Here is a 44,900-nt window from a genome sequence, read left to right on the forward strand (position 1 = left end):
TTCGGCGACGCCGAACAGTTCCGCACCAGCGTGTACTTCCCCGGCGTGGTGCCCGACCCGGATGACTTCCAGCTCGATGATGGGCAGGAACACCAGCTGCAGCAGATGATCGACAGCGCTGCGCGCGCGGCCCGCGCCGCCGGCCAGGAACGCACGCCACAGGCACTGCGCCGCGAAGCCCTGCGCGCACTGCGACGGGAGTGGATGGAAGCGCGCGCCGGCAAGGAACGCAGCGCCAGCGACCTGCTGCAGAACGCGGTCTATGGCGATGACGCGCTGGAAGCCTATTTCGAGGAACACGAAGGCAACCTGGTGCAGAGCCCGAAGTCGATGCTCGGCTACAACCTGCACCCGCGCGCCAAGCAGACCATCACCGGCATCGCCGCGCACATCCTCGAGCACATCCGCCTGACTGCCAGCGCCCAGCTCGGCCAGCCGCTGCGTGCCGCCCTGCTCGGCCGCCCGGTGCAGTTCCGCAGCTCGATCGGCGCGGCCGGCAACGACCAGGCGCTGGACATCCTGCGCGAGGCCGCCACCCAGGCCGGCTTCGACCAGATCGATTTCCTCGAGGAACCGGCCGCGGCGGCCATGCATTACCACGCCGAAAGCCGCGAGCGGCACCAGGCGGTGATCGTCGACATCGGTGGCGGTACCACTGACATCGCGCATGCCGAAGTCGGCGGCGATGCTGCGCCACGCATCCACCGCGCGTGGGGTATTGCCCGCGGCGGTACCGACATCGACCTGGCGCTGAGCCTGTCCAGCTACATGCCGCTGTTCGGCCGCGGCATCACCCGCGTGCCCGCCCACCACTACGTGGAAGCGGCCACGGTGCAGGACATGACCCGCCAGCGTGACTTCCGCCAGCACAAATACGATCACGTCGACGATCCGTGGCGCGCGCGCCTGCAGGCCCTGCAGGACACCGGCAATACCGCCCGCCTGTACCGCGATGTGGAACGCGCGAAGATCGCCCTCAGTGCCGCCAGCGAGCACCGCAGCACGCTGGACTACATTGCCCGCGACCTGCATGCCGACAGCAGCGCCGCCGGCCTGGCCGCTGCCGCTCACGGCTACCTGGAACAGATCCGGGAGCTGCTGGCCCAGGTCCGCAGCGACATTGGCGGCGACCCGGATGCGGTGTTCCTGACCGGCGGCATGTCCCGCGCCGGCTACCTGCGCCAGGCCGTGGCCGAGGCCTTCCCGGGCGCCCGCATGGTCCACGGCGAGCCCTCGCTGGGCGTGGTCCAGGGCCTGGCACTGGCGGCAGCCAGCCCGGATTAACAAAACGTTACGCGGTCTAAGTTACTCTTGGTCGGCTAGAACCCCGCTGCACCTTCCACTGGCCACGCCGGTGTGTGTCCACGGTGCAGCCTGGCCCGCCTGCGGGCCTAGCGGCCATGCCTTCCTGGCTCGTTCATGGTCCGCGCAGCACCTGAGCCGCCATCGAGACCCGCTTTGGGCACCCGCCAGGCCCCTGTGGCCTTACAACCTGACGCAGCACCTGCACCCATCGACTGCCGCCGTTGTGACGCGGTCTGTTGTCGGCTGCCCGTGCTGCTGCAGCCCGGCGACCACGTGCCTGGCCAGTTCCTGTCACGCGACTCCCACGGCCGTGCCGTGATGGCGCGCAACGAGGAAGGCTGGTGCGCGGCGATCGATCCCTATCACCTGCGCTGCACGATCTATTCGCAGCGCCCGGCGATCTGCCGCCAGTTTTCGATGGGCGGCGATGACTGCCGCCGCGAGCGGCAGGACTACCTGCGCCAGGCTGATGCCTGGTCGCTTTCCTCCCCTTCCACCTGACAGGAGCAACCATGCCCCGCAAGGCAAAGACCCCCGCGAAGGCCAGCAACAGCATCCGCAGCGAACGCAAGGGCGCGGCCGCCAGCACCGTGGTCAGCAGCGATTCGATCGCTTCGGACCTGGCAGCGTTCCGCAAGGCCGGTGGCAAGATCGAAGTCCTCGGCACCACCTGGGCGCTGAAGAAAGCCAGCTGACCCAGCACCGACCGCGGCGGCGCTGCCGCCGCGGCCTGCCGGACCGCGCTCAGCGATCCAGGCGTACCCTCACACTGCCCGAGTGCGACTGGATGCGGATGTCTCCATCACCGCCGCCCAGACGCGTGTCGAGATGGCTGCCCGGCCCATAGCGCGGCCGCTCCACCTGCCCGGCATCGCTGTTGATCGAGCCGCTGAAGCTGTTCACCGACAGCTGTGCCGACACCGTGCGCGGCAGGCTCAGCGTGACCGGGGCACTGACCGATTCGACATTGATGCGGCCACCGGGCGCCAACCCGGCTGCTGCCAGATCGATGCTGCCCGAGACGGTCTCCACCGCCAACCGCTGCACGCGTCCGGCTTCCACCGCAACCCGGCCGGATACCGTCTGCGCACCGATATCACCGGACACGCCGCCGCCGGCCTCGATCCGGCCACTGACCGTATTTACGTCCAGCTTCGGCGTCTGCAGGCGTGCGCTGACACTGCCACTGACCGTGTTGAGTTTGCTGTCGCCGCTGCGGCCAGCCGCGCTGAGGCTGCCGCTGACGGTGTCGGCCTGCAGCCGTCGCACGTCGATGCCACTGATGTCCTGGCTGGCGCTGACCGTGCTCAACAGCAGTTCCACCGAGCGCGGCACGTTCAGCACCAGCGTCGCGCCACCATTGTTGCTGCGGCGCGGGTATTCAATCTCCCAGCGCACCCGGTTGGCGCTCTTTTCCTGGCGCAGCTGCAGGCCATCGCTGAGCGTGCCGGTGAGTTGCACATCATTGCGGTCCCAGCCACGCACGGTCACCTTGCCGGCCACGTTGCTCAGTTCGATGCGACCGCCCGCAGCCAAGGTGTGGCGCTCGTCGATGCGGGTGTCGGCCAGCGCCACGGCAGGGGACAGCAGCAGTGCGACACAGCAGGAAATCAGGGTTCGGGTCATGGGGGTCTCCTCAGGTCGTCAGGCCGGACTCGGCGGCATAGGCCGCCTGCCGGGTCAGTTCCAGCCGCAGCGCATAGGTGCGCTTGAGCTGGCCAAGCAGGTGCGGCGCGCGCGGGTCCTGCGCCAGTGCGGCACGGATTTGCGCCGCGCTTTCATCCAGTTCGTGCAGGGCCGGCTGCCATTCCGGCGCGCGCCCATCGGGCAGCGAGGCCACGGCCTGCTGGTACTGCTCGGTCATCGCAGCCGCCTGCAACTGCAGCGTGGACGGCACCGGTGTATCCGGCTGCGCATGCCACCAAGGGGCCACCGCGTAGATCGCCAGGCTGGCAGCCAGGGCAGCGCCGGCCGGCAACCACCAGCGGCGCCGCGAACGCGTTGCCAAGGCCACCACGTTGCCCGTTGGCGCAGGTGCTGCCTGTGGTTCACGCGGCGGCAGCCGGGCAGACAGGCGTGCCCAACCATCAGTGGGCACTTCGCGCTCATTCGGCAGCGCACGCAGCCGGGCCAGCAGGTCGTGATCGAAATCGTGTTCGTGCGTACTCATGCTCATGTCATGTCTCCCAGCCGTGCGCGCAACAGGCCGCGCGCACGATGCAGCTGTGCCTTGGAACTGCCGACGGCCATCTGCAGCTGCTCGGCGATTTCCTGGTGTTTCCAGCCTTCGATGTCGTGCAGCACCAGTACCGCACGCGCCCGTGGTGGCAGTGTCGACAGCGCGCGCTCCAGGTCGCGCTCGGTGCCGGCGCAGCGGTCACGCACCGCCAGTTCCTGCAGGCCCCCGTCGACGTCGTCCAGACTGTCGTGATCCTGCCCGCCCGCCCGGCCACGCAGCTCCATGAGCGCGGCGTTGACGCCCAGCCGATGCAGCCAGGTCGACAGGCTGCTCTCGAAGCGGAACCCCGGCAGCGCTTTCCAGGCCTGCAGGAAGGCCTCCTGCAGCGCATCCTCGGCACGTGCCTGCTGGCCGCCACACAACCGCCACAGCACAGCGAATACACGCGGCGCGTGACGCCGGTACAGCAGTTCGTAGGCAGCAGTGTCTCCCGCAGCGGCCGCCCGCACCAGGGCGGGTTCGTCGACGGGGTCGTTGGCGGCAGGCAGCGCTGGCATGGTGGTGTCGAGCATATCGCTTGGATGCGGCGGCCCGGAAAAAGGTTTAGAGGTGATCGGCGATCACGGACATGCAACCTTTTCGACGATGGCTGCATCCATGAAAGGTCTTCGAGAAAACACCTCCGGGAGTCCAGTCATGTCCAGCCCCGCCTGCGCCGCCGTGCTGGTGATCGCCGCCTGCGTCGTGCTGCAGGCATTGGGCCTGTCCCTGCAGCTGCGCACGGACAGTGGCCGCGCCTGCCTGCAGCAGCATCGCCAGGAACTGGTGTGCCTGGCCTGGGCACCGGCAGTCGAATCCACGGCAGGCGCCGGGTAACATCAAGGGCCGTTATTGCCACCTGTTGTCGCGCCATGATGTTGTCGCTGAAGGATCATCTCCCCGCCTGGACCCACCCCTGGCTGCATGACGTGGGTATCGCCGTGAAGATCCTGCTGACCCTGCTGGCCGCGTGGCTGCTGCGGGTCCTTGCACGGCGCCTCATCCGGCGTTTCGCCGAGCACTACACACTGCCACCGGAGATGGCGATGGGCGCCCGGCGGATCACCAGTTTCGTGGTCTATTTCAGCGCCCTGCTGTACATCCTCAGCCTGCTGGGCGCGTCGCCTTCGGTACTGTGGACGGCGTTCACCGGCTTTGCCGCCGTGGGTGCGGTGGCCTTTTTCGCGGCGTGGAGCGTGCTCTCCAACATCTTCTGCACGCTGCTGATCTTCACCACGCGCCCGTTCCGCCTGCATGACTACATCGAGGTGCTGGAGAACGGCGAGAAGCCGGGCCTGAAGGGCCGGGTGATCGATGTGAACCTGATCTACACCACGCTGCAGGAAACCGGCGACGGCCACGAGGGCACGGTGCTGCAGTTGCCGAACAACCTGTTCTTCCAGCGCACCGTGCGCCGCTGGCGCGACCCGGCACAGGCGCCTGGCGGCATCCAGGGCGACGGCTGAGGCGCGGTGTTCGGCAGGGCTTGCAGCCCTGCACCTGCCGAATCAACGTCAACGTCAACGGCAGAAGCTGGCTATCCGTGGGTAGGCGGGGTGGGTCCGGTTGAGGGGGACGCTGCAAGTACGTCCATGTAAGCTCGGTCGCCGCATCCATGCGGCTCACGCCCCCTCAACCGGACCCACCCCGCCTTCGACAGTTTTCCGCGAGCTGTCGGAACGACGCATTGCTCTGGTGGGTGTCGACCTTGGTCGACACGGTGGATCCACGCCATCCGTGGATGACTCATTCGATATCTGACAGATGTGTCGACCAAGGTCGACACCTACCAACAGCCGCGGAAATCTGTCAGAGGTGGGGCGGTGTCGGAGTGCGGGGTGTCAGCCGCATGGATGCGGCTGCCAAGCCTACAAGGACGTACTTGCGGCGTCCCCGCACTCCGACACCGCCCCGCCACCCCACGGAATGCCAGCTATTGCTGTTGCTGCTGCCTTGGCTTGAAGGCTTCGGCGGGTGCAGGGTGCAGCCCTGCCCAACAACCTTTACCTCAACTGGCTGTCCTTGCTGCCACGCCGGTTGTAGCCGGCATGCGCCTGTTCTTCGTCGTCATGCGCCTGCTGGCACGCCACGCACAGCCGGACACCGGGCACGGCCTGGCGCCGCGCCAACGGGATCGGCGCGTCGCATTCCTCACAGTGCTCCAGACCCGGGCCCTCGCGCAGCTGGCGCCGCGCGCGGGCGATCGCATCGTCGACGGTGGCGTCGATCTGGTCCTGGACCGCGCCGTCTCCCGCCCAACCGGTAGCCATGGCCATCCTCCGCAGGTGTGTCGCCTGATATGGAGACGATACACCCCGGCAAAAAGGCACGCCTTAATGTAGAGCCGAGCGACGCTCGGCTGCTCTTCAGGAAGACGAACAGAGCACGGATGGGTTCGATCAATCCGATTGCGACTTAATCCCCTCCGTCCCCTTTTTGTTTACCAGATGAGGTCGTCCGGTACCTGGAACTGCGCGTAGTAGGCGTCGTCCTCGGCGTTGCCGGTGGAGATCTCGGCGGTCGAGCCCGGCTGGCCGTGGTCGACGATGATCGCTTCGGGCGCGCGTTCACGCACCTTTTCGGCGGCAGCACGCGGCAACACGGCGTAACCGTCACCATGGGCAACGATGACCAGAACGCCCACCGACAGCGCCTTGCGCAGCTTGGGGTCGATCAGCAGGGTGCGGATCGCCGTGCCATCGCTGAAGCGGTACTCGTCATCGCCCTTGTGGGGCACGGCATGGGCCGCGATGATCTGCTTCGCCTGCGCCTTCTGTTCAGCTTGCCTGGCCTGGGCATTGCGCTCGGCGGCCAGCGCGCGGTCGCGCTCGACCTTCTCGGCGCGGGCACGCTCAGCCTCGCGCTGGACCTCGGCCGACGTCGATTCGGCCTTGCCTTGCCGCGCCTTGGCCTGCTCGCGCGCGGCGGCGCTGGCCTGCGACTTCTTGGCCAGGCCGGCCTTGAGCAATTGTTCCTGCAGCGCGTTGGGCTTTGCCATGGTCGATGTGTACCGCGTGTAATCTTGGATGTCCCCATTCTACCGACGCCCCGCCACCCCTGCATGGCAGTCCTGAAGTACCTCACCGGCTATCCCGAACCCCTGGTCGCCCAGGTCAGCGACCTGCTGGCACAGGGCAAGCTCGGCCCATGGCTGCAGCAGCGCTACCCCGACCCGCACACCGTGCGCAGCGACCGCCAGCTGTACGACTACACGCAGGAGCTGAAGGACCGCTACCTGCGCAAGTCGGTGCCGCTCAACAAGGTCTGCTACGACAACACGCTGGAAGTGATCAAGCACGCGCTGGGTACCCATACCGCCATCTCGCGCGTTCACGGCGGCCGCCTCAAGGCCAGCCGCGAGATCCGCATCGCCACCGTGTTCCGCCAGGCACCGGCAGCGTTCCTGCGCATGATCGTGGTGCATGAGCTGGCCCACCTGAAGGAAGCCGACCACAACAAGGCCTTCTATCAGCTGTGCCAGCACATGGAGCCGGATTACCTGCAGCTGGAATTCGATACCCGCCTGTACCTGACCGAGCTGGCCAACCGCGGCCAGCGCTGACCGGCCGCAGCAGCTACACTGCGCGCCCACTGCCCGACCTGCCTGCCATGGAACCGATCCGTCTCGACAAACGCCTGTCCGCCCTGCTCGGCATTCCGCGCGGCGAAGCGCGGCGCTACATCGAAGGCGGCTGGGTCACGGTCAATGGCGAGGTGGTGGAACAGCCGCAGCGTCCGGTCGATGACAGCGCGGTGATCGTGGTGGCCGAGCAGGCCAGCGATGAAAAGGCCGAGCGGGTCAGCATGCTGCTGCACAAACCGGCTGGCGTTGCCGCCGAAACCCTGTGCGCGCTGGTCAGCAGTGACAGCCGCAGCGAGCTGGACGCCAGCGACATCCGCCCGCTGCAGCGCCACTTCCACGGACTGCAGCTGGCGGCCGCCCTTCCGGCCAGCGACAGCGGCCTGGTGGTGGTCAGCCAGGACCCGGCCACGCTGGCCCATCTTCAGCGCAACCTGGGACGCACCGAGCAGGAATACCTGATCGAGGTCGCCGAAGGCGGCCCCGAGCGTGGCCCATGGCTGCTGGCACGCCTGCAGCAGGAATCCGGCGGTGCCAAGGTCAGCTGGCAGAGCGAGCAGCGCCTGCGCTTCGCGGGCAAGGGCCTGACCGCCAAGGGCCTGCGCGTGGCGGTCACCGCGGCCGGCCTGCAGGTGACGGCCGTGCGTCGGCTGCGTATTGGCCGCGTGGCACTGGGACCGCTGCCTGCGGGGCAGTGGCGTTACCTGGGCAGCGACGAGCGGTTCTGACAGGGAAGTCCCTGTCATCCACGCATGGCGTGGATCTTCTGCGATGCACCGTCTGCCTTTGATCCACGCGTGGCGTGGATCTACCATCGGCGCATGAGCCTGCCCAAGCCCCTGTGGCGACGTCTGCTTCGCGTTGCTGCAATCATCCTCGCCACACTGGTGCTGCTGGTCCTGTCCGGGCTGCTGCTGGCCGACCATCTCACCCCGCAGGCACGGGGCACGCCCTCGCACGTGCTGCCGCTGCAGCCGGCACAGACGCGGATCGACCGGCAGATCGTTCCGTTGCAGGAGGCCCATCCCGGCCAGTCCGGCGTGGCCTTCCTCAGCGATGGCATGGATGCCTTCGCCGCGCGCGCGATGATCACCACCCACGCCGGGCGCAGCCTGGACCTGCAGTACTACATCTGGCACGACGACCTGATCGGCCACCTGATGGCCAAGGCGTTGTACGACGCCGCCGAACGCGGCGTGCGCGTGCGCATCCTGCTCGACGACATGAACGCCAAGGACAAGGACGCCCTGATGATGGCGCTGGACCGGCACCCCAACATTGAAATCCGCCTCTACAACCCGTTCCGCAACCGGACCGGCCTGCTGCGCATGGTGGAGATGGTGCAACGGTTCTTCAGCGTGAACCACCGCATGCACAACAAGAGCTGGATTGCCGACGGCCGCGTCGCGATCGTCGGCGGCCGCAACATCGGCGAGGAATACTTCAGCGCGCGCACCGATGTGAACTTCCAGGACCTGGACCTGCTGGTCGCCGGCCCTGCCGTGGAGCAGGCCAGCCGGATCTTCGACGACTACTGGAACAGCGAGGCCGCCATTCCGGTATCGGCGCTTGCCTTCCATACCGATGCCCAGCTGCGCCTGCTGGTACGCGAATCGGACCATGAGGCCCAGCGTGACGTGGCCCAGCCCTACCTTGCGCGCGTGGCCGAATCGCGCAGGCGGCAGCGCCCGAGTCCCGAGCCATTGCGCTGGAGCCGTGCAGTGCGCATCGTCTCGGACCCGCCGATGAAGCACCGCGACGATGATCGCGGCGCGTGGCTGGTTTCGACGCTGACCAGCGAGCTGCAGGCCGCCCGGCACAAGGCCCTGTTGATCTCGCCCTACTTCGTGCCCGGCAACGAGGGCCTGGATGGCTTTTCGGCCATGGCCCGGCGGGGCGTGCAGGTCGGCGTGGTCACCAACTCACTGGCTGCCAATGACGTCGCCGCGGTGCACGGCGGCTACATGGGCTACCGCGTGCCGTTGCTCGAAGCCGGCGTCCACCTGTATGAGCTGAAGGCACAAGGGCAGTCCGGCGATGCGGGCGTGTTCGGCAGCAGCGGCGCCAGCCTGCACACCAAGGCGTTCCTGGTCGATGACCGCCGCGGCTTCGTCGGCTCATTCAACCTCGATCCGCGCTCGGCCTACCTGAACACTGAAATGGGTGTGCTGTTCGACGATCCATTGCTGGGTGCACAGCTGCGCGGCGAGTACCTGCGCCTGGCGGATCCCAGGCACAGCTGGTGGCTGGCGCTGGACGACCGTCGCCGGTTGCGCTGGCTGGAGCGCGAACCACCACCGCACTGGGCGGAGGAAGAGCCAGGGGCAACGGCGCGCAAACGCTGGTTGTCGCGGGTGATCAGCTGGCTACCGCTGGAATCGCAGCTGTAACGCTCAGCGCCCCGGATCGGTGGCTTCCTGCCCGGCATCATCCAGCGTTTCCACGCTGCGCCCATGCAGTCGCCGCCAGATCCAGCGCAATGCATGCGGCGGTGCCGAAGGCAGCTGTTCCAGCAGGGCCAGCATGCGGCTCTGGCTGGCATGCCCATGGCGGCACAGCAGGCTGGCCGCCGCAGCGGCGCTGGCCAGGCGCAGGCTGTCGGCCAGCGGGCCCTCGGCCTCCGGCAACAGCGCCTGATGCACCGGCTCGGGCAGCTCCCAGGCAGCCGCCACCCGTTGTGCCAGCGGTAACGACCACTGCTGAAGCAGCTGCAGTGCCAGCGCCGGCTCCACGGTTTCACCACGCGCCTGGGCTTCCTGCAGCAGCTGGCGCATCACCAGCGCCGCGCCCAGGCCCTGCACCAGGCCCAGCCACTGCGCGGCGAAAGCATCACCGAAGGTAACCGTGCGTGCGTGGTCTGCAGCCGCGCGCGAGGCCAGCAGTGCGTGCTCCCAGATGATCGTGCTGAACTGCGGGAACGCATCGCACTGCATCTGCATCACCGGCTGTACCAGTACCGCGCTGATGATCTGCCGAACGCCTTCGGTACCGACCAGGGTCACCGCCCGCTGCAGGCTTTCCACGGGCCGCTCGTGCACCTTGTAGGCGGGGCTGTTGGCGATGCGCAGCAGGTTGCCGGTCAGCACCGGGTCCTGGCCGATGATCGCGGCCATCACCCGCGCGGAGGCGGCATCGTCGTTGACGGTCTGGATCAGCTGCGGCAGCAGCTGCGGACGGCGCGGCAACTGCCGGGTAGCCCAGTCGCGGTCCTGCAGCGCGCGTGCCACCGCTTCCCCCAACGCCGGATCCTGTACAGGCGCCGGCTCACCGGCCAGTCGTTGGTACAACGCCAACGCGTGCAGGCCGCGCTGCAGATGTGCGGCGATCTCCGCAGACGGCAGGGCCTCACCCTGCAGGCTCGCAGCCGCTGCCGCCACTGCCTGTCGCGATACCGCCGCCAAGCGGGACGGCGCAGCCCCGGTCGAGCGCGCCAGCCAGCCGCGCAGTGATCGCCACCAGGCCGCTGTCATCGCCGCCTGCCCTGTCGTTGTGGTGCCCTTGCCGTCACTGACCGCCTGCCTCTTCACGCGAATCCGGCCACCCGCCGTCGTCGCAGCATCGGCCGCACTTTCATCTTCTTTAACCGGAAGGCATGCGATGTCGACGGCACCGGCCGGGGGAATGGACTAGAATGGCGCCGCGCGACCCGTCCCCCTGCACCGACGACGTCGCTTTTTTTGTTTTGGGACCCTACCGTTCACTGGCCGTTCGCTGCAGTTCGCCGCTGATCGCGCCATCGGAGACGCCATGCTATTCGAAACCCTCGCCACCACCGGCCACGAACAGGTGGTGTTCTGCCACAACCACGACGCCGGCCTGAAGGCGATCATCGCCATCCACAACACCACCCTTGGCCCGGCCCTGGGCGGCGTGCGCATGCGTCCTTACGCCAGCACCGACGAGGCGCTGGCCGATGCGCTGCGCCTGAGCCGGACGATGACCTACAAGAATGCACTGGCCGGCCTCAACGTCGGTGGCGGCAAGGCGGTGATCATCGGCGACCCCAAAGCGGACAAGACCGAAGTGCTGTTCCGTGCCTTCGGCCGCTATGTCGATTCGCTGGGCGGACGCTACATCACCGCCGAGGACGTCGGCACCGATGTCAACGACATGGAGAACATCTACCTGGAGAGCCAGTTCGTGACCGGCGTGCACCAGGTCCATGGCGGCTCCGGCGATCCGGCCCCGTTCACCGCCTACGGCGCGCTTCAGGCGTTGATGGCGTCGATGCGCTTCAAGTTCGGCCATGAGGAAGTGGGCAAGACCAGCATCGCGGTGCAGGGCCTGGGTCACATCGGGATGGAACTGGTGAAGCTGCTGCGTGACCGCGGTGCCAAGCTGTATGTCACCGACCTGGACAGCGCGCTGGTTGACCGCGCGGTCAGCGACTTCGGCGCTGAAGCGGTCAAGCCGGACGAGATCCATGAAGTGAATGCCGATGTGTTCGCACCGTGTGCGCTGGAAGGCGCGATCAACGCCGACACCCTGCCGCGGATCAAGGCAAAGATCATCTGCGGCACCGCCAACAACCAGTTGTCGAGCCTGGAAATCGGCGACGAACTGCATGCGCGCGGCATCCTGTATGCGCCGGACTATGCGGTCAATGCTGGTGGCGTGATGAACGTGTCGCTGGAGATCGACGGCTACAACCGCGAACGCGCGATGCGCCTGATCCGCAGCATCTATCACAACCTCACCCGCATCTTCGAACTGTCGCAGCGCGAGAACATCGCGCCGCAGCGAGCGGCCGACCGCATCGCCGAAAGCCGCATCCTGTCGATCGGCAAATTGAAGATGCCGCTGGGCCGCAGCACCCCGCGCCTGGGCAACCTGCGCGGCGGCTGAGCGCGTCGATGTCGCGCCGGGGCTGGCGTCCCGGCGCGACTGTCACTCAGAACCCGGTGCTGTAGCGCAACGCCGCCTGGCGCGCGCCCTCGCCCCCGACGCGCTGGTCGAAGCCCAGGCTCAGGCGGCCACTGCGACCCCACCACGATTCCAGCGCCATGCCGATCAGCGCACTGCCGCGCGGCGCATTCCAGCCCGCCAGTGGTGCCCAGGCATCGACGCCGACGAAACTGGCCTGCCACGCCGCATCGGCACCCTCGAGCCGCTGCTGCCACTCGGCATGCCCGCGCAGGGTCCAGCGCCCCCAGCCACGCTCGCCGCGGATGCCGGCCAGCATCTGGCTGCGCTGCACGCGGTTGGCATCGCCACGCAGGCCGAAGCCGAACCCGCCCAGTTCGTTGAACGCATCGGTATCCACGCGCGTGGTGCTGGCGCCCAGATACGGTGTCAACGAGGCACCCGCGCGGCCGAAGCGATAGCCGCCTTCGACACTGGCACTGCTGAAGCGCCCGCCATAGCGGGCCGAAACACCGTAACTACCCGCGCCCAGCAGCAGTTGGCGATCCAGCGCCCGGGTGAACTGCCCGCTGCCGATCTGGGCCAGCGCATAGCCCCGGCCCAGATTCCAGCCCGCGTAAAGCTGTGCCTGCGCCTGGCGATCACGCCCGCGATCGCCGCCGAAGCTGCTGCCACCGTTGCTGCGGGTCTCGCCGAAGGCCACACCCATCAGCCCGGTGCTGCCCAGCGGCAGGTCCTGGCCGGCCATCCAACCGCGGCTGTCGGCGGCGTTGCCGGCAAAGCTGCCCTGCCCGGCCTGGCCGAGCGCACTCTGCCAGGCCCCGCGCAGGCGCGGCGCCGCCTGCACGCGATCAAAGCGCTCTGCGATGGCACGGCGTGACATGTCGATGCTGTCGAAGGTGACCGCTTCGGCCCGCGCGTGCGCCTGCCCGGACAGGCTCTGCAGACTAGCCTCGAGGCCGTTGCTGCCACCGCCGGTCCACTGCAGCGCCCCGGCGGCCGTACCGAAGGCCGATCCCTGCAGTCCTGCATTCTTGTCGAGCGCGGCAAATGCACCCTCCAGCCGCTGTGCTGCCGCCTGGGCGGAAGCCCCCAGGCCGCTGGCTGCCCCGGTGACACTGACCTGGGTCAGGTTCAACCAGGCGTTGTTGCTGTCGTAGCCATAGCTGCTCTGCAACAGCGACAGTCCCTGCAGGCCGCTGGAGGTGGCCGGCGTACTGAAGGCACCACTGAGTCCGCCGTCCGCATGGATCAGGTCCTGCCGGGTGCCGCTCTGTGGCACGTAGCCGGAGACGAAGCCATGCACGCGCACGCCACCGCCGAGGGTGGCCTTGCCGGTGACCTGCAGCGCATTGGCGCCGAGTGCGATCATCAACTGTGCGCCCGCCTGCTGGGCGTAGTCGCCCTCGATGGTGCCGGTGGTGTTGCCGGTGGTGAGGAATACGCTGCTGCCGTTGACCACGTTGCCGATCACGCGCGGCGCGCCGCCATTGAACTGCAGGCCGGTCGAATCCGGATCGGACTGGCCGAGGATGGTCACGTTGGAACGGATCACGCCACCGTCCTGCAGTGCCAGGATGCCGCGTTCGATGCGGGTGGAACCGGTATAGCTGTTGTTGCCGGCCAGCACCAGAGTGCCCCCGCCCTGCTTGACCAGGCCGCCGCTGCCGACGATGTTGTTGCGCCACGCCGAACCGCTGGAGGCCACATCCACGTTGGCAACCACATCCCCCCAGTCGAAGCGACCCGGACCGTTGATCGCACGACCGATGTCGAGCAGGCCGTAGCCGAACACCGGATCCACGCCCGGGGCGCCGATGTCCTTGGCAGTGCCCAGCAGGGTCTGCCGCACCAGGTCGTTGCTGAAATACGGATAGCGCTGCCAGACCAGCGCAGCGGCGCCGGACACCAGCGGCGCCGCGAATGACGTGCCGTAGTTCCAGTAGTAGCTGCCCCCGTTTGCATCGGGATAGACCGCGCTGCCCGGCGCTGCCAGGCAGTAGCGCGCGGCCTGGCCGCAGCCATTGGCGTAGCTGGCCAACGTGCCCGGTGCATAGGGATCCACCGCGGTCGCCACCAGCCAGCCGCGCTCCAGATCTGCCGCCGGCAGCGAGCCGGCAACGCCCAGCTGGCTGGGCAGCGCGGCCAGGCTGCTCGGTTCACTGCGGCCGTCATTGCCCGCTGCGAACACCACCAGCCCGCCGTGGTTGACCACGAAGGGGCGATACTCGGCGGCCACCTGCGCGGTGGTCGGCAGGTCGGTCCAGTACAGGCCGCCCCACGAGTTGTTCATCACCTTTACGTTGTAGCTGATCAGGTCCTGGTGCACCTGGGCCACGCCCAGCGGTCCGCTGAAGGAATTGCCCTTGCCGCTGCCATCGTCGGCGGGCGGCTTGTCGGCGATGATCCGCGCCGAAACGATCTGCGCACCAGGGGCGATGCCGCCTGGCCAGGACCCAACCGGCGCGCCGGCAGCCAGGCTGGCTACCGCCGTGCCGTGGCCCACCACGTCGTCCACCTGCAGGTTGTTGCGCGACGGATCGATGTAGTTGAGGTTGGCCACCACCCGCCCGTTCAGTGCCACCGCGTCGCGCTGCACGCCCGAATCGACGATACCGATGCGCACGTTCTGGCCGCACAGGCCGGCGGCCTGTGCGGCACGCGCATTGGTGACCGACAGATGCGCGTCGAAGGCCGGCTCCTGCGGTTTTGCCGGCGGCGGCGGCGTCGGTGGCGGGGTCGTGGGTGGCGGCGGTGGTGGCGGTGTGTCAATGCGCACGTTGCCGCCCCCGCCACCTCCGCCACAGGCTGTCAGCGCCAGTGCCAGCGCGGTTGCCAGGGCAGATTTCACCGTCGTCGTGCGTTCCATCGATTCCTTCCCATGAACATTGGCCCGTCGTTGTCCCGGCAGGCATGCGGCGCCGTCCAGCGGCGGCCCTCCCCGACCCTCTATACTTGGGCCGACCCCCACGCAGTCTGCCGGGAAACCGGGGCGCTTCCAACGGCCCACGGTCTCCTTTCCGAACATTGCTTACGCATCAACGAGATTGCCATGTCCAACATCGTCATCGCCGCCGCCAAGCGCACCGCCATCGGCTCCTTCCTCGGCCAGTTCAACGGCGTGCCGACCCCGACCCTGGGCGCGGCCGCCATCGCCGCCGCACTGGAGCAGTCGGGCATCCCGGCCAGCGACGTTTCCGAAGTCCTCATGGGCTGCGTGCTGCCGGCCAACCTCGGCCAGGCGCCCGCCCGCCAGGCGGCGATCGCTGCCGGCATTCCGCTGTCGACCGGTGCCACCACGCTGAACAAGGTCTGCGGCTCCGGCATGAAGACCATCATGCTCGGTCATGACCTGATCAAGGCCGGTTCGGCCAGCATCGTTGTCGCCGGCGGCATGGAATCGATGTCCAACGCGCCGCACATGCTGCCCAACTCGCGCACCGGCAACCGCTTCGGCAACTTCCAGGCGGTCGATCACATGGCCCACGACGGCCTGGTCAACGCTTATGACGGCAAGGCGATGGGTGAATTCGCCGAATGCGCCGTGGACAAGTACCAGTTCAGCCGCGAAGAGCAGGACGCCTACGCCATCGAATCGGTCAAGCGCGCGCAGGCAGCCCAGGCCAACGGCGCGTTCGCCGATGAAATCGTCGCGGTGAAGGTCGCCACCCGCAAGGGCGAGGTCGAGATCACCACCGACGAGCAGCCCGGCCGTTCGGACATCGCCAAGATCCCGACCCTGCGCCCGGCCTTCAAGAAGGACGGCAGTGTGACCGCCGCCAGCTCTTCCAGCATTTCCGACGGCGCTGCCGCAGTGGTCCTGCTGACCGAGGAAGATGCGGCTGCGCGCGGCATCAAGCCGTTGGCCCGAATCGTCGGCCACGCCACCCATTCGCAGGAACCGGAGTGGTTCACCACTGCCCCGATCGGCGCGCTGCGCAAGCTGCTGGACAAGACCGGCTGGTCGCTGGATCAGGTCGATCTGTTCGAAATCAATGAAGCCTTCGCTGTGGTGGCGATGGCGCCGATGCGCGAACTGGGCATTCCGCACGACAAGCTCAACGTGAATGGCGGCGCCTGTGCACTGGGCCATCCGATCGGTGCCTCCGGCGCACGCCTGGTGGTGACCCTGGTCAATGCCCTGCGCACGCGCGGTGGCAAGCGCGGCATTGCCACCCTGTGCATCGGCGGTGGCGAAGCGACCGCGATCGCCATCGAATTGATTTAAATGGATTTAACGATGATTTCGCAAAAATGAATGCGGGATCGCTTGACACCCAATCTTGGCTTGTCATCATGTTGTCGGCGCGCAGCATGCGCGTTGCCTAATTCTAACGACGAGGATTTACACAATGAGCATCAACAAGCTGCTGGTCGCGATGTCCCTGGCTCTGGCCCTGGCCGCCTGCTCGAAGCAGGAAGCTGCCCAGGACGCCGCTGCTTCGGCCAACGAAGCCGCCACCGAAGCCCAGGCTGCTGCCGACCAGGCCGCCGCTGCTGGCGCCCAGACCGCCGACGCTGCCCAGCAGGCCGCTGACACCGCCGCCACCGCTGCCGACGCTGCGACCGACGCTGCTGCCAACACCGCCGCTGCTGCCACCGACGCCGCTGCTGGCGAAGCCAAGGACGCCGCCAAGGCTGCCGAAGCTACCGCTGAGCAGGCCAAGGACGCTGCTGAAGAAGCCAAGAAGTAATCACTTCTTTCTTCACGCTGTTCCGGAAAAGCCGCTGGTTCGCCAGCGGCTTTTTCTTTGCGCCCGTGGATCGCGACTCAGCGCGCTCCGCGACCCCGTCTTCACAACGGCATGAATAGGCTGGCGTCCCCATCCATTGCAGTACCGGAGACCGCCATGAAGATTCGTCCGATCACCACCACCCTGCTGGCCGGCTCCCTGCTGCTGGCCCTGGCCGCCTGCAAGGGCCCGGAGGCCGAACAGGCCAAGCAGGACGCGCAGCAGGCCGCCGACAGCGCTGGCGTCGCTGCCCGCGATGCCGTCGACCGGGCCGCTGCCGCAACCCGCGACGCCGCCGACAAGACCGCTGCTGCTTCCGAGCAGGCCGCCGCCGATACCCAGCAGGCGCTGGACAAGGCCGCCGACGCCACCGCCAATGCCGCTGACCAGGCCAAGGTCGCCGCCACCGACGCGGCCGCGCACGCCAGCGACGCCACTGCCGACGCCGCGCAGAAGGTCGCCGACAAGGCGCGCGATGTCGCCAATGACGCCAAGGCCAACGCCGCCAAGGAAGAAGCCAAGCACTGAGCCTTACCGGCAGCCGAGCACCGGCTCGGCGCTACAGGAAAAGCCGCGGCATGGCTGCGGCTTTACTGCTTTTCGCTCGCCGCTCTTTCTGTTGATTCCGTGGTGGACGGCACGGAAACCGTCCAAGGCCGCGCGGGTAGGTTGCGCAGGGGCGTAAGCGCCATGGATGGCGCGCCCGAGCCTACAAGGACGTATTCACGGCGCCCCCTGCGCGACCTACCCGCGCGGCCCATCCATCAGTATCAGCGCCCACCACGAGGGGCACCGCCGTTGGCCATTGCCTACGGCAGCGCGCGCGCCAGCATCGCGGTCAGCTCCAGGCCCGCCGGCAGCGTCCCGAATGCCAGCCCGTGCTCTCCTTCCAGCCGGCTGCGCACGAACGCCTCGGCGATCGGGCTGCGCGCACGCAGCAGCAGCGCTGCCTGCAACAACAGCGCAGTGCGCTCGCAGAACAGTCGCGCCTGTGATTCCTCCGGTGCCGGTGCCGCTGCCCAGCGCTGCAATGCCGCTGCGTAGCGCGCATCACGGTCGGCCACCGCCGCCAGCTCGCCGCGCAATGCCGCCATCGCCTCCGGTTCACGGGCCAATGCACGCAGCACATCCAGACACTGGATGTTGCCGCTGCCTTCCCAGATCGAATTCAACGGTGCCTGCCGGTACAGGCGAGGCAGCATCGACTCCTCCACATAGCCCGCGCCGCCCAGGCATTCCTGCGCTTCATTGACGAAGGCCGGCGCACGCTTGCACAGCCAGTACTTGCCCAGTGCCGTCCCCAACCGTGCCATCGCGGCTTCATTGGCATCCACACCGGCACGATCCACCGCGCGTGCGATGCGGATCGCCAACACCGTGGCCGCTTCCGACTCCATCGCCAGATCAGCCAGCACGTTGGTCATCAACGGGTGCTCGACCAGCAGCTTGCCAAAGGTGCGGCGATGCCGTGCGTGATGCAGCGCCTGCGCCAGCGCCATGCGCATCTCCGCTGCGGCGCCCAGCATGCAGTCCAGGCGGGTCATCATCACCATGCCGATGATGGTGGCCACGCCGCGGCCCTCTTCACCCACCCGCCACGCCTGCGCGCCGCAGAACTCGACTTCGCTGGAGGCATTGGCCCAATCCCCAAGCTTGTCCTTCAACCGCATCAGGCGGAACGCATTGCGGTCACCGTCTGCCAGGCGGCGCGGCAACAGCAGGCAGGTCAGTCCTCCCGGCGCCTGCGCCAGCACCAGGAAGCCGTCGCACATCGGCGCGGAAAAGAACCACTTGTGGCCGACCAGGCGATAGCGCTCGCCATCGATCGGTTCGGCGCGGGTACTGTTGGCACGTACATCCGAGCCGCCCTGCTTCTCGGTCATGCCCATGCCCAGGGTGATGCCGGCCTTGTCCGCCACCGGCACGTCGCGCGGGTCATAGACCGGCGCTGCGGCCTTGCGTGCCCACTCGGCCAGGTGCGGCTGCGTGCGCAGCACCGCTACTGCTGCATGGGTCATCGTCAATGGGCAACTGGTGCCCGCCTCGGCCTGGTGATGCAGGTAGCTCAACACCGCACGTGCCACGTGCGCGCCGGGCTGCGGCTCATGCCAGGACAAGCCTGCGACCCCGTGCGATTTGGCCGTGTCCATCAACTGGTGATAGGCCGGATGGAACTCCACCGTGTCGATGCGATGGCCCTGCGCATCATGCGTGCGCAGGCGTGGCCGATCGCGGTTGGCATCGAAGCCGACCCGGTACAGCTCATCACCCGCCAGCGCGCCATACACCGCCAATCGTGGCGCGAAGCTGCCAGCGCCTTCGCGCTGAACGGCTTCCATCAGCGCCGCGTCGTCGGTCCACAACTGCCGCCCCGCGAACGGCGGCGGCTGGTTCAGTACCACATGGGTTTCGTAGGGCGCGTTGCTGCTGAAGCTCGGTCCACTCATCCGGTCCATCCTGGCGGCAAGAAGTGTGCGGCCCGATTGTGCCGCATGACCTGCCAAGCCCGTGTTCAGGCCGGTTCTCACCCCGTGCACGAGCCGCAGGCCACAGTGATGGCATGGCAGGCAATGACGATCTGGTGGTGTTGCGCCCCGAGGGGCTGTACTGCGCTGCGGGCGACTTCCACATCGATCCCTGGCGGCCGGTGCCGCGCGCGGTCATCACCCATGGCCACGGTGACCATGCTCGCCCGGGCATGGGCGAATACCACTGCAGCAACGGCAGCCTGCCGATCCTGCGTTGGCGCCTGGGCGACGTGCCGGTGCAGGCGCATGCCGAGGGCACCCCGTTCCGCCTGGGCCGGGTGCAGGTATCACTGCATCCAGCCGGCCACGTGCTGGGGTCCTCGCAGGTGCGCATCGACGACGGGCGGCAGGTCTGGGTGGCCTCCGGCGACTACAAGCGCCAGCCAGACCCGACCTGCGCGCCGTTCGAAGTGGTGCCCTGCGATACGTTCATCACCGAGGCAACCTTCGCCCTGCCGATCTACCGCTGGCCGGACACGCCGGCAGTCGCCGCGGAGATCGTGGCGTGGCGCCGCGAATGCGAACAGCGCGGCGAGGCGGCGATCCTGCTGTGCTATGCACTGGGCAAGGCACAACGGGTGCTGGCCGAGTTGTTGCCACTGGACGACCGCCCCGCGTGGCTGCACGGCGCCATCGCCAATGGCGTAGCGGTGTACCGGCAGGCCGGCGTACCGATGCTGGAGACGCTCACCGTGGCCGAACAGGGCCGTCAACCCGATGCCGCCGGCCAGTTGATCCTCGCCCCGCCCTCGGCTGCGGGCACGCCCTGGATGCGCCGCTTCGGGCGCCACCAGCTGGGCTTCGCCTCGGGCTGGATGCAATTGCGCGGCAACCGGCGCCGACGCAACGTCGATCGTGGCTTCGTCATTTCCGATCACGCCGATTGGCCAGCACTGCTGACGACGATCGAACAGACCGGCGCGCAGAGGGTGATCGCCACCCATGGCAATACCGATGCGCTGATTCCCTACCTGCGTGAGCGCGGCGTGGCTGCCGAAGCCTTCCGTACCGATTTCGGGAGCGAGGAATGAAAGCCTTCGCAGCGCTCTACCAACGCCTGGACCGCAGCACTGCCACGCTGGACAAGCGAGCGGCGCTGGTCGATTACTTCGGCCAGGCAGGCGCGCACGATGCGGCGTGGGCGCTGTACCTCCTCAGTGGTGGCAAGGTGGGCGGCGCACGCCGGAAGATCGCCGCCAGTGGCGAACTGCGCGCCTGGATCGCCGAGGAATCAGGGTTGCCACCGTGGCTGGTGGACGACAGCTATGCGCAGGTCGGTGACCTGGCCGAAACGCTGACCCTGCTGCTGGACGACCCACCAAACCCCTCGCCTGACCGCCCCCTGGCCGAATGGATCGAACAGCACCTGCTGGCGGTGGCCAACCAACCCGAGGCGGTGCGCCGTGCGGCGGTCGTCGCCGGCTGGCGGCAGCTGTGCAGCAGCGAACGCCTGGTGTTCAACAAGCTGCTGACCGGAGCCCTGCGCGTTGGCGCCTCGCAACGGCTGGTGCAGCAGGCGCTGGCCGAGTGGTCCGGCCTGGATATTGCCCGCATCGCCCAGCGCATGCTGGGCGAGTGGGTGCCCTCGCCCGGGCTGCTGGCCCAGCTGCTGTCGCCGGATGAGCTGCCGCTGGACCGGCAGCAGCCCTACCCCTTTTTCCTCGCCTCGCCACTGGAGGGCAGCCCTGCCGAACGACTCGGTGCGATCGACGACTGGCTGCTGGAATGGAAGTGGGATGGCATCCGCGTGCAGCTGCTGCGTCGGCGCGGCGAGGTCGCCTTGTGGTCACGTGGCGAAGAGCGGCTGGATGGTCGCTTCCCCGAAATCGAACAGGCGGCGATGGCGCTTCCCGATGGCTGCGTGCTGGATGGCGAGCTGCTGGCCTGGGACGAAGCCGCGGACCTGCCACGTGCCTTCACCGCGCTGCAGACCCGCATCCAGCGCCGCAAACCCGGCGCGGCCACCCTGCGCAACACGCCGGTGCGCGTGCTCGCCTACGACCTGCTGGAACTCGATGGCGCGGACCTGCGCGAAGTTCCATTGCAGCAACGGCGCGCGCGGCTCACCGAGGTCGTCGGTGCACTGGGCGATGCGCGCATCCAGCTGTCGCCCGACGTTGCCGCCGGCGACTGGCCGCAGGCCGCGGCGATGCGCGATGTGGCGCGCGAACGCGGCGTGGAGGGGTTGATGCTGAAGCGGCGCACGTCCTCCTACCAGGCGGGGCGACGACGCGGCGACTGGTGGAAATGGAAGGTCGATCCACTCACGATAGACGCGGTGCTGCTGTACGCACAGGCCGGGCACGGCCGACGCAGCACGCTGTACACCGACTACACCTTTGGTGTGTGGGACGGCGACACGCTGGTGCCGGTGGCCAAGGCGTATTCCGGCCTGGACGACAAGGAGATCCTCGCGCTCGACCGCTGGATCCGCGCCAACACCCGCGAGCGCTTCGGGCCGGTGCGCAGCGTACGCGCCGAACAGGTGTTCGAGCTGGGCTTTGAAGCAGTCAACCGCAGCAGCCGGCACAAGTCCGGCATCGCCGTGCGCTTCCCGCGCATCCTGCGCTGGCGCCACGACAAGCCCGCCAGCGAGGCCGATCAGCTGGCCAGCCTGAAGGCGCTGGCGCGATGACCCGCAGCCAGGCGCTGCGCCGGCTGGAAGACTGGTTTGCGTCCAGAGGCTGGCGCTCACTGCCGTTCCAGCGCGCAATGTGGCGCCACTACCTGGCGGGCGAATCCGGGTTGCTGCATACGCCCACGGGCAGCGGCAAGACACTGGCGATGTTCGGCGGGCCCCTGCTGCAGGCCATGATCGATCCGCCGCCCTTGCCCCGTCGGGCCAGCGCGGTGCGCCCACTGCAGGTGCTGTGGGTGACGCCCTTGCGCGCGTTGGCCAGTGATACCGCACGCGCACTGCAGGACGTGGTCGATGGGCTGGGGCTGGGATGGCGTGTCGGCCTGCGTAGTGGCGACGCCAGCAACCGCGAACGACGACAGGCGCGCGAGGGCCGCGTCGACGTACTGGTGACCACGCCCGAATCGCTGGCGCTGTTGTTGAGCTATCCCGACACGCTGCCGCGCATGAGCCAGCTGCGCTGCGTGGTGGTGGATGAATGGCACGAACTGCTGGGCAACAAGCGCGGCGTCCTGCTGCAGTTGAACCTGGCGGTGTTGCGCGATGCCAGGCCGGCATTGCAGCTGTGGGGTCTGTCGGCCACGCTGGGCAATCTGCAGGAGGCGCGCGACGTGCTGCTGCCTGGTCAACCGGAAGCACCGATCGTGCAGGGCGTACGGCCGCGCACACTCAGCGTGCGCAGCCTGCTGCCAGACCCCGGCGAACGCTTCCCATGGGCGGGGCATCTGGGCCTGGCACAGCTGCCACGCGTGCTGGACGCGCTGATGCAGGCACGCAGCAGCCTGCTGTTCACCAACACCCGTGCACAGGCAGAACTGTGGCATCAGGCGCTGGCCGCGGTGTGGCCGGAGGAACTGGACACGCTTGCGCTGCACCACGGCTCGCTGGATCCGGCGCTGCGCCAGCAGGTGGAAGACGGACTGCGCGCGGGCGCGCTGCGCTGCGTGGTTGCCACTTCCAGCCTTGACCTCGGCGTGGACTTCCCCGAAGTAGAACAGGTCCTGCAGCTGGGCAGCCCGAAGGGCGTGGCGCGCCTGCGCCAGCGCGCCGGACGCGCACGCCACCGCCCGGGTGCCAGCGGCGCCATCCTGTGCGTGCCCAGCCATGCGCTGGAACTGGCCGAGTACGCTGCGGTGCGCCGTGCATTGGCTGAAGGCGTGGTCGAAGCGCGCAGGCCGCCGACGCTGTCGCTGGATGTGCTGGCCCAGCACGCGGTCAGCCGTGCGCTGGCGGGCGGCTTCGACAGCACTGCGCTGCTGGAACAGGTCCGGCGTACTCATGCCTTCGCGTCGCTCGGCAACGACCAATGGCAGGCCGTGCTCACGTTCATCGTGCAGGGCGGGCAGGCCTTGGCCCAGTACCCCGATTTCCACAAGGTCGTGCGTGATGCCGATGGGTGGTACCGCATGCATGACCGCCGCCAGGCGCTGCGTCATCGGCTTTCGATCGGCACCATCAGCAGCGATGGCAGCGTGCGCGTGCAGTTCCTGCGCGGCGGCAGCCTGGGCGCCGTGGAGGAGCAGTTCGCCAGCCGGCTGCGACGTGGCGATCGTTTCCAGTTCGCCGGGCGCCTGCTGGAGCTGGTGCAGCTGCGCGACATGACCGCCTTCGTGCGGTTGGCACGAGGGCGCGGAGACGGCGTCGTGCCACGCTGGCAGGGAGGCCAGTTGCCGCTGTCGATGCCACTCGGTCGCGAGCTGGAGTGGGTACTGTCCGGCGCCGACAACAGTGCCGAATCACGCTGGCTGTCGCCCTTGCTGGCACTGCAGCAACAGTTGTCGGCGCTTCCCGGCGCGGACCACCTGCTGGTGGAACAGGTGCGGCGTCGCGAAGGCCAGTTCCTGTTCGTCTATCCCTTTGCCGGCCGCCACGTGCATGAGGCGCTGGCCGCCCTGCTGGCCTTGCGCTGTACCCGCCTGCAGCGCAACAGCATCGGCTACGCGGTGAACGACCATGGCCTGGTGCTGGCACCGGCCCAGGCGATCGATCTGGACGCAGCGCAATGGCGAGCATTGTTCACCCCCGATCAGCTGCTGGATGATCTGCGTGCCGCAGTGAACCTGGGCGAGCTGGCGCGGCGCCAGTTCCGCGGCATCGCACGTGTGGCCGGCCTGCTGGTACCCAGCCTGCCCGGTGGCATGCCGCGATCGCTGCGGCAGTTGCAGGCGTCGGCGGGCCTGCTCTTCGATGTACTGCGCGAGCACGATCCGGGCCATCTGCTGCTGGCGTTGGCCGAACGCGAAGTGCTGCACGACAGCCTTGACCTGCCGGGCTTGCGGCAGGTACTGGCAAGGATCGGCACGCAGGCGCTGTCGGTGCAATGCCCGGCGTCGCTGACGCCCCTGGGCTTCCCGCTGTGGGCCGAACGCCTGCGTGGGCAGTTCAGCAACGAGGACTGGCGTACCCGCGTGCAACGCGCGGCCAAGCAGCTGGAGCGCCGCCATGGCCGATGAACTGCTGCTGCTGCGCGCGGGCGAATCGCTTGTGCTGCTTGGCGAGCGCGCGCTGTACTGGCCCACACGGCAGGCGCTGTTGATCGCCGACCTGCACTTGGGCAAGGCCGACGTATTCCGCCGTGCCGGCATCGCGCTCCCCAGTGGTGGCACCGGGGAAGACCTCAATCGCCTGCAGGCGCTGCTGGACAGGTATGCATGCCGCGAGCTGTGGATCCTGGGCGACATCCTGCATGGACCGGCGCATCGCGCCGCGTGGTACCAGCAATGGTTGGCATGGCGCGAACGCAACGCGGCGCTGGACGTGCATGTCCTGCGCGGAAATCACGACCGCCACCTGCCGCACGCCCAGCTGCTGGTACAGATCCACGATGAAGCACACCTGCATCCGTTCATGCTTCGCCATGAGCCAGTGGCCGATGCAGGACGGCATGTGATCGCTGGGCATCTGCATCCGCAGGTCGCCCTGTCGCCGTTGCGTCGGCGCTTCCCCGTATTCTGGCTGCGTGACGGGATGACGGTCCTGCCGGCCTTCTCTGCGTTCACTGCGGGAATCGTGCCTGTTCCCGCTCCCGGCGAGCAGAGGGTCGCCTGCGTCGAGGGCAGCCTGGTCGAACTGCCCGTGACGTGAATCAGGCGGGGCGGATCTCCAGCTGCGGCATCAACTGGAACTCGGGCGTGTCCCCTTCACGCCGCCGCGGCAAGGCCTGGATCCTCGCCAGCATTTCCTGCGCGCAGGCGCGGATGCGTGCATGGTGTTCCGGCGACGCGTGGCTGATCAGGCTGCCCACATGGAATTCAAACACGTCCTCCAGTACGTCGGGCTGGTCCTCGTGCAGCATCTGCAGCAGACCACGCAGCTTGCAGATTTCCGATTCCAGCTCCTCGACCGCGAACAACATGGCGTCCTCCTCTTCAACAACAGGCGGCGCGTCCGGGCCGCAACAGGCCGCAACGGCAGCGCCGCCCGGGCCACGCGCGATGTCGATCACGGAAAGGAAAACGGGCGACGCGCAATCGCGTGCAACCCACTTCTCGCATATCTGTAGTGACGCAGCCGTTAATTCACGTGACGACGCGCCTCACGCACTGGCCGTGATCGCGTTGCTGGGAGGCATTGCCATCGACGTGCCCAGTTCGTTGACGAATGCCGGGTCCAGTTGGAGCGAGCCAAGCCAGCCATGCTGCGTGCCACTGAGTATGCGCAGCATATGCCCACGGCCACCGGGCAGGCGCCCCATCGGGCCAAGCAGCACATCACGCGCTTTCGCCCAAGCGTCGCGGTCGGACTGGAACAGTGGCGTCAGCCAGCGGCTCCAGCGCTGGTACACGGCCACATGCGCGCGCCGCTGCGCTTGGTAGGCCTGCAATGCCGCCGCACTGCCGCCATGGCTGCGCACGGCATCGCGCAGTGCCAGCGCATCGAGCAACGCCATGTTCACACCCTGCCCCAGCTGTGGGCTCATCGCATGCGCCGCATCACCGGCCAGCACCATGCGGCCTTGGTGCCAACGTGTCATCACCGCATCACGGTAAACGGCGCGCGCCATCTGGCCGGCATCGCGCAGATGGGCGAAGCGCGCACTGGCCTGCGGCCACAGCGCATGCAGTTCATCCAGCCAGGGCGCCATACCTTCGGCCTGCCACCGATCGAAATCGGCGCGTGGCAGGCTCCAGAAGAAGCTCAGGCGCGGCGTGTCATCACCGGGGCGGGTACCGACCGGCAGCAGCCCGATCATCTTGCGCGCGGCCACGTAGCGCTGGCGCAGCTCGCTCATGTGCGGCCAGTCCTCGGCCGGCAGCAGGCACCACAGCGCGCCCCACGGGTAAACCCTGTCCAGCGCGATGCCCCGCTCGACGCCGCCGCGCAGCGTTGAAGCTGCACCATCGGCAGCCACCACAAGGTCGAACGGTCCGTGCTGGCGCCCCTCGCTGTCGCGCAAACGCCCCTGTGCGGCGTCGACGGAAACGATGGTGGTGCCGACATGCAGCTGGCCGGCGCCATCGCGGGCTTGGTCCAGCAGCGAAAACAGCGCCCCGCGCTGCATGCCCAGCCCATGCAGGCGTGCATCCAGCCCGGCATAGGCCATGTCCATCACCGCGCGCTCGCACGGCGTGTCGCCATACAGGCGGTGCACCGGCGCGGCATGTGCACGCACGGAATCAAGCAGGCCCATCTGCCACAGTACCTGCAGGCCGCTGGGCTGCAGCAGGAAGCCGGCGCCAACCGGTCCCGGCGTGGGCACGCGTTCGAAGATCTCCACCTCGTGGCCGTCACGGGTGAGCAGGATGGACACTGCCTGTCCAGCGGTGCCGTAGCCGATCACGGCGATGCGCAGTCGTTCCTTCATGGGCGCATTGTGCCCGAGGTGGGTGGATCGCGAACGGGCCGCGAGCATGCCGCGCAAAAAAAACCCCGCCGGAGCGGGGTTTTCAACGCACTGTCGAGTGGATCACTCGGCCGGCGTGATGTTCGAAGCCTGGGCACCCTTCGGGCCCTGGGTCACGTCATAGGTGACACGCTGGCCTTCCTGCAGGCTGCGGAAGCCCTTGGAGTTGATGGCGGAGAAGTGCGCGAACACGTCGGCGCTGCCATCCTCCGGCGAGATGAAGCCAAATCCCTTGGCGTCGTTGAACCACTTGACGGTACCGTTCGGCATGGTGATGCGAGACCTTATGCAATGAATGGGTGGTGTACGCTGAACCCGCGCACAAGCTGAGTATGCAAAGCTTGCTCGGCGAAGACAATCACCCCCGTGCCAATTCACCTACCAGTTCCGGAAGTCCGTTGCTGGCGGCCTGCACGTTGGCAAGTACTTCAGCCATCGTGATCTCTTCACCATCGCCACAGCCGGCAGCCCAGTTGGCGATGATCGCCAGGCAGGCGTAATCCAGCCCCAGCTCCCGTGCCAGTGCGGCTTCCGGCATCCCGGTCATGCCCACCAGATCGCAGCCGTCGCGGCGCATGCGGGCGATCTCGGCGATGGTTTCCAGGCGCGGGCCCTGCGTTGCGCCGTAGCAGCCGCCGTCATGGACCGTGACACCGGTCACTTTCGCAGCGGCCAGGATCTTGCTGCGCAGCATCGGCGTATAGGGGTGGCCGAAATCGACGTGGACCACGTCGGTGCCTTCTTCTTCACAGATCGTGCTGATGCGGCCCCAGGTGTAGTCGATGATCTGATCCGGGCAGGCCAGCACGCGCGGACCAAAGTGTTCGGTGATGCCTCCCACCGTGTTCAACGCCAGCACGCGCTGCGCGCCCAGTTGCTGCAGTGCGGCCAGGTTGGCGCGGTAGTTGATCTTGTGCGGCGGCAGCGAATGGCCCTCGCCATGCCGCGCCAGGAACGCCACGCGGTGTCCAAGCAGCGTACCGACGCGTACCGGGCCGGACGGGCGGCCGAAGCGGGTGTCGACCTCGTGGGTCTGCACGTCGTCAAGCTTGGCCAGGTTGTAGACACCGGTACCGCCGATCACGGCCAGGGCGATCTGTTGCATTCAAAGCACTCCATGAAAAGACCAACGCCGGCACCCGAGGATGCCGGCGGCAGAAGAAGACGCGCCGCGGGCGGCTGCGCCGTTATTCCTTCATCGCGTAGATGGCCGGCACGCAGCGCAGGGTTTCATTGACGTCCATGCCGAAGCCGAACACGTAGCGGTCCGGCAGTTCGATGCCGGCGTAGTCGGCGGTCACGTCCGGCAGCGCGCGGTCGTGCTTCTTCACCGTCATCGCGGCGATGCGCACGTCGGTCGCGCCCTGTTCCAGGCACCAGGTGCGCACGCCCTGCAGGGTGTAGCCCTCGTCCAGGATATCGTCGACCAGCAACACGCGGCGGCCGAACAGCGAAGTGGCCGGCTTGTGCTTCCAGACCAGGTCGCCGCCGGTGGTTTCACCGCGGTAACGGGTAGCGTGCAGGTAATCGAACTGCACGTCCTGGCCGCGCGCGCCCAGCTCCAGCGCCAGCTGGCCGGCGAACGGCAGCGCACCGTGCATGATGGACAGGAACAGCGGCACCTCGCCCTTGTAATCGCGCGCGATGGCGTCGGCGATACCAGCGATGGCCTTGTCGATGGTGGGGCGGTCGACCAGCAGGTCAGCCTGGGCCAGGGCCTGGGAAATGGTGAGGTTGGGCATCAGACGGTTCTTCCAAGGGTTTCAATCAGACGGGATTGGGTGTGGCCATGGCGGGCATCGGCCAGCAGGCCATCCCAGCCAAGCGCGCCGCGGCCGAGCAGGCCCAGCAGCGCAGCAGTATTGAGGGAGCGCCCCTGCACCGCGTGCAGGGCTTCATCAACCAGCTCCGGGTGGCAGACCAGCACCACGTCGCAGCCGGCGTCCAGGTGTGCGTGCACGCGCGCGGGCACGCCACCGGCACTGTGCGAGGCGGCCATGCCGATGTCATCGGAGAACACCACGCCGCGGAAGCCGAGCTCGCCACGCAGGATGTCCTGGATCCAGCGCGGCGAATAGCCAGCCGGTTCAGGCGCAATCTGCGGGTAGATCACGTGCGCCATCATCACCGCGTCGGCACCGGCGGCGATGCCGGCCTGGAATGGCACCAGGTCCTGCGCGCGCAGCTCGTCCAGCGCGCGCGGATCGATCGCGGTATCCACGTGGGTGTCTTCCAGCACGGTGCCGTGGCCGGGGAAATGCTTGAGCGTGGCGGCCATGCCGACCGCATGCATGCCGCGCACATAGGCAGCGGTGAACGCCGCAACCACCTGCGGGTCTTCACTGAAGGCGCGGTTGCCGATGGCGCGGTTGCCGCGGCCAAGATCGACCACCGGCGCGAAGCTGAGGTCCAGCCCGCTGGCGCGGACTTCACTGGCCATCAGCCAGGCGTGCTGCTCGGCCAGCGACAGGGCCTGCTGCGGGTCGCTGGCGTACAGGGCACCGATGTCCTGCAGTGGCGGCAGATCACTGTAACCTTCGCGGAAGCGCTGTACGCGGCCGCCTTCCTGGTCCACGCAGATCAGCTGCGGGCGCGGCGCAGCGGCGCGGATCGCCGCGCTCAGATCGGTTACCTGCTGGCGCGAGGCGAAGTTGCGCTTGAACAGCACTACCCCGGCCACGGCATCGTGCTGCAGCCAGTCACGTTCCTGGGTGGTCAGTTCGGTGCCGGCAACGCCGATCAGCAGCATGGTTGATCTCCACAACGCGCGCCCGCATGGCGCAGTGCCGCATTGTCGCAGAACCGGCCGACAGGCGCAGTGGTCAAGGGGAAAAGGGAAATGCGGGGGCTCTGCCCCGGTCTGCTCAGACCCTGCAGCCGTCCGGGCCGCAGGCCTCGTCGTCGCCAGCCGGGGCGGCCGGGGGCCCCTGTTCGGCCGCGATCTGGCGCAGCGCGTTGGCAAAGCCTTCTGGCGGCTGCGCCCCGGAGATCGCCCACTTCCCGTCGATGACAAAGGTCGGCACGGAGGAAATGCCCAGCGCATGGGCCTGGCCGAGCTTGGCCTCGACCTCGGCCAAGCCACGGTCCGAGGCCAGCATCTGCGCGATTTCGCCACCGTCCAGGCCGCCAGCCACGCCGGCCTTCACCAGTACAGCGTTGTCGGCCAGGTTCTGGCCATGTTCGAAGTGGGCGCGGAACAGCGCCTCGCTGACCGCATCCTGCACGCCGTGCTCGCCGGCCAGCCACAGCACTCGGTGCGCCGGCAGCGTGGTCACCCGCACCTGGCCCTGGTTGAAATCCATCGGCAGCCCCTCCGCGCGTGCGGTGGTCTGGGTCTGGCCGAGGATCTGCTCGGTGCGCTCGACGCCCCCGAACTTGCGCGCATAGGCCTCGCGCAGCGGCACCGGGGTGTCGTCCGCATCCGGGTCCAGCTGGAACGGCTGCCAGTGGATATCGAGGTCAGGCGCATTGGCGCCCAGCAACTGCACGCCCTGCTGGAAACGATGCTTGCCAATCCAGCACCAGGGGCAGACCACGTCGGAGTAGATGTCGATTCTCATCCCCACGACATGGGGACCGCCTTCCTCGATAAAAGGGGACGGAGGGGATTAAGTCGCTTTCCGCACAGGCGGGGTAAAGACGACTTAATCCCCTCCGTCCCCTTTTTGGGGGTTCACCACTGTGAATACGGGCGGCTGGCCAGGGCAACGTTGTAGTAACGGGCGTCATCGGTCACTTCGGCACCGACCCAGTCCGGCAGGTCGATGGCTTGGTCGGCGCTTTCCAGCTCGACCTCGGCCACCACCAGGCCGGCGTTGTCACCGAGGAACTCATCCACTTCCCAGGTCAGGCCGGCGTGTTCGACCAGATGGCGGCGCTTGTCGATCAGGCCGCCGACACACAGCGCCAGCAGTGCGCGCGCGTCCTCCACCGGGATCGGGTAGTCGAACTCCTGCCGGGTATGGCCGAGGGTGCGCGACTTCAGGTTCAGCGCGGCGTGGTCGCCTTCGATGCGTACGCGCACCGAGGCGTTCTGGGTGCCGCGGTCGAGCGCGCCCATGTCGTTGATGTAGCCCTGCGCCATCGGGATCACCCGATGCGCGGCGGTGCGCCAGCCATCGCTGCTGACCAGGAATTTGCGTTCGATTTCGATGCCCATGGCGCAATTATGCGCCACGGGTGATGACACCTGCTCAGCGCTTCTCGAATACCGCGATGCTTTCCACGTGCGCGGTGTGCGGGAACATGTCCATGGCACCGGCGCTGACCAGGGTGAAGCCCTGTTCGTTGACCAGATAGCCGGCATCGCGTGCCAGCGAGCCCGGGTGGCAGCTCACGTAGACAATGCGCTTGAACTGCTTCAGCGGCAGCTGCTGCAGCACTTCGATCGCGCCCGAGCGCGGCGGATCCAGCAGCAGCTTGTCGAAGCCCTGGCGCATCCACGCCGTGCTGCGCTGGTCCTGGGTCAGGTCGGCGCTGAAGAACTGGGCGTTGGCCAGGCCATTGCGCTCAGCATTCTCACGGGCGCGCGCGACGAGGCCGGCATCGCCTTCCACGCCAACGACCTCGCGCACGCGGCGGGCCAGCGGCAGAGTGAAATTGCCCAGGCCGCAGAACAGGTCCAGCACGCGCTCGTCCTCACCCGGCTCCAGCAGATCCAGGGCATGGGCGATCATCTTCTCGTTCAGCTTGGCGTTGACCTGGATGAAGTCCAGCGGGCGGAATGCCAGTTCCACATCCCAGGGCGCCAGCCGGAACGACAGGGGCACACCCTGCCCGTCCAGCGGCTGCACGGTGTCCACGCCACCGGACTGCAGGTAGATCACGAAGCCATGCTGCTGGCCGAAGGCAGCCCAGGCCGCACGGTCCGCATCGCTGAGTGGCTGCAGGTGGCGCACGGTCAGGACCACGGCCTGGTCGCCGGCGATGAACTCAATCTGCGGGATATCGCGCTTGCCATCGAGCGATTCGATGAAGGTGGACAGCGCCTCGACCTTGGTGCCGATCTCCGGGATCACGGTCAGGCACTGGCTGAGGTCGGCGACGAAACGCGGATCCTGTTCACGGAAGCCGACCAAGGTCTTGTCCTTCTTCTCGACCCGGCGCACGGAGAAGCGGCCCTTGCGACGGTAACCCCAGCTGTCGCCGACCAGCGGCGCAAGCACGGTGCCCGGCTTCACATGGCCGATCCGCTCCAGGTTGTCCATCAGCACGCGCTGCTTGGCGACGATCTGCTGGTCTTCGTCCAGGTGCTGCAGCACGCAGCCGGCGCAGGTGCCGAAATGCGGGCACTTCGGGGTCACGCGCTGCGGCGAGGCCTGCAGAACTTCCAGAGTGCGCGCTTCGTCGAAATGGCGGCTGCGGGCCGTCTGTTCGGCCGTCACCACCTCACCCGGCAGGGCACCGCTGACGAAGGTGACCTTGCCGCCCTCGCCTTCACGGCGGGCGACGCCGCGACCATCATGGCTGAGGTCGAGGATTTCGGTCTGGAACGGGGTACGGTCGATGCGGGAGCGGGATCGGGCCACGTGGCAACAGGCTGCGGGCAAAAATGGGGGCGTATTGTCGCAGATCCTGACCGGCAGGGTCCGGACCCGCTTGCGCCCGCCGCCGCCGTGCTTGATGATTGCAGCAGCTGACATGGAGGCAGCCCTGATGCAGATGACCCCGCGGGCCAGCCGGCCCCGCTTCCTGCTTGTCGAGGACGACATCATCAGCCGCGGTTTTTTCAAGGCGGCGTTGGAAACGTTACCGGCGGATGTGGACACCGCAGATTCGCTGGCCAGCGCTTTGGCCAGCGCCGAACCCGGCGCGCACGACCTGTGGCTGATCGACGTCAACCTGCCTGACGGCAATGGCGCGCAGCTGTTGCGCGAACTGCGCCGTTCACATCCCGACACCCCGGCGTTGGCACATACCGCTGACGGTGACACGTCCATCCATGCCCGCCTGCGCGAAGCTGGCTTCAGCGACACCCTGGTCAAGCCGCTGGGCCGCGACCAGTTGCTGAAGGCGGTGCGCCGCGCACTGGTGAACAGCCCGGCGGGGATCTCCGTTGCCCCGGCCCCGGCAGCGGTCGAGCTGCAGGTACAGGACTGGGACGAGACAGCGGCACTGGCCGCGCTCAATGGCCAGCGCAACCACTTGATCGCCCTGCGCGAACTGTTCCTGGCCGAGCTGCCGGGGGTGCGTGACGCGGTCGAGCAGGCGGTGGACCAGCATGATGAGCGTCAGCTGCGCAGCCAGTTGCACCGGTTGCAGGCGAGCTGTGGGTTCGTGGGCGCGGCACGCTTGGCCCGGGCGGTACGCCAGCTGCATCATGCGCCGGAGTCCGGGCAGGCCCAGGATGGGTTCCGCGCGGCGGTGGCGGCCCTGCTGCATTGAGGGTTGTTCGGCAGGGCTGCGCCCTGCACCCGCCAAAGCTAACGTCAAATTCAACGTCAAAAGCCGGCATCCCGTGGGATGGCGGGGCGGTGTCGGAGCGCGGGGACGCCGTGAACCCGTCCATGGGGGCTTGGCAGCCGCATCCATGCGGCTGACACCCCGCACTCCGACACCGCCCCGCCTCTGACAGATTTCCGCGATCTGGTAGATCCACGCCATGCGTGGATGAATCTCTGTCAGATATCGAAATTCAAACTGGGGGTCAGATCCGTTTTCCGAAGGAAAACGGATCTGACCCCATTGCCATTCCGACAGCTCGCGGAAAACTGTCGAAGGCGGGGTGGGTCCGGTTGCGGGAGTGTCCGCGGCATGGATGCCGCGGCCAAGCCCCCATGGATGGGTTTACGGCGTCTCCCGCAACCGGACCCACCCCGCCTACCCACGAGTAGCCAGCTTTTGCCGTTGCCGTTGATTCGGCAGGTGCAGGGCTGCAAGCCCTGCCGAACACCCCCTACCTGCGGGGTGCGAGCTGCTCGAGCATTTCCCAGGACTTCAGGCCGCGCGGCCCGAGGTGATGGGCCAGCACCCGCCGCATCGGCAGGCGCAGGCTGGCCAGGTCGGCGGCAGCGGGCTCTTCGTCGGCCGCCAACGCCAGCAGCGCCGAGCCAGTGGCCGCCGCCCGGCGCTCCCCGCCGCGCTCGCTCAGCAGTCGCTGCGCGCCTTCCTGAGGATCCAGTTCGTAGCGCGCCGCCGGGTCGATCGGCTGGCCATCGCTGGCGCTGTCCAGATCGAAACCCAGGCCCAGCGCGGACAGCAGCTCGCGTTCGAAGCGACGCAGGGTCCAGGCCAGGCCGGCGCCCACGGCCAGCCGCGCACGTGCCTCGCCGTAGGCCAGGTACAACCCGGGCAGCGGGTCCTGGCGCGGGGCCAGGCGCAGGGTCAGTTCACTCAGGTAGAAGCCGGCCAACATCGCCTGGCCGACCAGGCGTGGCGCGGCATCCAGCGCCTCGGCACCGCGCAGCTGGGCCAGTTCACCGCGCTGCTGGGCACTGAAGCGTATCCATTGCAATGGCTGCAGGGCAGCGCGCAGCACCTGGCCCTTGGCGGTTGACACACCACGCGCGAGCAGGCCGATACGGCCATGCTGCGCGCTCAGCACTTCGACCAGCAGGCTGGTCTCGCGGTAGGCCCGTGCATGCAGCACGAAGCCGGTGTCGTCCTCGATCAGCATCGAAGCGACCGCAACGACTTACTCGTAACCGAAGGCCTTCAGTGCGGCCTCGTCGTCGGACCAGCCTTCACGCACGCGCACCCAGGTCTCCAGGAACACCTTGGCCCCGAACAGACGTTCCATCTGCAGGCGGGACTTGGCGCCGATCTCCTTCAGCCGGGTGCCACCCTTGCCGATCACGATCGCCTTCTGGCCTTCACGTTCGACCCAGATAACCGCACCGATGCGCAGCAGGTTGCCATCTTCGGTGAAACGCTCGATTTCCACCGTGGTGGCATACGGCAGTTCCTCGCCGAGCTGGCGCATCAGCTGCTCGCGCACCAGTTCACCGGCCAGGAAACGCTGGCTGCGGTCGGTGATCTCGTCCTCGCCGAACATTGGCGGGGCTTCCGGCAGCAGCTTCAGCACATCGCGCACCAGCGCTTCCAGGCCGTTGCGCTTCTGCGCGGAGATCGGATGCACGGCGGCGAAGTCGCGACCTTCGGTCACCTGCTGCAGGAACGGCAGCAGCGCGCCCTTCTCCTTCAGGCGATCGATCTTGTTGACCACCAGCACCACCGGAATGCCAGCGTCGCGCAGCACATTGAAAGCCAGGCTGTCCTCTTCATCCCAGCGGCCGGCTTCGATCACCAGCAGGCCGGCGTCGACGCCTTCCAGCGAGCCGCGCGCAGCGCGGTTCATCACCCGGTTCATCGCCCGCTTCTGCACCTTGTGCAGGCCGGGGGTGTCGACCAGCACCAGCTGTCCTTCCGGATAGGTGGCGATGCCCAGCAGGCGATGGCGCGTGGTCTGCGGGCGGTTGGAAACGATGCTGACCTTGGCGCCGACCAGGGCATTGGTCAGGGTCGATTTGCCCACGTTCGGGCGGCCGATGACGGCCACGCTGCCGCAATGATGGGAAGTTTGTTCGCTCACTTGGAATCCAGTTGTTCTAGGACGGCCGCAGCCGCCTGTTGTTCGGCAAGCCGCCGCGAGGCGCCTTCGCCCTCGGTGCTGGCGGCCGGGTCGGCTACGTTGCAGCGTACCCGGAAGTGCTTGGCGTGGTCGTCACCGGATTCTGACACCAGCTCGTACTGCGGCAACGCCTTCTGTCGGGCCTGCAGCCATTCCTGCAGGCGGGTCTTGGGATCCTTCTCAGGCCGGCCCGAGGCCGGCAGCGCCTCGATCGAAGCACTGAACCAGGGCAGCACCACTGCCCGGCAGGCCTCGAAGCCGGCATCCAGGTAGATCGCAGCCACCACGGCTTCCACCGCATCGGCCAGGATCGAGTCGCGGCGATGACCACCGGACTTCATTTCGCCCGGGCCCAAGGTCAGCCGCTCGCCCAGTTCCAGGCTGCGCCCGATCACCGCAAGCGCGCCTTCACGCACCAGCTCTGCGCGGGCACGGGTCATCGCCCCTTCGTCGGCCTTGGGCCAGCGCCGGTACAACGCCTCGGCCGCCATCATGTTGACGATGCTGTCGCCAAGGAACTCCAGCCGCTCATTGTGCGGCGCACCGGCACTGCGATGCGTCAGCGCCTGCTTGAGCAGCGCCGGGTCGCTGAAGGCATGACCGATCAGGTCGCCACGTTGGATGAATTTACTGGGCACCGCTTCGTGTCAGGTCCTGGGAAGAATCGAATTTGCCAACCACATCGAGGTTGCCGATCAGCTGACGGCGCACTTCGTAGTTGACCTTGAGGGTCCAGCCATTGTCGCGACGGTCGAACTTCACGTTGGCCGGCTTCACGTTGTCCGAGTAGTTGATGTACAGGCGCTTGAAGAACAGGTCCTGGATGCGCGCCGGCTCCATGCTGCCCACGCCCGGCTCGTTGGCCAGGCTCTTCATCGCCGAGCGCACAGCGTAGTACTCCTGATACATCGGGAACAGCTTCATGCCGATGTAGAGGAAGAAGCCCACCACGATCAGGACCGTCAGGAACGAGGTCAAGGTCATGCCACGCTGCGTGTTCATCGTCTTCATTGCGTTCTCCCCAGATACGCGTTGGATGTGAAGGTACTCAGTTGATGCTCGAGCCGATCCGCGACGGCTCGAAGCCATCCTTGCACAACCAGCCCTGGCAGTTCAGCCAGATCAGGAACGCCTTGCCGCGCAGGTTTTCTTCCGGCAGCAGGCCCCAGAACCGGCCATCATCGCTGTTGTCGCGGTTGTCGCCCATCACCAGGTACTTGCCGGCCGGCACGGTCCACTGGCCCTGGCCGCGCGGATAGTCGGTCTCCAGCACCGTGTGGGTGCGGCCCGGCAGGTGCTCGAGCAGCAGGTTGGCGCCCTCGGCCTGGCCCTTGTGGCCGGCGTAGATACCCTTGTTGTCATACTTCAGCGGCTCGCCGTTGAGGATCACGCCGTCGCCTTCAAAGACCACGGTGTCACCCGGCACGCCGATCACGCGCTTGATGAAGTTCTCGCCCTTGGCCGGATCGTTCTCGCCATGGCCGGGGAAGTGGAACACCACCACGTCACCACGCGACGGCTCGCCAAACGGCAGGATCTTGGTGTTGCTGATCGGCAGGCGCAGGCCATAGGAGAACTTGTTGACCAGGATGAAATCGCCGATCAGCAGGTTCGGCATCATCGAACTGGACGGAATCTTGTACGGCTCCGCAATGAAGCTGCGCACGACCAGCACGATCGCCAGCACCGGGAAGAACGCACGCGAGTAATCCACCAGCACCGGCTCGGAATCGAGCAGGCCCGCGCGCTGGGCGCGACGCTTGGCGAGGTACAGCTTGTCCGCAAGCAGGATCAGGCCCGAGGCCAGGGTCAGCACGACCAGGAGGATCTCAAACAGTTTCATTCAGGGTCCTTTGCAACGTCACCAGACGACCGGCCCCGCAGGGCCGGTGCGGGCTTACTTGTTGTCCATCTGCAGCACGGCCAGGAACGCTTCCTGCGGGATCTCCACGCGGCCGACCTGCTTCATGCGCTTCTTGCCTTCCTTCTGCTTTTCCAGAAGCTTCTTCTTGCGCGAAACGTCGCCACCATAGCACTTGGCCAGCACGTTCTTGCGCATGGCCTTGACCGTGGTGCGGGCGATGATCTGCGAGCCAACGGCGGCCTGGATGGCCACGTCGAACATCTGGCGCGGGATCAGGTCCTTCATCTTTTCGCACAGCTCGCGGCCGCGGCGGTCGGCATGGCTGCGGTGCACGATCAGCGACAGGGCATCGACCTTGTCGCCGTTGATCAGCACGTCCACGCGCACGAACGGGCCGGCGTCGAAGCGCACGAAGTGGTAGTCCAGCGAGGCATAGCCACGGCTGACCGACTTCAGCTTGTCGAAGAAGTCCAGCACCACCTCGGCCATCGGCAATTCATAGCTGATCTGCACCTGGCTGCCCAGGTAATTGATGCCGATCTGGCTGCCGCGCTTTTCTTCGCACAGCTTGATGATGTTGCCGATGTACTCCTCGGGAGTGAGCACGTTGGCACGGATGATCGGCTCGCGGATCTCCTCGACCTGGTTCACCGGCGGCAGCTTGGCCGGATTGTCCATGTTGATGATCGAGCCATCGGTCTTCAGGACCTCGTACACCACCGTCGGCGCGGTGCTGATCAGGTCCAGGTTGTATTCGCGCTCCAGGCGCTCCTGCACGATCTCCATGTGCAGCATGCCCAGGAAGCCGCAGCGGAAGCCGAAGCCCATCGCCTCGGAGCTTTCCGGCTCGAAACGCAGCGCGGCGTCGTTCAGGCGCAGCTTGTCCAGCGCTTCGCGCAGGTCCGGGTAGTCCTCGGCGTCGACCGGGAACAGGCCGGCGAACACGCGCGGCTGCATTTCCTGGAAGCCCGGCAGCGGCTTCGGGGCCGGGTCGCCGGCCAGGGTCAGCGTGTCGCCGACCGGCGCACCGTGCACGTCCTTGATGCTGGCGGTGACCCAACCCACTTCACCGGCCTTCAGCGCCGGCAGCACCTTGCGCTTCGGGGTGAACACGCCAACGTTGTCGACCTGGTGGTTGCGGCCGGTGGACATCACCTGCAGCTTGTCACCGGCCTTGATCTCGCCCTGCATCACGCGCACCAGCGACACCACGCCCAGGTAATTGTCGAACCACGAATCGATGATCAGCGCCTGCAGCTTGTCGGTGTCGCGCGGCGCCGGCGGTGGGATGCGGTGCACGATCGCTTCCAGCACATCCTGCACGTTCAGGCCGGTCTTGGCGCTGACCGGCACCGCGTCGGAGGCGTCGATGCCGATCACGGCCTCGATCTCGGCCTTGGCGCGCTCGATGTCGGCGGTGGGCAGGTCGATCTTGTTGATCACCGGCACCACTTCCAGGCCCTGCTCCACCGCGGTGTAGCAGTTGGCCACCGACTGCGCTTCCACGCCCTGGGCGGCATCGACCACCAGCAGCGCGCCTTCGCAGGCGGCCAGCGAGCGGCTGACTTCATAGGAGAAGTCGACGTGGCCGGGGGTGTCGATGAAGTTCAGGTGGTAGGTCTGCCCGTCCTTGGCCAGGTACGGCAGCGACACCGACTGCGCCTTGATCGTGATGCCACGCTCGCGCTCGATCGGGTTGGAGTCGAGCACCTGCGCTTCCATCTCGCGGGCCTGCAGGCCACCACAGAGCTGGATGATGCGGTCGGCCAGCGTGGACTTGCCGTGGTCGACATGGGCGATGATGGAGAAGTTGCGGATGTTCCGCATCGAATCAGAAGACATAGGTGGCGGCGGCGCGCGGCGTCGTCAGGGTAACGGTCGATTATCGCATGCCCGGCGCCCGCCCGCGAAAACGGCCTCATCGAGCCGGGCCCGGAATGGCCGAAGCCCCGCCGGGGCGGGGCTTCGGGGGAACCACGTGGCCGCCCGGGCGGCCCTGCACCGGCCTTATTGGCCAGCCTTGACCGCTACGAACGCGCTGTTGCCGCTGCCGGTGCGCACCAGCAGCATCACCACGTCGCCCTTCTTGTAGCTGGACAGCGCACGGTTCAGCGCGTCCACGCTGCCGACCTGGGTGCTGGCTACCTGCAGGATCACCATGCCCGGAGACAGGCCCGCATCGCGCGCGCCCTGGCCCTTGACCCCGGTGATGCGCACGCCCTCGCCCGATTCCAGGCCCAGCTGCTTGCGCTGCGGCGCGGTCAGGTCACTGACGTCCAGCCCCAGCAGGGCGTTGGCGCCGGCCTGTGGAGCCGCATCGCTGTTGCCGGCAGCCGGGCCACGCGAACTGGCCTGCGCATCTTCGGTCAGTGCGGTCAGGGTGGCGCTGAGGTCGCGTGGCTTGCCATCGCGGATCACGCCCAGGGTGACCCGGCTGCCCGGTGCCATCGCGCCGATCAGCGGGGGCAGGTCGGACCAGCTGTTGACCGGCGCGCCGTTCACCGAACGGATCACATCGCCGATCTTCACCCCGGCCCGGGCTGCAGCCGAGTCCGGCACGATCTGGTTGACCAGGGCGCCGCGGCTGTCCGGCAGGCCCATCGCCTGCGCTTTCAGGCCGTCGATTTCCTGCACCACCGCGCCGAGCTGGCCACGGGTGACTTTGCCGGTCTTCTTGATCTGCTCGACCGCGCTCATCGCCAGGTCGATCGGGATCGCGAAGCTGATGCCCATGTAGCCGCCCGAAGCAGAGAAGATCTGCGAGTTGATGCCGACCACTTCGCCACGCGTGTTCAGCAGCGGGCCACCGGAGTTGCCCTGGTTGATCGCCACGTCGGTCTGGATGAAGGGCACGTAGCGCTGGTCCGGCCCGCCGGTGCTGCGGCCAAGGGCACTGACCACGCCGGCAGTGACCGAGTGATCGAGGCCGAACGGCGAGCCGATCGCGACCACCCATTGGCCCGGCTTGAGGGAGTTGGAGTCGCCAACGCGCACGGTCGGCAGGTTCTTGCCGTCGATCTTCAACAGCGCGACGTCGTACTGCTGGTCGCTGCCCACCACTTTCGCGGTGAACTCACGGCGGTCGCCCAGCTTGACCTTCACCTCGCTGGCATCGGCCACCACGTGGTAGTTGGTCAGTACATAGCCATCGGGCGAGATGATGAAGCCCGAGCCCATGCCACGGCCCTTGATGCTGGGGCCGCCATCCGGCCCACCCGGCCCCTGCCCGGGCATCGGGAAGTCCGGGCCGAAGAAGCGGCGGAAGAACTCCGGCATGTCATCGTCGCCCATCGGGCCGCGGGCGACCTGGCGGTTGTTGCGGACGATGGTGGTGTCGACGTTGACCACGCCCGGGCCGACCTGTTCGACCAGATTGGTGAAGTCGGGCAGGCCGCTGACCAGCGGCTGCGCCGGTGCCCGCGCTGCTGCAGCTGGCGCAGGCTGGGTCTGCGCGGCAGGCGCGGGGGCCTGTGCGCAGGCCACCAGGGGAAGGGTCAGGGCCAGCAGACCCATGGCCTGCGTGCGGAGTCGGGGAGTCATCGGACGGCAACCTCCGGATCGGATGGAAAGAGGAATACGGACCCCGCCGGCGGCGGGGCGTGAAAGCGCCCGGCTCAGTCGCGCGGGCGCGGCGGCACCGGCAGGTCGTCCTGCAGGCGCGGCTCGAACGGATAGAACGCCGCGCCGCCGGCATGGGCCGGGAAGCTGGCATTGAGTGCGCCACCGGCAGCGGGCGCCAGGCTGGAGCGCGGCCACGGCCGGGCCTGCAGTCCGCCCACCTCGCCGAACGGCAGGTTGCGGCTGGCGTTGGCCGGCACGGTCGGGGTCAACGGCGCCGGAGCTGCGGCGACGGCCCGTTGCGGGGCCTCGTCGCGCTGGGCGGCACGCGCAGCCTGCTGGGTACGCGTGGCGCTGGCACGGCGGGCGTCCTGACGACGGCTGGAAGCGGCCATCGCCACAGCCGGCGCAGCAGCCACGGCCATCGCGGCCGTCTCCACCGAAGCCTCGGTCACCGGGGCCGGCGTGGTGGGCGCCGGCGCCAGCTCCGCCTGGCTGGCGATCACCTGCGGCGCCAGCGGTTCACCCGGCGTGGCCTCCTTCAGCTTCTCGCCGCCGATGAACAGCGCGACGGCGGCCACCGATGCGGCCAGGGCGGCGCCGCCGCCCCAGGCCCGCCAGCCACTGCGGCGTACCTGGCGACGCGACTCGACCTGCGGCGCCGGTTCGGCCGCGATGGCGGCGGCCACGGCCGCGCTGAAGCCGGCCGGCGCCAGCGCCGACGCGTGCCCGCGCATCACGTCGCCCAGCAGCTGCCAGCGTTCCTGGCATCCGGCCAGCTCGGGGTCGTGCTCCATCCGGCGCAGCAGGAAGCGCGCTTCGTCGGCGCCCAGCTCACCATCGACCAGGGCCGACAGCTGCTCGCGATGGCGCTGGTCCAGGCGCTGTCCGGCGGGCGATTGGTGGTTCTGCGATTCGTTGAACGGTTTACTGGTCATACGCGGCTCTTCTCACGGGTGGCGCTGCCGATGTCCAGCAGCGGCCGGAGTTCGGTGTCGATCGCCTCGCGCGCCCGGAAGATCCGTGAACGCACCGTGCCGATCGGGCACCCCATCTTCTGCGCGATATCCTCGTAGCTCAGGCCTTCCACCTCGCGCAGGGTGATTGCCGACCGGAGTTCTTCCGGCAGCGCGTTGACGGCCTTCATTACCGTCTGTTCCAGCTCCTGGCGCATCAACTCGCGTTCGGGCGTGTCGGTGTCGCGCAGGCGGGTACCGGTGTCGAACTGTTCGGCGTCGCCGATGTCGATGTCATCGGTCGGCGGCCGTCGATTGTGTGAAGCCAGGTAGTTTTTGGCGGTATTCACGGCGATTCGATGCAACCAGGTTGAGAACTGGGCGTCGCCACGGAAACTCCCGATCGCGCGGTAGGCGCGGATGAAAGTGTCCTGGGCGACGTCCTGACATTCGCTCCAGTCGGCGATGTAGCGACCGACCAGGGCCACCACCCGATGCTGGTACTTGCGCACCAGGACATCGAAGGCGGCACTCTCGCCGTGCTGCACGCGCCGGACCAGTTCCAGATCCAGCTCCTGTGGTGTATCAACCTCGGCCATGAGGGGCCGCACTCCTGTCAGCCCAACCGACGTCGGGCAATGAGACTGCCAATCCCGGGAAAAGTTCAGTCGCCGATCACCTGGCGCCGCACCAGCTTTTAACCACCGTTCCGTTAGCGTCCCGGTCCACGGCCATGGATCCGGGGGCGCCACTCCCCTGCTATTGGGATTTGACGCGGGGGAAACAACCTCTGGATCATAGCCGCTTCTCCATACACAACCGGATGGAACGTCCATGCTCTCAGGCTTCGATGGTCTCCGCTTCAGCCACTGGCACCCCGAGATCCGCGACGACGGCGTGGTGGTTCTCTCCCTGGATCGTCAGGACAGCAGCGTCAACGCCATGTCGCAGGACGTGCTGCTGGAGCTGGGCGACCTGCTTGAGCGCATCGCGCTGGATCCGCCCAAGGGCGTGGTGATCCAGTCGCTGAAGAAGGCCGGCTTCATTGCCGGTGCCGACCTGAAGGAGTTCCAGGAGTTCGACCGTCGCGGCACTGTCAACGACGCGATCCGGCGTGGCCAGGCCACCTACCAGAAGCTGGCCGAACTGCCCTGCCCGACCGTGGCGGCGATCCATGGCCACTGCCTGGGAGGCGGCACCGAACTGGCGCTGGCCTGCCGCTACCGCGTGGCCTCCAACGACAGCAGCACCCGCATCGGCCTGCCGGAAACCCAGCTGGGCATCTTCCCGGGCTGGGGCGGCAGCGCCCGCCTGCCGCAACTGGTGGGTGCACCGGCGGCGATGGACATGATGCTGACCGGCCGCACCCTGTCGGCCTCGGCCGCGCGTGGCATCGGCCTGGTCGACAAGGTGGTGGCGCCGGCGGTGGTGCTCGACACCGCCGTCGCGCTGGCGCTGTCCGGCACCGCCCGCCCGTTCAAGCAGCGCGCGACGGCCTGGGCCACCAACACCTGGCTGGCGCGCACGCTGCTGGCCCCGCAGATGGTCAAGCAGGTGGCGCGCAAGGCGAAGAAGGACCAGTACCCGGCGCCGTATGCGCTGATCAGCACCTGGCAACGCAGTGGCGGCAAGCCGATCCAGGCGCGTTTGGACGCCGAGCGGCGCGCCGTGGTGAAGCTGGCCAGTACACCGACCGCGCGCAACCTGATCCGTATCTTCTTCCTGACCGAGCGACTGAAGGGCCTGGGCGGTGGTGATTCCGGCATCCGTCACGTGCACGTGGTCGGCGCCGGCGTGATGGGCGGCGACATCGCCGCGTGGGCCGCCTACAAGGGCTTCGACGTGACCCTGCAGGACCGTGAGCAGCGCTTCATCGACCCGGCCATGGAACGCGCGCAGGCGCTGTTCGCCAAGAAGGTGCGTGACGAGAGCAAGCGCCCTGCCGTGGCCGCGCGCCTGCGTGCCGATCTGGAAGGCAACGGCGTGGCCGAAGCCGATCTGGTGATCGAGGCCATCATCGAGAACCCCGAGGCCAAGCGTGCGCTGTACCAGACGCTGGAACCGAAGATGAAGCAGGACGCGCTGCTGACCACCAACACTTCGTCGATCCCGCTGGTGGAACTGCGCGATCACATCCAGCGCCCGGCGCAGTTCGCCGGCCTGCACTATTTCAACCCGGTCGCGCAGATGCCGTTGGTGGAGATCATCCATCACGACGGCATGGCGCCGGAAACCGAACGCCGCCTGGCCGCGTTCTGCAAGGCACTGGGCAAGTTCCCGGTGCCGGTGGCCGGCAGCCCGGGCTTCCTGGTCAACCGCGTGCTGTTCCCTTACATGCTGGAAGCGGCCACCGCGTATGCCGAAGGCATTCCGGGCCCGGTGATCGACAAGGCCGCCGTGAAGTTCGGCATGCCGATGGGACCGATCGAACTGATCGACACCGTGGGGCTGGACGTGGCTGCGGGCGTGGGCCGCGAACTGGCGCCGTTCCTCGGCCTGCAGATTCCGGCGGCCCTGCAGACGGTGGAACAGGACAAGCGCGGCAAGAAGGATGGCCAGGGCATCTACACCTGGGAGAACGGCAAGCCGAAGAAGCCGGACGTGGCCAGTGATTACCAGGCCCCGGCCGATCTGGAGGACCGCCTGATCCTGCCGCTGTTGAACGAGGCGGTTGCGTGCCTGCACGAAGGTGTAGTGGCCGATGCGGACCTGTTGGATGCGGGCGTGATCTTCGGTACCGGTTTCGCGCCGTTCCGTGGCGGCCCGATCCAGCACATCCGTGCGGTGGGTGCCGATGCGATCGTCGAGCGGTTGAAGGCGCTGCAGCAGCGCCACGGCGACCGCTTCGCCCCGCGCCCGGGCTGGGACAACCCCGCCCTGCGCGAACCAGTGGTCTGAGTTTATCGGCCGGGCCTGCGGCCCGGCACCCGCAGAGGCAACCGCCGAAGCCAGAGCCGGAGCAACAGTCGGCTCTGGCTTTTCTGTTTGTTGGGCGGGGCGGTGTCGGGTTGCGGGGACGCCGTAAACCCGTCCCTGAAGTGACCCCCGGGAGTTGGACGCCAGATCCAACCCCGAGGGATACATGAACAGATACGACGCTCGTTTCAAACTGCAGGTCGCCAAAGAGGCCTGCAAGACCTCCACATCAGTCAAAGCCGTTGCTCGTCGCCACAGCCTGGAGGCCTCCACGGTCAGGCGCTGGGTGGCGACCTATCGGCTGCATGGTTGGCGCGGATTTCATCGCC

General features: G+C 67.6%; 45 protein-coding genes (1 of these 45 running past the window's edge). 19 read left to right on the forward strand and 26 right to left on the reverse strand.

Features of this window, described 5'->3' with window-relative positions; translation table 11 throughout:
- The 3 genes from VG543_RS16795 to VG543_RS16805 all read left to right on the forward strand — a co-directional run.
- Positions 1-1,284, forward strand: partial view of an Hsp70 family protein gene (locus VG543_RS16795; RefSeq protein ID WP_019662134.1) — the 3' portion only. The gene continues 78 nt to the left of window position 1, outside the view; 1,284 of the gene's 1,362 nt are visible here — the last part of the coding sequence; the start codon falls outside the window, past its left edge; its stop codon occupies positions 1,282-1,284.
- 228 nt (positions 1,285-1,512) lie between these two features.
- Positions 1,513-1,806 carry a YkgJ family cysteine cluster protein gene (locus VG543_RS16800; protein WP_080112561.1) on the forward strand — a complete coding sequence of 98 codons (294 nt, stop codon included), beginning with the start codon at positions 1,513-1,515 and terminating at the stop codon, positions 1,804-1,806.
- An 11-nt stretch (positions 1,807-1,817) separates the two neighbouring features.
- Complete coding sequence (locus VG543_RS16805; protein ID WP_005410566.1) at positions 1,818-2,000, forward strand: hypothetical protein; 183 nt, start codon at positions 1,818-1,820, stop codon at positions 1,998-2,000.
- A 49-nt stretch (positions 2,001-2,049) separates the two neighbouring features.
- Here the strand turns inward: VG543_RS16805 and VG543_RS16810 are convergent, their stop codons facing one another.
- The 3 genes from VG543_RS16810 to VG543_RS16820 are packed head-to-tail and all read right to left on the reverse strand — an operon-like array spanning position 2,050 to position 4,056.
- Positions 2,050-2,931 carry a DUF4097 family beta strand repeat-containing protein gene (locus VG543_RS16810; RefSeq protein ID WP_019662136.1) on the reverse strand — a complete coding sequence of 294 codons (882 nt, stop codon included), beginning with the start codon at positions 2,929-2,931 and terminating at the stop codon, positions 2,050-2,052.
- A gap of 10 nt (positions 2,932-2,941) precedes the next feature.
- Complete coding sequence (locus VG543_RS16815; RefSeq protein ID WP_019662137.1) at positions 2,942-3,475, reverse strand: hypothetical protein; 534 nt, start codon at positions 3,473-3,475, stop codon at positions 2,942-2,944.
- A gap of 2 nt (positions 3,476-3,477) precedes the next feature.
- A complete protein-coding gene (locus VG543_RS16820; RefSeq protein ID WP_019662138.1) occupies positions 3,478-4,056 on the reverse strand; it encodes an RNA polymerase sigma factor in 579 nt (192 codons plus the stop codon).
- Positions 4,057-4,180: 124 nt separating this feature from the next.
- On the opposite strand from VG543_RS16820, the gene VG543_RS16825 reads away from it, so the two are divergent.
- Positions 4,181-4,360, forward strand: coding sequence for a hypothetical protein (locus tag VG543_RS16825; protein ID WP_019662139.1), 180 nt, complete (start codon positions 4,181-4,183; stop codon positions 4,358-4,360).
- 35 nt (positions 4,361-4,395) lie between these two features.
- The gene (locus VG543_RS16830; protein ID WP_019662140.1) at positions 4,396-4,989 is read left to right on the forward strand and encodes a mechanosensitive ion channel domain-containing protein; all 594 of its coding nucleotides are present in this window, start codon (positions 4,396-4,398) and stop codon (positions 4,987-4,989) included.
- A 537-nt stretch (positions 4,990-5,526) separates the two neighbouring features.
- On the opposite strand, the gene VG543_RS16835 is transcribed toward VG543_RS16830, so the two are convergent.
- Both VG543_RS16835 and VG543_RS16840 read right to left on the reverse strand, forming a co-directional pair.
- Positions 5,527-5,793 carry a DksA/TraR family C4-type zinc finger protein gene (locus tag VG543_RS16835; protein ID WP_010482865.1) on the reverse strand — a complete coding sequence of 89 codons (267 nt, stop codon included), beginning with the start codon at positions 5,791-5,793 and terminating at the stop codon, positions 5,527-5,529.
- A gap of 170 nt (positions 5,794-5,963) precedes the next feature.
- Positions 5,964-6,521, reverse strand: coding sequence for a DUF2058 domain-containing protein (locus VG543_RS16840; RefSeq protein ID WP_207049881.1), 558 nt, complete (start codon positions 6,519-6,521; stop codon positions 5,964-5,966).
- A 63-nt stretch (positions 6,522-6,584) separates the two neighbouring features.
- On the opposite strand from VG543_RS16840, the gene VG543_RS16845 reads away from it, so the two are divergent.
- The 3 genes from VG543_RS16845 to VG543_RS16855 all read left to right on the forward strand — a co-directional run bounded on the left by VG543_RS16845 (position 6,585) and on the right by VG543_RS16855 (position 9,493).
- On the forward strand, positions 6,585-7,085 hold the full coding sequence (locus tag VG543_RS16845) for a M48 family metallopeptidase (protein ID WP_021203991.1): 501 nt from the start codon (positions 6,585-6,587) through the stop codon (positions 7,083-7,085).
- A 47-nt stretch (positions 7,086-7,132) separates the two neighbouring features.
- Positions 7,133-7,831 (forward strand): RNA pseudouridine synthase, encoded by a 699-nt coding sequence (locus tag VG543_RS16850; RefSeq protein ID WP_019662144.1) that lies wholly within the window; start codon positions 7,133-7,135, stop codon positions 7,829-7,831.
- A gap of 69 nt (positions 7,832-7,900) precedes the next feature.
- Positions 7,901-9,493, forward strand: a complete 1,593-nt coding sequence (locus tag VG543_RS16855; RefSeq protein ID WP_251103415.1) for a phospholipase D family protein — start codon at positions 7,901-7,903, stop codon at positions 9,491-9,493.
- 3 nt (positions 9,494-9,496) lie between these two features.
- Here the strand turns inward: VG543_RS16855 and VG543_RS16860 are convergent, their stop codons facing one another.
- On the reverse strand, positions 9,497-10,573 hold the full coding sequence (locus tag VG543_RS16860; RefSeq protein WP_423179218.1) for an HDOD domain-containing protein: 1,077 nt from the start codon (positions 10,571-10,573) through the stop codon (positions 9,497-9,499).
- A gap of 277 nt (positions 10,574-10,850) precedes the next feature.
- Here VG543_RS16860 and VG543_RS16865 point away from each other — a divergent pair, with 277 nt between their 5' ends.
- Positions 10,851-11,948, forward strand: coding sequence for a Glu/Leu/Phe/Val dehydrogenase dimerization domain-containing protein (locus VG543_RS16865; protein WP_019662147.1), 1,098 nt, complete (start codon positions 10,851-10,853; stop codon positions 11,946-11,948).
- Positions 11,949-11,994: 46 nt separating this feature from the next.
- Here the strand turns inward: VG543_RS16865 and VG543_RS16870 are convergent, their stop codons facing one another.
- A complete protein-coding gene (locus tag VG543_RS16870; protein WP_423179217.1) occupies positions 11,995-14,835 on the reverse strand; it encodes a S8 family serine peptidase in 2,841 nt (946 codons plus the stop codon).
- Positions 14,836-15,018: 183 nt separating this feature from the next.
- Here VG543_RS16870 and VG543_RS16875 point away from each other — a divergent pair, with 183 nt between their 5' ends.
- The 3 genes from VG543_RS16875 to VG543_RS16885 all read left to right on the forward strand — a co-directional run bounded on the left by VG543_RS16875 (position 15,019) and on the right by VG543_RS16885 (position 17,227).
- The gene (locus VG543_RS16875) at positions 15,019-16,194 is read left to right on the forward strand and encodes a thiolase family protein (RefSeq protein WP_019662149.1); all 1,176 of its coding nucleotides are present in this window, start codon (positions 15,019-15,021) and stop codon (positions 16,192-16,194) included.
- Positions 16,195-16,318: 124 nt separating this feature from the next.
- Positions 16,319-16,660, forward strand: a complete 342-nt coding sequence (locus VG543_RS16880) for a hypothetical protein (protein ID WP_019662150.1) — start codon at positions 16,319-16,321, stop codon at positions 16,658-16,660.
- 156 nt (positions 16,661-16,816) lie between these two features.
- Entirely contained in the window at positions 16,817-17,227 is a 411-nt protein-coding gene (locus VG543_RS16885; RefSeq protein WP_019662151.1) for a hypothetical protein, read from the forward strand.
- A 281-nt stretch (positions 17,228-17,508) separates the two neighbouring features.
- Here the strand turns inward: VG543_RS16885 and VG543_RS16890 are convergent, their stop codons facing one another.
- Positions 17,509-19,146, reverse strand: coding sequence for an acyl-CoA dehydrogenase family protein (locus VG543_RS16890; protein ID WP_019662152.1), 1,638 nt, complete (start codon positions 19,144-19,146; stop codon positions 17,509-17,511).
- Between the two features lie 113 nt (positions 19,147-19,259).
- Here VG543_RS16890 and VG543_RS16895 point away from each other — a divergent pair, with 113 nt between their 5' ends.
- The 4 genes from VG543_RS16895 (at position 19,260) to pdeM (ending at position 24,949) form a co-directional block, all read left to right on the forward strand.
- Entirely contained in the window at positions 19,260-20,258 is a 999-nt protein-coding gene (locus tag VG543_RS16895; protein ID WP_423179216.1) for a ligase-associated DNA damage response exonuclease, read from the forward strand.
- Positions 20,255-21,862: an ATP-dependent DNA ligase gene (locus VG543_RS16900; RefSeq protein WP_423179215.1), complete on the forward strand. Its 1,608-nt coding sequence runs from the start codon at positions 20,255-20,257 to the stop codon at positions 21,860-21,862. The genes VG543_RS16895 and VG543_RS16900 overlap by 4 nt, the downstream gene beginning before the upstream one ends.
- Before the next feature lie 77 nt (positions 21,863-21,939).
- On the forward strand, positions 21,940-24,318 hold the full coding sequence (locus VG543_RS16905; RefSeq protein WP_423181122.1) for a ligase-associated DNA damage response DEXH box helicase: 2,379 nt from the start codon (positions 21,940-21,942) through the stop codon (positions 24,316-24,318).
- Positions 24,308-24,949: a ligase-associated DNA damage response endonuclease PdeM gene (pdeM, locus tag VG543_RS16910; protein WP_019662156.1), complete on the forward strand. Its 642-nt coding sequence runs from the start codon at positions 24,308-24,310 to the stop codon at positions 24,947-24,949. Before VG543_RS16905 ends, pdeM begins: the two co-directional genes overlap by 11 nt.
- Before the next feature lies 1 nt (position 24,950).
- On the opposite strand, the gene VG543_RS16915 is transcribed toward pdeM, so the two are convergent.
- The 9 genes from VG543_RS16915 to rlmD all read right to left on the reverse strand — a co-directional run bounded on the left by VG543_RS16915 (position 24,951) and on the right by rlmD (position 32,236).
- Complete coding sequence (locus tag VG543_RS16915) at positions 24,951-25,220, reverse strand: hypothetical protein (protein WP_019662157.1); 270 nt, start codon at positions 25,218-25,220, stop codon at positions 24,951-24,953.
- 180 nt (positions 25,221-25,400) lie between these two features.
- Positions 25,401-26,669: an FAD-dependent oxidoreductase gene (locus VG543_RS16920; RefSeq protein WP_111103083.1), complete on the reverse strand. Its 1,269-nt coding sequence runs from the start codon at positions 26,667-26,669 to the stop codon at positions 25,401-25,403.
- Positions 26,670-26,771: 102 nt separating this feature from the next.
- Positions 26,772-26,978: a cold-shock protein gene (locus VG543_RS16925; RefSeq protein ID WP_005410590.1), complete on the reverse strand. Its 207-nt coding sequence runs from the start codon at positions 26,976-26,978 to the stop codon at positions 26,772-26,774.
- Between the two features lie 88 nt (positions 26,979-27,066).
- Entirely contained in the window at positions 27,067-27,813 is a 747-nt protein-coding gene (locus VG543_RS16930; RefSeq protein WP_049430529.1) for an S-methyl-5'-thioinosine phosphorylase, read from the reverse strand.
- Between the two features lie 82 nt (positions 27,814-27,895).
- A complete protein-coding gene (locus VG543_RS16935) occupies positions 27,896-28,450 on the reverse strand; it encodes a hypoxanthine-guanine phosphoribosyltransferase (RefSeq protein WP_005410592.1) in 555 nt (184 codons plus the stop codon).
- Positions 28,450-29,457 (reverse strand): beta-N-acetylhexosaminidase, encoded by a 1,008-nt coding sequence (gene nagZ / locus VG543_RS16940; protein ID WP_423179213.1) that lies wholly within the window; start codon positions 29,455-29,457, stop codon positions 28,450-28,452. Before nagZ ends, VG543_RS16935 begins: the two co-directional genes overlap by 1 nt.
- Positions 29,458-29,572: 115 nt before the next feature.
- Positions 29,573-30,268, reverse strand: a complete 696-nt coding sequence (locus VG543_RS16945) for a DsbA family protein (RefSeq protein ID WP_134734773.1) — start codon at positions 30,266-30,268, stop codon at positions 29,573-29,575.
- A gap of 113 nt (positions 30,269-30,381) precedes the next feature.
- On the reverse strand, positions 30,382-30,867 hold the full coding sequence (locus VG543_RS16950; protein ID WP_053500339.1) for a CYTH domain-containing protein: 486 nt from the start codon (positions 30,865-30,867) through the stop codon (positions 30,382-30,384).
- Positions 30,868-30,901: 34 nt separating this feature from the next.
- The gene (rlmD, locus tag VG543_RS16955; protein ID WP_031270572.1) at positions 30,902-32,236 is read right to left on the reverse strand and encodes a 23S rRNA (uracil(1939)-C(5))-methyltransferase RlmD; all 1,335 of its coding nucleotides are present in this window, start codon (positions 32,234-32,236) and stop codon (positions 30,902-30,904) included.
- Positions 32,237-32,363: 127 nt separating this feature from the next.
- Here rlmD and VG543_RS16960 point away from each other — a divergent pair, with 127 nt between their 5' ends.
- Positions 32,364-33,092, forward strand: a complete 729-nt coding sequence (locus tag VG543_RS16960) for a response regulator (protein ID WP_031270573.1) — start codon at positions 32,364-32,366, stop codon at positions 33,090-33,092.
- A gap of 511 nt (positions 33,093-33,603) precedes the next feature.
- Here the strand turns inward: VG543_RS16960 and recO are convergent.
- From recO to rpoE, 9 genes are all read right to left on the reverse strand, one after another.
- The gene (recO, locus tag VG543_RS16965; RefSeq protein ID WP_019662165.1) at positions 33,604-34,323 is read right to left on the reverse strand and encodes a DNA repair protein RecO; all 720 of its coding nucleotides are present in this window, start codon (positions 34,321-34,323) and stop codon (positions 33,604-33,606) included.
- Positions 34,324-34,341: 18 nt separating this feature from the next.
- Positions 34,342-35,238: a GTPase Era gene (gene era / locus VG543_RS16970; RefSeq protein WP_019662166.1), complete on the reverse strand. Its 897-nt coding sequence runs from the start codon at positions 35,236-35,238 to the stop codon at positions 34,342-34,344.
- Positions 35,235-35,915 (reverse strand): ribonuclease III, encoded by a 681-nt coding sequence (gene rnc, locus VG543_RS16975; protein WP_019662167.1) that lies wholly within the window; start codon positions 35,913-35,915, stop codon positions 35,235-35,237. Before rnc ends, era begins: the two co-directional genes overlap by 4 nt.
- Positions 35,905-36,288 (reverse strand): DUF4845 domain-containing protein, encoded by a 384-nt coding sequence (locus VG543_RS16980; protein WP_010482821.1) that lies wholly within the window; start codon positions 36,286-36,288, stop codon positions 35,905-35,907. The genes rnc and VG543_RS16980 overlap by 11 nt, the downstream gene beginning before the upstream one ends.
- A 37-nt stretch (positions 36,289-36,325) precedes the next feature.
- Positions 36,326-37,120 (reverse strand): signal peptidase I, encoded by a 795-nt coding sequence (gene lepB / locus VG543_RS16985; RefSeq protein WP_423179229.1) that lies wholly within the window; start codon positions 37,118-37,120, stop codon positions 36,326-36,328.
- 54 nt (positions 37,121-37,174) lie between these two features.
- Positions 37,175-38,968: a translation elongation factor 4 gene (gene lepA / locus VG543_RS16990; protein ID WP_019662169.1), complete on the reverse strand. Its 1,794-nt coding sequence runs from the start codon at positions 38,966-38,968 to the stop codon at positions 37,175-37,177.
- A 180-nt stretch (positions 38,969-39,148) separates the two neighbouring features.
- Complete coding sequence (locus tag VG543_RS16995) at positions 39,149-40,681, reverse strand: DegQ family serine endoprotease (RefSeq protein ID WP_019662170.1); 1,533 nt, start codon at positions 40,679-40,681, stop codon at positions 39,149-39,151.
- 74 nt (positions 40,682-40,755) lie between these two features.
- Positions 40,756-41,637: an RseA family anti-sigma factor gene (locus VG543_RS17000; RefSeq protein ID WP_423179230.1), complete on the reverse strand. Its 882-nt coding sequence runs from the start codon at positions 41,635-41,637 to the stop codon at positions 40,756-40,758.
- Positions 41,634-42,254, reverse strand: coding sequence for an RNA polymerase sigma factor RpoE (rpoE, locus tag VG543_RS17005; RefSeq protein ID WP_019662172.1), 621 nt, complete (start codon positions 42,252-42,254; stop codon positions 41,634-41,636). Before rpoE ends, VG543_RS17000 begins: the two co-directional genes overlap by 4 nt.
- 235 nt (positions 42,255-42,489) lie before the next feature.
- On the opposite strand from rpoE, the gene VG543_RS17010 reads away from it, so the two are divergent.
- On the forward strand, positions 42,490-44,553 hold the full coding sequence (locus VG543_RS17010) for a 3-hydroxyacyl-CoA dehydrogenase NAD-binding domain-containing protein (protein WP_346473901.1): 2,064 nt from the start codon (positions 42,490-42,492) through the stop codon (positions 44,551-44,553).
- A 184-nt stretch (positions 44,554-44,737) separates the two neighbouring features.
- On the forward strand, positions 44,738-44,900 hold a 163-nt coding region (locus VG543_RS17015; RefSeq protein WP_167693009.1), incomplete at its 3' end, for a transposase.

Source organism: Stenotrophomonas sp. CASM101 (assembly GCF_049384845.1).
Classification (GTDB): Bacteria; Pseudomonadota; Gammaproteobacteria; order Xanthomonadales; family Xanthomonadaceae; genus Stenotrophomonas; species Stenotrophomonas hibiscicola.

Bases quoted from the DNA above. Each gene is read 5' to 3' on its own strand.
- VG543_RS17000 (WP_423179230.1), bottom strand. From the start codon at position 41,637: ATGACCAGTAAACCGTTCAACGAATCGCAGAACCACCAATCGCCCGCC.
- VG543_RS16950 (WP_053500339.1), bottom strand. From the start codon at position 30,867: ATGGGCATCGAAATCGAACGCAAATTCCTGGTCAGCAGCGATGGCTGG.
- lepA (WP_019662169.1), bottom strand. From the start codon at position 38,968: ATGCGGAACATCCGCAACTTCTCCATCATCGCCCATGTCGACCACGGC.
- VG543_RS16945 (WP_134734773.1), bottom strand. From the start codon at position 30,268: ATGAGAATCGACATCTACTCCGACGTGGTCTGCCCCTGGTGCTGGATT.
- VG543_RS16845 (WP_021203991.1), top strand. From the start codon at position 6,585: ATGGCAGTCCTGAAGTACCTCACCGGCTATCCCGAACCCCTGGTCGCC.
- lepB (WP_423179229.1), bottom strand. From the start codon at position 37,120: ATGAAACTGTTTGAGATCCTCCTGGTCGTGCTGACCCTGGCCTCGGGC.
- VG543_RS16860 (WP_423179218.1), bottom strand. From the start codon at position 10,573: ATGACAGCGGCCTGGTGGCGATCACTGCGCGGCTGGCTGGCGCGCTCG.
- VG543_RS16810 (WP_019662136.1), bottom strand. From the start codon at position 2,931: ATGACCCGAACCCTGATTTCCTGCTGTGTCGCACTGCTGCTGTCCCCT.
- VG543_RS16835 (WP_010482865.1), bottom strand. From the start codon at position 5,793: ATGGCTACCGGTTGGGCGGGAGACGGCGCGGTCCAGGACCAGATCGAC.
- VG543_RS16890 (WP_019662152.1), bottom strand. From the start codon at position 19,146: ATGAGTGGACCGAGCTTCAGCAGCAACGCGCCCTACGAAACCCATGTG.
- VG543_RS16875 (WP_019662149.1), top strand. From the start codon at position 15,019: ATGTCCAACATCGTCATCGCCGCCGCCAAGCGCACCGCCATCGGCTCC.
- VG543_RS16805 (WP_005410566.1), top strand. From the start codon at position 1,818: ATGCCCCGCAAGGCAAAGACCCCCGCGAAGGCCAGCAACAGCATCCGC.
- VG543_RS16925 (WP_005410590.1), bottom strand. From the start codon at position 26,978: ATGCCGAACGGTACCGTCAAGTGGTTCAACGACGCCAAGGGATTTGGC.
- VG543_RS16935 (WP_005410592.1), bottom strand. From the start codon at position 28,450: ATGCCCAACCTCACCATTTCCCAGGCCCTGGCCCAGGCTGACCTGCTG.
- VG543_RS16960 (WP_031270573.1), top strand. From the start codon at position 32,364: ATGCAGATGACCCCGCGGGCCAGCCGGCCCCGCTTCCTGCTTGTCGAG.
- VG543_RS16900 (WP_423179215.1), top strand. From the start codon at position 20,255: ATGAAAGCCTTCGCAGCGCTCTACCAACGCCTGGACCGCAGCACTGCC.
- VG543_RS16830 (WP_019662140.1), top strand. From the start codon at position 4,396: ATGATGTTGTCGCTGAAGGATCATCTCCCCGCCTGGACCCACCCCTGG.
- VG543_RS17010 (WP_346473901.1), top strand. From the start codon at position 42,490: ATGCTCTCAGGCTTCGATGGTCTCCGCTTCAGCCACTGGCACCCCGAG.
- VG543_RS16915 (WP_019662157.1), bottom strand. From the start codon at position 25,220: ATGTTGTTCGCGGTCGAGGAGCTGGAATCGGAAATCTGCAAGCTGCGT.
- VG543_RS16820 (WP_019662138.1), bottom strand. From the start codon at position 4,056: ATGCTCGACACCACCATGCCAGCGCTGCCTGCCGCCAACGACCCCGTC.
- recO (WP_019662165.1), bottom strand. From the start codon at position 34,323: ATGCTGATCGAGGACGACACCGGCTTCGTGCTGCATGCACGGGCCTAC.
- VG543_RS16880 (WP_019662150.1), top strand. From the start codon at position 16,319: ATGAGCATCAACAAGCTGCTGGTCGCGATGTCCCTGGCTCTGGCCCTG.
- pdeM (WP_019662156.1), top strand. From the start codon at position 24,308: ATGGCCGATGAACTGCTGCTGCTGCGCGCGGGCGAATCGCTTGTGCTG.
- VG543_RS16905 (WP_423181122.1), top strand. From the start codon at position 21,940: ATGTGGCGCCACTACCTGGCGGGCGAATCCGGGTTGCTGCATACGCCC.
- VG543_RS16930 (WP_049430529.1), bottom strand. From the start codon at position 27,813: ATGCAACAGATCGCCCTGGCCGTGATCGGCGGTACCGGTGTCTACAAC.
- VG543_RS16840 (WP_207049881.1), bottom strand. From the start codon at position 6,521: ATGGCAAAGCCCAACGCGCTGCAGGAACAATTGCTCAAGGCCGGCCTG.
- VG543_RS16885 (WP_019662151.1), top strand. From the start codon at position 16,817: ATGAAGATTCGTCCGATCACCACCACCCTGCTGGCCGGCTCCCTGCTG.
- rpoE (WP_019662172.1), bottom strand. From the start codon at position 42,254: ATGGCCGAGGTTGATACACCACAGGAGCTGGATCTGGAACTGGTCCGG.
- VG543_RS16920 (WP_111103083.1), bottom strand. From the start codon at position 26,669: ATGAAGGAACGACTGCGCATCGCCGTGATCGGCTACGGCACCGCTGGA.
- VG543_RS16870 (WP_423179217.1), bottom strand. From the start codon at position 14,835: ATGGAACGCACGACGACGGTGAAATCTGCCCTGGCAACCGCGCTGGCA.
- VG543_RS16895 (WP_423179216.1), top strand. From the start codon at position 19,260: ATGGCAGGCAATGACGATCTGGTGGTGTTGCGCCCCGAGGGGCTGTAC.
- VG543_RS16980 (WP_010482821.1), bottom strand. From the start codon at position 36,288: ATGAAGACGATGAACACGCAGCGTGGCATGACCTTGACCTCGTTCCTG.
- VG543_RS16815 (WP_019662137.1), bottom strand. From the start codon at position 3,475: ATGAGTACGCACGAACACGATTTCGATCACGACCTGCTGGCCCGGCTG.
- VG543_RS16825 (WP_019662139.1), top strand. From the start codon at position 4,181: ATGTCCAGCCCCGCCTGCGCCGCCGTGCTGGTGATCGCCGCCTGCGTC.
- VG543_RS16995 (WP_019662170.1), bottom strand. From the start codon at position 40,681: ATGACTCCCCGACTCCGCACGCAGGCCATGGGTCTGCTGGCCCTGACC.
- nagZ (WP_423179213.1), bottom strand. From the start codon at position 29,457: ATGCTGCTGATCGGCGTTGCCGGCACCGAACTGACCACCCAGGAACGT.
- VG543_RS16865 (WP_019662147.1), top strand. From the start codon at position 10,851: ATGCTATTCGAAACCCTCGCCACCACCGGCCACGAACAGGTGGTGTTC.
- VG543_RS16850 (WP_019662144.1), top strand. From the start codon at position 7,133: ATGGAACCGATCCGTCTCGACAAACGCCTGTCCGCCCTGCTCGGCATT.